The organism is Streptomyces sp. PA03-1a, from assembly GCF_033792805.1.
Classification (GTDB): Bacteria; Actinomycetota; Actinomycetes; order Streptomycetales; family Streptomycetaceae; genus Actinacidiphila.
Window position 1 is genome coordinate 1 of the sequence record NZ_JARAVO010000026.1, and the last position, 55,595, is coordinate 55,595.

Below are 55,595 nucleotides of genomic sequence, written 5' to 3' on the forward strand. Positions count from 1 at the left end.
TGGCCACCCGCCGCCGCTGCTGCTCCACCAGGGCACAGTGCAAGCCCTGACGCCGTCCTGCCCGCTGCCGCCCTTCGGCCTGGAAGACCTCTACACCGGCCCCCCGCCCAAACCCGAAAGCCATCCGTTCCTCCCCGGCGACCGCCTGCTGCTCTACACCGACGGCGTCATCGAAGCCCGCAACCGTAACAACGACTTCTTCGCCCTGCCCGAAGCCGTGCAAGCGCTCCACACGTGCACGCCTAAGGCGTTCCTCGACCAACTACACCAGCGGCTGCTCCACCACACCGAAGGCCACCTGGCCGACGACGTAGCAGCCATCCTCATCGACCGCCCCACCAACGAAACCGACAACCCCACCCACCGCCACGGAACAAGCTGACCGCCCACTGACGGGGCGGCCGGGGGCAGTCAGGCAGGCGGCCGGTCAGCTGCCAGGGCCGCGCGCGTCGTGGTAGCCGAGTTCGAGGTAGCGGGTGCGGGTGCTCCAGGAGCCGAGGTCTGGCGTATTGGCCAGGACGTCGTGCCAGGGCCGGGTGCCGGGAACGGCCGCCTCACTGGAAGCCGCCACCTTGCCGGAGGCCGCCTTCCCGGAAGGGTCCCCCTCGTCGTGCGCGGGCAGCAGATGGCCGGGACGCCCGGCCCAGAGCCGCACCCCCGATCGCGCCTCGGACTCCCAGACCGGCTCCCACAGACCCACCGAGAACATGCCGGCGAGCTGGTGCATGGCGATGAAGCTGGCCACGCCGTCCTCGGGGTCCGTGCGGTCCGGGCGCTCGGTGAGGGCGTGCCACAGGATGTACATGTTCGGGAGCCGGACCTCGGGCTGGAAGCGGTACACCAGCCGCTCCAGCCTGATCGAGCCGATGCTCGGCAGCTGTACCCGGGTGAGCGGGACCACTTCACGCTCGCCGCCGGTCCAGGTCAGCGTCTGGTTGCGGCCCATGTAGCCGGGTTCGCTGAAGATCGTGACGTGGAGGCGTTCCCGGCGATCAGGCCGGCGGTTGTGCAGCAGGCCCGCGCCGGCGACGGCGCCGCCCACGCAGGCCAGGCCCGCCAGGAAGATTCCGGTCCTGCGTTTCATCGGGACGATGCACCTCGCTTGTGACGGGACGGGCGCCTCCATCATGCGCCCCCGACCAGCTGTTGCTCTACCGTCAGGCCCGATCCCGAAGAGCTCCTTGCGACCCCGCATCCCGCTGACCGCACGCTGCCCTGCCCAACTCCGAGGATCGTCATGGTCAATGGCGGGGCAGCGGCGGCCCAACGGCCTTGTTCAGGTCTGTTCGGGCTTACTTGACCTGGTCGTAGCGTCCCAGGAAGTGGAAGGCGTTCCCCTTCGCCTGGAACAGGAAGTACAACGCGCCCCGGTTCGGATCGAGGCTGTGGGTGTCGTCGGAGGTGAAGCGGAGGGTCTTGGCGAGTCCCTGGTGGTTGACGTCGAACAGGTGTTGGGCCACGGCCCCCGGTCCGACGTCGGCCGTCTTGCCCAGTCTCTCCAGGGTGCGTGCGACCAGTCCCACGGCGTCGTACGCCTCCGGGGACCAGCGCCCGGGTGCCGTGCCGAAACTAGCGCGGTAGGCGGTCTGGAAGGTGCGTGACACGCTGCCGGGGTCGGTGAACGGGGTGCCGAACAACCAGTCCTGGCCCGCAGTACCGGCTTGCTGGAGGAAGGCCGGGCGCATGATGTGCCAGGTGCCAAGGCACGGTCCAGTGAAGCCCGCGTCGGCTAGTGCGCGGGCGCAGCGTGCGGCGCGCTCGGGCGATGTGCCGCTGAAGACGACCGCCTGCGCTTCGGCGGCGAGGGCGGCGTGGACGGCGGGAGCGAAGTTGTCGCTGTCGGCCGCCACGGGGTGGACGCTGGTCCTGCCCTCATGGGGCGGCGTCTGCGAGATCGCGTTGGTGAGGTCCGATCCCGTGCGGCCCGCCGCCCGGTCGTCGATGACGGCGGTGCGGTCGACCGGTCGTACGGCGGTCAGATAAGCGGCCAGCGGCAGCGCCAGGTAGGACTCGGGTGCTCGGGTGACGCGCAGAGTGCGGAGTTTGGACGGTGTGAGTCTGTCGTCGTCGAGGGAGATCAGGACCATGGCCGTGCCGGCGTTCTGGTAGAGCGGGCCGGCGGCGAGCGCCGCGGTGACCGTGTTGGGTCCGAGGACCGCACTCACCTTGGCCTCCGTGAAGCGCCGGGCCGCCTGCTTCGCGCCGGTCTCCTCGCCCCGGTCGTCGACCGTGTCGAGGGCGAGGCGGAACGTGATGCCAGCACGCGCGTTGTGCTGCTCCACGGCAAGCCTCGCCCCCCGTTCCTGCGCCACGCCCTCCGCCTTGTTTGCGCCGCTGAGGTCGGCCTGGAAGCCGAGGGTGTATACGGGAAGGGCGCCGCCCGAGCCCTCTGTGCCCCTTCTGCCAGCAGCCAGATAGGCGGCGGCCCCGCCGCCGGCGGCGACCACGGAGGCCGCCGCGCTCCCCATCAGCAGCACGCGCCGTCGGGTCGGAGAGCGGGCGTCCTTCGCGGGCGACGACGCCGGGTCGGCGGCCGGGTCGTCGCCCATCGGATGCCGTGGGGGGGCGCTGGGGGGTGGGCACGTCCAGCGCTCGTGCGGAGCGTTCGGCGACCACCTGCAGGACCGCGGGCGGCAGCCAGTGCGCCCTTGGTGCCTCGGGCATTTCCCGCGCGAGTAAGGCCCGCGGGTCACCGAGCGCCGCCGCGACCTCGGCGGCCGTCGGCCGGCTGGTGGGGTCCTTGGCCAGACAGGCCCCGATCAGAGCCTGGAGCTGGCCGGGGACGTCCGCCAGGTCCGGCTCCTCATGCACCGTACGGAACAGGACGCCCGCCGCATATCCAGTGCCGAACGGGCGCCGGCCCGAGGCCGTGTACGCCAGGACGCAGCCCAGCGAGAAGACATCGCTGGGCGGGCCGACCTCCCCGGCGCGGGCCTGTGCCTGTTCCGGCGCGAGGAAGCCGGGCGTGCCCATGACGGCGCCGGGTGCGGTGAGGGCGGTGGTGCCCGCAGCGTGGGCGATGCCGAAGTCAATGAGGCGTGGACCGTCCAGGGCGAGCAGGACTTGCCCGGTTTCACATCGCGGTGCACAACTCCCGCCGCGTGGACGGCGGTGAGCGCATCGGCCAGCCGGCATCCCAGAGTCCGTACGGCAGCGACGGGCAGCGCGCCGAAGCCGTCAACCGCCTCCACCAGTGAGGGTCCGGGGATGAACTGCGTGGCCAGCCACGGCTCCCTGGCCTGGGTGTCGGCGGCTACGATCGGCACCAGCCAGGGCCCGGTCAGGCCGCGGACCGCCGTCACCTCGCGCCGGAATCGGATGCGGAAGGCCGGGCCCGCCGCGTGTTCGGCGCGGATCGTCTTGAGGGCGACGAGCGCCCCGCCTGTCGCGCGGGCGAGGTAGACGACGCCCATGCCCCCCGCGCCAAGCCGGGCCAGTAGCCGGTGCCCGCCGATGTCCTCGGGGTCGTCAGCAGTCAGGGGCTGCATCAGATGCCGACCTTGCCCGCGTAGGAGTACCGGCCATCCTTCACCTCGTAGCGGAAGACGTCAGAGCTCTTGAGCCACCACCGGTAGTCCTTGTCGAACGCATACGTCCGGACGAGTCCCTTGTACGCGCCCTTCTGCAGCAGGTCGTACAGCCGGTTCCCGGAGGGCCGGCCGCCTGCCTCGGTGAGGCGGGTGATGACCATGCGGGCCACGTCGTACGCCTCGGCCGCCCAATAGGGGGGTGCGGAGCCGTAGCGCTTTCGGTAGGCGGTGGCGAAAGCGCGGACGGGGGCGGCCGAAGGGTCGATGTACGGGGCGAAGATCTGCCAGCCGTCGGCGGCGCTGCCCGCGACGGTCAGGAACTCCGGTCCGGCGGCCGGGTAGCCGAGCACGCGTATGCCGCTGAAGCCCGTCTGCGCGAGGGCGCGTGCGACGGCCGCGCCGCGGGCCGGAGTGCCCATGTAGACGAAGCCGTCCATCTGGTGTGCGACCATCTCCGCGACCACCGGGGCGAGGGTCTCGGCCAGCCGCGGTACGACCCGCGGCTGGCCGGCGATCTTGAGAACCCCGAGGTACTGGAACATCGTCCGGCCGAGCTGCCAGGCCGGGATGCCGCCGTCGCGGTCGATCAGCACACTCACGCGCCGGGCGCCCTGGGTGTGCAGGGAGTAGGCCGCCGTGCCGGGCAGGCTGGTGTAGCCGGGGACGGCCTGGAGGAAGCGACCGGGCTCCGCGGTGCCGTACTCGGACTGCGCGGACGACGCCGTGATCTGGGGGACGAGCTGTGCGTCGTAGCTGTCGAGGCTCGCCCCGGTGGTCGTGTCGCCGGTCGAGCCGATGACGGCGAGCAGGTCGCGGTCGGCGGCGAGGGTGCGGGCCACCTTGGCGGCACGAGTCGCGTCGCCCCGGTCGTCAACCGTCTTGAGGACGAGCATGAAGGGCTTGTCCTTGCGGGAGTTGAACTGCTCGACAGCCAGCCGGACGCCGCGTTCCTGAGCCTGGCCGATGGCTTTCTGCGGGCCCGTCAGGTCGGCCTGGACACCGAGGACCCAGCGGCGGGCGACGGACGAGGCGGTAGCGTCGTCGCGCTGCGCGGCCCACAGGGCAGCACCGCCACCGGCCGCGAGCAGGGCCGCGCCGCCGCTCAGCAGGAGGAAACGGCGGCGGCTGGTGGAAGGTGGCGGGAGAACTTCCGTCGGCTGTTCGTCCGCCCTCCCATCGAGGGCCGTCGCCTCGATATCCGGCAGGGCGAGCATCGCGGCGGAGCGGTCCGCGATGAGTCGTACGACGGGGTCGGGCAGCCAGTCGACGGTGTCGTGGGGCGTGTCCTCCACCAGCGCCTCGTCCACCTGGCGGGCGGTGGGCCGGGCGGCCGGATCCTTGGCGAGGCAGCGCACCAGCAAGGCGCGGATGTCGTCGGGGACACCGTCGAGGTCGGGCTCGTCATGCACGGTGCGGTACAGGAGGGCGTCCACGGCACCGGTGCCGAAGGGCAGGCGGCCGGTGGCCGCGTAGGACAGGAGACAGCCGAGGGAGAAGACATCACTGGCAGGCGAGGCAGGCTGTGCCCGGGCCTGCTCCGGGGCGAGGAAGCCGGGTGTGCCGACGATCATGTCGGCCGAGGTAAGTGCCGTCTCCTCAGTGGCGCGGGCGATGCCGAAGTCGATGAGGCGCGGGCCGTCGACAGCGAGCAGCACATTACCGGGCTTGACATCGCGGTGGACGAGTCCCGCGTCGTGTACGGCGGTCAGGGCACGGGCCAGCATCCGGCCCAGCACGCGCACACCGCGCCACGGCAGCGGACCGCAGGTGGCGACAGCCTCGGCGAGCGAGGGGCCAGACACGAACGCGGTGGCGAGCCAGGGCGCGGCCGCGTCCGGGTCGGCGCCGGTGACCGGCACGGCCCAGGGGCTGTCCACACGCCGGGCGGCGGCGACCTCACGGCGGAAGCGCGCGCGGAACTCGGCCTGGTCGGCGTACTCGGGCAGGATCACCTTGACGGCGGCCAACTCCCCCGACTCGGCACGCCCGAGATACACCACGCCCATCCCGCCGGCACCGAGCCGGGCGAGCAGACGGTGACCGCCGATGTGCGCCGGATCGGTGAGGGTGAGCTTCTCGATCATCAACGATCGCCCTTCGTACTGCTGGGCTCCGGTGTGTCGCGTTCGATCGCGGCTCTGAGCCGGGCCCGCATGCCGACCTGCGGATCCCGCAACCGGTCGAACAGGTCAGCCCGGGACCAGCCCTTGGCACCCTTGGCGGATACCGCAAGCGTGAACTGGCCGATGCGCGTCTGCTCCCAGATGTACGGGTGGGGGCCGCCAACGTCGGCGCCCGTGTAGGCGCCGAGCTCGGTGAGAGTGTCATCGGCATATGCGTTGCCCGAATCACCGAGGGAGTTCGGGACGTCGTTGAGGGACGTGATCACCTCGTCCGAGCGCAGCCGCTGCGTGGGACAGCGCATCATCTCCTCAAGGACCCCGGCGTTCTCCCAGTCGGCCTGCGCGGGATTGCGGTGCACCGTGACGACGGCACTCAGGCGGAGCGGACCCTTGGCACCGCTCGCCGGTATCTCATAGGAGCGGGTCAAAGTGGCCAGGACGTCCTTCGGGAGCGCCTGCTGCTGCCAGACACAGCCGTCGCCGAGAACCGGCCAGCGCCGCGGGTCGCTCTCGTAGGGGGTCCGGCGGACGGCGCCGGGGCCGAAGGCAGCGGCGTCCGGGATGACGCCCCGGATCAGCGCGGTAGCCTGAGCGGTTGTCTTCGGCAGTGCGGCAGGGTCGGAGTCCACGACAGTGGTCGCCGACGGGCCAGCAACCGCAGTGGCAGCCGCCTTCTTCGCAGACGTCGGTACTCTCGGCCCGCCCCCACCGGAGGTACAGCCGGCGAGCACCAAGCCGCTCACCGCGACAGCGCAGACCAGGCGCACCGCTTCCCTGCTCACGACCGCAAGCCCCCCGGGATCACCATTCACCATGCTCCGCCGAGATGCTAAGCGGTGACCGGCATGACACAACACCCGGTTGACGATCACGTGGCACAGCCGTACCCCTCCCGTCACACACCCGGCACACACTGACGGCGCACCGCGGTACCAACGGCCCTTCAGTTCGGCTCGGCGGCTACGTTGGCGCACGGCTCCAGCTGCACCTCCCCGAGACTGCGCTACTGCTGCTGAAGACGGCCATGCCCAAGCCCAGCCCCGCCTTCGGCAAGGGCAAGCCAGGAACAGGCTTACCCTGATCGAAGCCCCCGCGCCCGCAGCCCGATGCCGGCCGTACAGCGTGGTCCGTAGCGCAGGGCCGCCACACGCGTAGGGGGCACCCTCCGCGGAGGGCGCCCCCTACGCGTTCAGCCCTGGAGCTTCTCGAAGAAGAACTCGTGCTTCAGGAACGACGTGTCGTACTCCGCGCCCGGGTACGGCGGGATCAGCTGCGCGGCCTGGAACAGTCGCCAGCCGTCCTGGAGCGCCGCGACGCCCGTCTCGTACGGCGGTTCGTCGCTGTCGCCGGTGGTCGGGCTGGTGTGGCCCGTGCCGTCGTACTGCGACCAGCCCACCACCTCGGAGTCGAGCGCCGAGTTGGCCAGATAGAGGACCAGGACCTGCTGCTTCATGCGTGGCTCCGGAGGGTGGGCCGGTTGGTGACGCGGGTTGCCCAGTAGTCGATGTCGAAGGTGTCGTCGCCGGTCAGGGCGCGCCAGAGTTTCACCCGGTTGTAGATTTCCAGGCGGCCGGTGGCGAGCTCGTACCAGGGGAAGGTGCGGCTGAGTTCCCTGGCGACGGCGGGGTCGTCCAGGTCGGAGGTGTCCCAGAGGCGGACCTGGGGGACGGTCGGGTTGAAGCGGATCTTGAACATGTAGCGCAGGATGTCGCTGTCGTTGCGCCGGCCGCCGTGCCAGATGCCATGGTGCAGCAGCACGACCGTGCCGGCCGGGCAAGTGAGGCGGGTCTGGCCGCGGAGGTTCTGGTAGCGGCCGGTGTCGGACTCGTTGGTGCGGCGCAGATGGCTGCCGGGGACGCTGAGGGTGCCGCCCATCTCGGTAGTGACGTCCTGCGGGTAGTACATGAGCTGGACGTCGAACGCGTCGGGCCGGATGTCGATGACGGCGTCGGCGTGCAGGGGCTGGGCCTCGCCGCCGTGCGGTTCGCGGACGTGGACGAAGTGGTGGTCGACGGTGGGGCCCGGGCCGACGAGGCTCTCCAGGGCGCCGGCGACGGCCGGGAGCTCGATCAGCCGGCGGGCGAAGGACCCCTCGGGGAAGGCCTTGTCCACGGGGGTGCCGAACGGCACCTCGGGGATCCCGGCGTCGAAGACGCCGATGGCCTGCTCGTTCATCTCCGGCGGTACGACGGCGTCCAGGCGGAGCGAGCCGTGTGCGACGAAGCTCGCCACCTGGGCCGAGTTCAGTAGCTGCTTGCTGGTTGACATACGGCAAGCCTAGAAAGGGCCTGCTCGCCTGTCGTGTGCTCTATTCATCGACTACTGGTAATTTCTCACCATGACCGGTCATGTGGTGCTGCCGCTGGACGAACCGCCGCGGGCGGTGAACGCGGGCGTCGGCATGCACGGCACCCTCGGCTCGCACGACGTCTTCCGGCTTCCCGGCCTGTGGCAGCTGCACCTGTATACCTACTCCGGCGAGCTGGCCTTCGGCGGCGGCCGGTATCCCATCCGGCCCGGGCACGTGAGCCTGGTGCCGCCGGATGTAGAGGTGCACTTCCACTACGAGTCGCGCCGGAACGAGCATCTGTACGCGCACTTCGCGCTGCCCGGCCGCGGTGAGCGGCGGACCGTGCCGGTGATGCAGAACGCGGGCGCGGAGGCCCCGGTGCTCACCGCTCTGCTGCGGCACGCGGTGGCCGCGATGCCGGTGTCGCCGGCGCGGGCGGCTGCGGAGGTGTGGACGGTGCTGTGGCACACGGCGCAGCTCGGCGGCGGCCAGGAGGCGGCGGGGCAGTCGCATCCGGCGCTGGCGGCGGCGTTCGCGTACATCGAACAGGGGCTGGCGGGACCGCTGCCGGTGCCGGGGATCGCCCGGGCGGCGGGGATCTCGCACAACCACCTCACCCGTCTGTTCCGCACGGGCACGGCCGACACGGTGGTGTCCTATATCCGCCGCCGCCGTATGGAGCGCGCCCGGCATCTGCTCCAGGCCTCGACGATGCCGATCCCGGCGGTGGCGGCGGCGGTCGGCATCCCGGACCTCCAGGCCTTCAACAAGACCTGCCGCCGCGAACTGGGAGCGGCGCCGCGTACGATCCGCGAGGCGGCGCGGCCCTAGAACTAGTACTCCAGCAGGATTTCGCTGTCTGACCTGGTCTTTCGCTGGGCGGCGGGAGTGTAGCGGGACTTCGATCGTGCGGGAGCGGTCTCACGGAGACCGCCCCTCGATCGTGCGACAACGCCGCCGGTAGTGACACCAGCGGGGCAGCCTCCGAGGGTGATCACCGAGTCTGCCGCCGCGCAATGGGACCTCGAACTGGATGACCTCTTCCTGACCATCGGGCACCGCTTCGACCGAGTCGAGCTCCGCCGCCGCATGCGTGACTACGTACGCGGGCTGCTCGCCCCGGTAGCCCGCAAGAACAGCTGGCAGCTGGCCGAACAGGCCGGCCACTCCATCCCACCCCTGACGGCCTGCAACACCTCCTCGCCGGATCGAAGTGGGAGCCCGACGACATCCGCGACGACCTGCAGGAATACGTCGCCGACAGGCTCGGCGAGGGCGACGGTGTCCTGATCAGCGACGACACCGGGTTCATCAAGAAGGGCACCACCTCAGCCGGGGTCCAGCGCCAGCACTCCGGAACCGCAGGCCGCACCGAGAACTGCCAGATCGGCGTCTTCGCCGCCTACGCCACCACCCGCGGCAGGGCTCTGGTCGACCGAGAGTTCTACCTCCCGAAGTCCTGGACCGAGGACCGGGAACGCTGCCGCGCGGCAAGGGGCCCCGACGAGCGGGAGTTCGGCACCAAGGGCGAACTGGCTCGGCACATGGCGCTGCGGGCCCTCGCCTCGCCGCTGCCCATTCCCTGGGTCACCGCGGATTCCGCCTACGGTCAGGACAACCGATTCCGCCGGCTGCTGGATCAGTCGGGTGTCGGCTACATGCTGGCCGTGCCCAAGTCCCAGTTCAGCGTGGTCTGTTCACGGATCGAGGTTCTGTTCGGGCGGGCCCCGGACGAAGCGTGGGAGAAGATCTCATGCGGCGACGGCGCGAAGGGGCCCCGCCTCTACCACTGGGCAGCGGCGCGGCTGCCGGCCGTCGCCGAGTTCGACTATCAGGGCGAGGTCCCTCACCGGATGCGGTGGGCACTGGCCCGGCGCAGCATCAGCAAGCCCGACGAGATCGCCTACTACCTCGCCTACGCACCCCTTCACGTCACCGTCCAGGAGCTGGTGCGGGTCGCCGGGGCACGCTGGGCGATCGAGGAGTGCTTCCAGGCCGCGAAGAACGAGTGCGGCCTGGACCAGTACGAAGTCCGTCGCTACGTGGGCTGGTACCGGCACATCACTCTGACCATGCTCGCGCACGCTTTCCTGGCCGTCACGGCACACCAGCCCTGGGAAAAGGGGGCGGAACAGGTGAGACACCCGGGCTCATCGGGCTCACAGTGGCGGAGGTTCGGTGACTCCTGGCAGCTTGTCGTGCCCGGCCCCCGCACCTGAGCCGACACCGCGGACGACACCACGCGCTGAGCTGGTCGAACTGGCGCCGCCGACGCCAGGCAGTCGCCCGCCGCTGTCACTACCTGCGGCGTTGTCGCACGATCGAGGGGCGGTCTCCGTGAGACCGCCCCCGCACGATCGAAGTCCCGTTACACTCCCGCCACCCGGCGAAAGACCAGGTCAGACAGCGAAATCCTGCTGGAGTGCTGGCTGAGTCGTAGCCGACCATTCCGATACCCAGGGTGGGGCAGGGAACTCGCCGTCATGTGAAAGGCCCGTCACTATCTCTGCTCCGGAGTCAGGACGTGTCGGGTCCGGTCCCCGATCCAGGCCGCTTCGAGGATCGCGGTCAGACTGGCGGTGTCGGTCGGGCCTGGATGGTTCTGGATCAAGCGGGTGACGCCACTGGCCATCTCCGCGAAGCGCGGGAGGTCGGCGCGTGCCACGCCGATGTCCGCCAAGGTGGCAGGGATGCCGATGTCGGCAAGGAGCCCGTCGAGCCAGGTGAGGAACGTATCTGCGGCCTCGGCATCCGAGGCGTCGGTCACGTCGAGCCCGCACACCCCGGCGAGGATGGTCAACCGGTCGACGATGGCATCCCTGGCCGCGTCCAGCGCGTAGGGCAGCAGCAGCCCGACGCCCAGGCCGTGCGGTGTGTGGGTGGCTGCGCCGATGGGGTACTGGAGGGCGTGCGGAGCCGCGTTGCCTGCGTGGGAAAATGCGAGCCCGGCCAGCATGGACCCATAGGACATGTCCGCGCGCGCGTCCTTGTCGCCTCCGTCCCTGACGACATGGGGCAAGCTGCGGGCGATCCGCTTCGCGGCCAGGAGCGCGTAGTGATCGGTGATCGGGTTGCGGCCGAGGAAGACCTGCTCCACCGGGTCGCGCGGCCCGTGGGCCCGGGGTCGCGCGGTGTAGCTCTCCACCGCGTGACAAAACGCGTCGATGCCGGAGTGGGCAGTGACGGTCGCAGGGCAGGTGTAGGTGAGCTCGGGGTCGACGATGGCGAAGTCGGGCACGATGTGGACGCTGGAGACCCCCACCTTCAGCTCGCGGTCCGGGTCGGTCAACACCGAGACGGGCGTGAGCTCGGAGCCGGTGCCTGACGTCGTCGGGACCGCGACGAGAGGAATCGTCGGCCCCGGCACCTTCGACTCGCCGTAGAAGTCGCGCGGCGTCCCACCGTGGCGCCGGATGACGCCGACGATTTTGGCGAGGTCGATCACCGTGCCACCCCCGATGGCGAGGATTACGTCGGCGTCCACCTCTGCGGCGACCGAGACGGCCAGGGCGACATCGGCGAGCGGCACGTCCGGAGTCGCGTCGGCAAACACCCCGACGACTTCGACCTTCTCCCGCACGGCGGCCACGATCTCGGCCACGCCCGGCTGCCCCAGAAGAACGCGGTCGGTCACGATGAGGACTCGCGAGCCACACTCGGCCACCACTCGTGGGATGTTCTGCGCGACCCCTTCGCCCACTATCAGCTGGCGTGGTCCGCGGACGGTCTCAAGCATGTCAGTGCCTCTCTGGAACGTCGGCGGTGATGTGCTGGGCGGACGTCCAGTTCACCTGCGAGACCGGGACGGCGTCGGCTGCCGGATGGCGCAGGCGCGCGCCGGGCTCCCGGACTCGGTCGTGCCCGGGCACCCTCGGGTGCATCGCGATGAAGACGTCGCCCCTGGCGGGCGGGTCAGTCGGGGTCCCGCGGACATCGTCGCCAAGGGCGGTACGAGTCAAGGTCGCGACCAGCACCTCGATCATGAGCCCGAGGGCGTAGCCTTTGGGACCACCGAAAGGGCTGATCGCCCCATCCACCGCCGCGGCCGCGTCTGTGGCGCGCACACCGGCGGAGTCGACGGCGTCCCCGGGTGCCAACGGATTCGTGCCGGCCATGGCCCGGCTCCCGCCCCACGCGTGGAGGCCGGTCAGGTCATGTGTGCACAGGGCGCGTTGATCCTCGCCGGGCACCCGGAGCAGCAAACCGGTCACGGTAGGTCGATCGCCGCGTAGGTGACGTCGAGGTACTCAAGGATGCCCTCGTGCGACCCCTCCTTGCCGATCCCGGACTGCTTCACGCCTCCGAACGGAGCTGACGGGTCCGAGATCAGACCGCGGTTGATGCCGACCATCCCGGTGTCCAGCCCCTCGGTGAACCGGAGCGCCCGTTGGAGGTCACGGGTGAAGACGTATCCGGCCAGGCCGTGCTCGGTGTCGTTGGCCTTCGCCATGACCTCGTCGTCGGACGTGAACGAGATGATCGGCGCCACCGGGCCGAAGATTTCCGCCTGCAGTATCCGCGCGTCTTCGGGCACGTCGACGATGACCGTAGGCGGGTAGAAATGGCCTGGCCCATCCGGACGCTCGCCGCCCACCAGGACGCGGGCGCCGCGATTGACCGCGTCGGCGACGAGCTCGTCGATCTCGGTGACCGAGGCCTCGTCGATCAACGCCCCGACGTCCACGCCGTCGTCGAGACCATGGCCCACCGAGAGCGCGCCCATCCGCTGGGCGAAGCGCGCCGTGAACTCCTCGCGCACCGGCTCCTCGACGTAGATTCGGTTCGCCGCGATGCAGGACTCCCCGATGTTGCGCATCTTGGCCACCATGGCACCGTCGAGCGCGGCGTCCAGGTCCGCGTCGGCACACACGATCAAGGCCGCGTTGCCGCCCAGTTCCATGGAGGTGCGCAGCACGTTGTCCGCCGCCTGTCGTAACAGCACGCGCCCGACCTCGGTCGACCCGGTGAACGAAAGCTTGCGGGTCCGACGGTCGGCCAGCAGTGCTGAGACCACCTCGCCGGAACGCTCGGTTGTCACGACGTTGACAACGCCCGGGGGAACGCCGACCTCCTCCATGATGCGGGCCAGGAACAGCATGGTGAGTGGCGTCCGGGCTGCCGGCTTGGTGATCGTCGTGCAGCCCGCCGCCAGCGCAGGAGCGATCTTGCGGGCGCCCATGGCCAACGGAAAGTTCCAGGGCGTCACGAAGACGCACGGTCCGACCGGCTTCGGCACGGTGAGGATGCGATATCCACCAGCGGGAGCGACGTTGTAGCGCCCCTCGACGCGCACCGCCTCCTCGGCGAACCAACGGAAGAACTCGGCACCGTAGGCCACCTCTCCCCGAGCCTCGGCGAGCGGCTTGCCCATCTCGAGCGTTATCAGCCGGGCGACTTCCTCGGATCGCTCGGTCAGTGCCCGGTACGTCGCGGTCAACAACTCTGACCGCTTTCGCGGCGGGGTCGCCGCCCACTCAGCCATTGCCTTGCTCGCCGCGTCCAGAGCGGCGAGCCCGTCGACGACGCCGGCGCCCGCCACCTCGGCGATGGTCTTGCCGGTGGCCGGGTCCTCGACGACAAAGGTGGCTCCGCCGGCGGCGTCGCGCCAGACGTCGCCAATCCGGAGCCGCCGGTGCTCGGGGGCCAGGACATCCATCGGGTCACTCATTGCGTCGCCTCCTGTGATGTTCTTGGTGATGTCCGGCGTGACATCGGCGATCGCGCCACGCGCGTGGACGAAGCGGTCACACGACCTCGTCGGGGTCGAGGTTGCCGAGCGGGTCGAACGTGGCCCTGGTTGCAGGGCGACGCCCCGCGCCTCCGATCGCCTTCTCGGGCCAGGGCTGCTTCGGCGTCATCAAGGCGTGCTCACGGGCGCATGTCGACGTCGCCGCCCTGCCCGGTTACCGCCCGGCCTCGGACAGCGCCAGCCCGGTGCCCGCATCGAACAGGTGCGCGCGGTCCAGGTCGACCGTGACAAGCAGCCGTTCGCCCGGCGTACCCGTGACGGTGGGTCGTGCCTTGACCTTGAGGATCTCCGTCCCCACTCGGACGTCGACCACGGTTCTGTCACCGAGCGGCTCAAGGCCGTAGAGCTCACCCGACAACGACGCGTCCCCACGCTGCTCGATGGACAAGTCTTCTGCCCGCAGGCCCAGCAGCAGCGGACGACCGTCCTCAGCCGTGGTCCAGCGGGGCCGCGGCAGCGTCCAGCCTTCCGCCCCGACCAGACGATCCCCCTCGGCGCGGCAGGGGAGGAGGCTGATCGACGGGCTCCCGACGAAGCCTGCGACCCACTGGTTGGCTGGTCGCTCGTACACCTGGGTCGGCGTTCCGACCTGTTGCACCTTCCCCTCCTTGAGGACCGCCACCTGGTCGGCCATGGACAGGGCCTCGACCTGGTCGTTGGTCACGTGGACGAAGGTTCCCCCGAGACTCCGGTGGATGCGGGTGAGCTCGGTGCGCATCTCGACGCGGAGCTTGAGGTCGAGGTTCGTCAGCGGCTCGTCCATGAGAAACGCGCGCGGGCGACGGACCAGCGCCCGCGCCAGCGCGACACGCTGCATCTCACCGCCCGACAGCTGCGCGGGACGACGCTGCAGCAGACGTTCGATGTGCAGCAGGCTCGACATCCGCTCGACGGCAGCGGCGATCTCGCTCGAAGAACAGCGGCGTGCCCGCAGCGGCGAAGCGATGTTCTCGTACGCCGTGAGTCGCGGGTAGAGGGCGTAGCTCTGGAAGACCATTGCCAGGTCGCGTGCGGCCGGGGAGTCACCGGTCGCGTCCCTCCCGTCCAGATGCACCGACCCGGCGTCAAGCCTCTCAAGGCCGGCGATCGCTCGCAGGGTCGTCGTCTTGCCTGCCCCGGAGGGCCCGAGCACCACGAAGAACGAGCCGTCCGGCACGTCCAGCGTCACCCCGTCCAGGGCCTGGACCTTGCCGAAGGACTTGCGCAGCCCGTGCACTGCCACGGTTCCCATCAGGCCACCAGCTCTTCCGTGCGCACGTCGTAGACCGGCGGGGGCCCGCCGGTGTGCCGCAGCCCGACCGGCGCGCCAGCGGCGAAACGGACAGTCGGTGGCATCCGAACCCGTACGTCGCGCCGGCCACCGTGGTCGACCACGCAGATGATTTCGTCTCCCAGCCACTCCGCCGAGACCACGCGGGCCGGGGCCGAACGCTCCGCCCCTGGTTCCGTGACCTCCAGCGCCTCCGGCCGGACGCCTGCGACCAGGCGACGGTCGCGCGGCAGGCCTGGCGGTGGCGTGAGGACCAGTCCGCCCTGACTGCGCAGCTTCCCGTCGGCCAGCTCCACCTCGATCAGGTTCATCGGCGGGGAGCCGATGAATGCGGCACAGAAGAGACTCGCCGGACGGTCGTAGACCTCCAGCGGCGTGCCGATCTGCTCGACGCGGCCCTTGTTGAGGATGGCGATTCTGTGGCCGAGCGACATCGCCTCGACTTGGTCGTGGGTGACGTAGACCATCGTCGTCCCCAGTCCCCCCTGCAGGTGCTTGATCTCCGTGCGCATGTCCGCCCTCAGCTCCGCGTCCAGATTGGTGAGGGGTTCGTCCATGAGGAAGGCGCGCGGTCGTCGCACCAGGGCGCGAGCAAGCGCGACGCGCTGCTGCTCCCCGCCGGACAGCCGGTGCGGTCGCCGGTCCAGGAGCGAACCGAGCCGCATCAGCCGGGCGGCCTCGTCGACCCGCTCGCGCACCTCCGCCTTGGGCAATCCCTCGGCCCGCAGCGGGAACGCCAGGTTGTCGCGGGTTCTCAGATGCGGGTAGAGAGCGTAGAACTGGAACACCATGGCGATGTCGCGCTCTGCCGGCGGCAGGTCGTTGACCAGCGTGTCGCCGATGCGGATGTCGCCCGTCGTCTGCCGCTCCAGGCCGGCTATGGCCCGCAGCGTGGTCGTCTTGCCGCAGCCCGAAGGGCCGAGCATCACGAACAGCTCGCCGTCGTCGATGGACAGGTCCACGTGCTCGACTGCGACCGTCCCGTCCGGGTAGCGCTTGTGCAGGGTGGTCACCTCGATGCCCGCCATCAGCGTCGCACCGCCCCGAGCGTCACACCGGCGACGAGGTGCTTGCGCACCAGGTAGGCGAAGACGAGCACTGGTAGGGCGAACACCAGGGAGGCGGCGGCCACGAGACCCCAGTCCACGGTGGTTCCGCCGATGAGCCCGGCGATGGCGGGTGGGGCCGTCCGTACGTCGTCGCTGGAGGTGAGGAAGATGGCGAACACGAACTCGTTCCACGAGAAGATGAGTGCGAAGACCGCCGTGGCGGCGATGCCGGGCAGGAGCAGGGGAAGGGTGAACCGCCGGAACGCCTGCAAGCGGGTGTAGCCGTCGAGCATGGCGGCATCCTCGTATTCTGCGGGCACCTCGTCGACGAACCCCTTCATCATCCAGATCGTGAACGGGACGTTGAAGGCGGCGTAGATGAGAATCAGGCCGAGCTTGCTGTCGATGAGCCCGACTTGGCGGTACATGAGGAAGATCGGGATCACGACCACCACAGGCGGCATGAAGCGGGTGGACAGGATGAAGAACAGTTGGTCCTTCTTGGCCTTCACGGCGAAGCGCGAGTAGGCCCAGGCCGCCGGGACCCCCAGCACGGTGGCCAGCACCGTGGAGGCCCCGGCGACAAGGAGGGAGTTGAGGAACGCGACGGACAACTCCGAGCGACCGCCGCCGGGGGCGAGGAACACGTCCTTGAAATGGTCCATGGTGACCGTGAAGTGGAAGAACTTGGCCGGGATAGCGTAGACGTCCCGGTTCTCCTTGATGGACGTCTCGATCATCCACAGCACCGGAAAGAGCATCACGACGGCCAGCACGGTCAGCAGCGCGACCTCCAGCACGGAGCGACCCCGGCCGCCGAAGCGACGCGCGGGGGGCGTGTGATCCTGGACAGGGCCTGTGGACACGGCCTCGTCGACGGAGACGGCCATCAGTCCTCCTTGAGCTTGTTCAAGTAGCGCAGGTAGAGCTGCGTGAGGACGATGACGACGAGGACCATGAGGATCCCGTACGCCGAGGCGGTTCCGGTGTTGAAGCCCAGGAACGCGACCTTGTAGACGTGGAACGACAACGTCTCGGTGGAGACGCCCGGACCGCCGCTGGTGAGGATGTAGACGAGGTCGAACAGCCGGAAGGCCTCGATGGCCCTGAACAGCACAGCGATGAGGAGCAGCGGCCACACCAGCGGAAGAGTGATGGTGCGGAACCGGAACCACTCGGACGCCCGGTCGATCGAGGCGGCCTCGTACAGGTACTTGGGGACCGCGGTGAGGCCCGCGAGTGCGATGAGCATGATGAACGGCGTCCATTGCCAGGTGTCGACCACGATCAGGGAGATCAGTGCCGTTCGCTGCTGGGTGAGCCACTCCACCTGCCCCAGGCCGAGCGAGTCGAGCATGCTGTTGATCACGCCGAACTGCGCGTCGAGCATGAATCGCCAGAACAGCCCGACCACGACCGGCGACAGCATCATCGGGACCAGGAACGCAGTGGTCAGCAGTCCTCGCCCGTGCGTGCGCCGTGAGATCAGGTAGGCGATGGAGAAGCCGAGCACGGTCTGCAGGGTGACCGCGCCGACCACGTAGATCAACGTCGTCAAGGCCCTCGTGTGGACCTGCGCCGAAGTCAGGATGGCGGTGTAGTTCTCGAACCAGACGAAATGGGCCGGCCCCCCGCGGGTGGCCGAGTAGTCGGTGAAAGACAGGTACAACGCCCACAGCAACGGGAACACCGACATCGCGAGCAGCAGCAGCAGCGCGGGGGAGATGAAGGCCACGGCGAGCCCGCGGTCACTCAAGCGGCGGGACCGACCCGGTGCAGGCGGCGTCGCGGACGCCACCTGCTCGGGGTGGTCGGTCGTCAGCGGGGCGGGGTCACTCACAGTCCGCCGCCGCCCTTGCCGCTGCCGGAGTCGAGCACGCTCTGCTGCTCCTTGGCGATGTCGTCGAGCGCATCCTTCGGCTTTTTCGTGCCGTTGAGAGCCGCGTTCACATTGGTGTTCTCGATGTCGACGAGGCGCGCGTACTCGGGCACGTTCCACATGTCCCGCATCCGCGGAACCGAGTCGGCGTACACCTGGTTGAACGGCCCGGCATTGAGGAACTCGGGCGACTGCAGGGCGTCCGTACGCGCGGGCACGCCACCGGCCGCGGCCCACTTCTTCTGGATGTCAGCCCGCTCGAACCACTTCATGAAGTTCAGGGCCTCCGCCTGGTTCGCTTTGGAGGAGTAGGCCGACACGTGCATCCCCATGCCGCCGAGAGGCACCAGGTTCGTCTTCTGGCTCGGCAGGGTGGCAAAACCGAGCTTGTCGAGGATCTGCTCCCGCGTGGTGCCGAGCGTCGACTGCTTCGGGTCGAGCAGGCCGCCGCTCGCGGCGATCCAGTTGAACGCGATGCATGCCTTGCCCTGGGCGACCGCCGCGTTCACCTCGTCGATGAACCAGTTGCCGGAGCCCTTGGCGGTCAGCGGCTTCATCTTGTTGACCAGGACGTCCATCGCCTCCTGGCCCGCCGCGTCGTTGAGGACGCCCTCGATCTTGTGCGTCTTGGCGTCCCAGAGGTTGCCGCCGTAGACGCCGTTGACCGTGTTGTAGGTCACGGCCGCGGCGTCGGAGCCGTTGGCCTGGTGGAAAGCCAGCCCGCTGACACCAGGGTTGTCCGCCTGGCACTTCTCGGCGACTGAGATCATCTCGTCCCAGGTCTGCGGTGGCTTGTCGCCGATCAGATCCTTGCGATAGATCATCGTCCAGGTGTCGCCGAGCAGCGGCAGTCCGTACAGGCTGGCGTTCTCGTCGCGCTTCCCGGTCTCCGCCTGCGGGAACTGGCCGTAGGCCGCCAGGAGGTACGGGTTGTAGGCCTTGACGTCGATGTTCTTCTTGACGAAGTCGGTGATGTCGAGGATGTTGCCGTTCGTCACGGCCTCACCGATGTGCTGCGAGTCCAGGATCGGGATGTCGAAGTCGGTCTTGTGCGCCGCGAACTGGGTGAACATCGCGTCGTGCCAGTTCGCGTTCGGCACGGTGTTGACCTTGATGGTCACGTTCGGCCGCTCCTTGGTGTACTCCGCGTTGGCGAAGGCTTCCAGAGCGTGAGCGGGGGGCCAGTCGAACCAGATGAAGCTGAGGGTCAGCGGGTCCTTGGTGAGCTCCGGGATGGTCGCCGGCGCCTTGGGCGCGCTCGAATCCGCGCCGTCGTCCTGCCCGCAAGCCGCCATGGTCGCGGCCACTAATACGGCCGCCGTCACCAGCTGCGCCGTTCGACCGGAAACGGACAGTCGTCTTATTCGCTCTGGATGCCGCATCTTCCTGCCTGCCTTCTGGGTGGGGAGCTCTGGAGCCTTCCTGCGTGCTTCACCGAGCAATTGCTGGGGGATGTTCAGGCGGGTCGACGGCTGCCGCAAGGGCTGACCCGCAGACCGGCGTCACGAGTACGCCGCGAGGTAATGGGGCTTCAAGCAGTCGACAGGTCCCTCGGCCCTTGTGCGGCCCGGCGGCGAACCGAGAAGGACATCGAGCATGCTCATAGGAGCTCCAACTGATCAAAGCGGAGCGATGGCGGGCGGTTCCGCGACGGGTGGACGGGTGAAGGAGGGCTGGCGTCCGTCACCTTTCCTATACGATCTGAATGGGAGCATCAACATCCCGCAGCATTGCGACCGATGTCAACAGGTTCGCGAAGACGTAAGAAAGGACCTCACGTCACGATGGACGACGAAGCGATGATCGCGAGGGGCCGTGGGGCCATGACGGGCGGAACGCCGCCGGGAAGATCTCGTGGCCGGCTTGCCGACGAGGTGTACGACACGCTGCTCGGACAGCTGATGTCGCTACGGATCGAGCCTGGTTCCCGCGTCACGATCGACGTCCTGGCGCGAGAGCTGGGGGTCTCGCAGACGCCGATCCGAGACGCTCTGAACCGCATGGAGGCCGAGGGCCTGGTCGTGCGTGTGCCCCATGCCGGCTATCACATTCCCCCCCAGATCACCCGTCAGCGATTCGAGGACATGCTCGAGCTCCGCCTGCTCCTCGAGCCGGCGGCGGCGCGCAGATCCGCCGAACGCGCATCATTGCAGCAGGTGGCCGGCCTGCGGCGACTGCTGGAGGAGATGGCGGAGCTGGAGGGGGGCACCGGGCTCATGGCCTATGGCGCCTTCGGGCTCCGCGACGCCGCTTTTCACAATCTCATCGCCTTGAGCGCGGAGAACCAGCTCATCCGCGAAGCGCTCGCTCGCCTGCACGCGCACGTGCACCTGTTCCGGCTTCTCCACGACACCCAGGTCACTCACCTGGCGATGGCCGAGCACGAAGACGTTGTGGGCGCGATCGCCTCGCGTGACCCCGACGCCGCCGCCTACGCCATGCGTCGGCACATCCTGCTGTCCGGCGAGCGGTTCCGGCGATTGTTCGACGAAATCAAGGGTTCGGACGGTATGGCGTAAAGGCTTGACGGGCGGGCTGGGCCGAGGAATGCTAACGCAATTGGATCAGATCGGATTGGATTGGATCGACGTCACCCCGCCTCAGATGCGAGGAGAAGCAGGTGCCCAGAGCGCTGCTCCTGACCGGCGACGCCGCCGAGGAGCTCGACACCATGTATCCCTACTATCGCGTTCAGGAGGGCGGCTGGGACGTCGACGTCTCGTCACGGACGATGCGTGACGTTCAGCTGGTCATCCACGAGTTCGACCCCAACTCCGACGCCTACGTGGAGAAGAACGGCCGAAAGCTGCCGGTCGACGTGCCCTGGGCCGAGGTCGACGTCGAGCGCTATGACGCCCTCATCATCCCTGGCGGACGCGCCCCCGAGTGGATCCGGGTCGACGCCGACGTCAGGCGCATCACCGAGCACTTCTTCGCGCGCAACCTCCCGATCGCGCTGGTATGCCACGGCGCGCAGGTGCCGGCTGTGTACGGACTGCTCAAGGGCCGAAAGACAGCGTGCTTCCCCCCCATCACCGGTGACATGGAGAACGCGGGCGCGACGGTCATCGACGCTCCCGACGTCGTGGACGGCAACCTCGTCTCCTGCCGCGGATGGCCCGACATGCCGCAATTCGGCGCGGCGATGATGGAGCTCTTCTCGAAGTCCATCAACTCCGCATCGGCATGACCACACCTGACCTGCCCCGGTGAAGCCCGAGCCACTCGCCGACCTGTGCCACCGCCATCGTCATGCGCCGGTCGCCAGAGGCCAGGCCTCTGGCGATGTCGGCCACCCGGTGGCTCGATCCTGGCCAACCTCTTCAACCCGCGAGTGATCGTCATCTGAGGCCATTTCGCCTCGCCGGCCCAGTGGCTGCTGCCCAACGCACAAGATCAGCTGCAACGGCTCGTGGTGGCAGCTCCAGCCGCCCAGTGCCGATTCGTCGCCTGCACGCTCGGCTTCGGCGCCGCCTCCCGTGGCGCGGCGAGCACGGTGATCAACCACATCGTCGACGACCCGACCGCGATCACGGACTCACCCAGGTCGGCACCTTGCTGACGGCCCCACAGACCTGGAGACGGCACCCTCCAGCAACCGCACTATCCGCTACCACCAAGTGGCCATAAGCGCGGCGGTTCGCGCCGTGCCTGACATCCCCCAGGCAGGAAGGTTTTTTCAATGTCACCACGTCATCGAACGTGGCCCAGGCTGCTCGACGCAGCCCTGCCAGCAAAAGGACGACGCCCGAGACGTCGCACCGCGACCACGATGGCCTTAGCCCTCTTCGCCCCTTTCCTCACGCTCCTCGCGACGCCGGTGAGCGCTGCGGCCCCCACGGCGGCTGAGCCCGCTCCCGTCGCTGCACCGGAGCTGCTGCAGCCGTCCGCGCCTGCCGCCGAGGCCGCACCACCAGACGCCCGCTTCAAGGTGCTCGTGGTGCGCAGCACCCAGGACGCGGTGTCGTCGGCCGGCCTGGCCGCGATCCGGGATGCGGCCAGACCCGGTCATTTCACGGTCGTGGCGCCCGGGCCCGCTGACGTGGGCGACCATTTCACGGAGAAGAAGCTGAAGCAGTACCGCGCGGTGGTGTTCTTGGACACGGGTCTCGCGAGCCCGCTCACGGACGCGCAACGCGCGAACTTCGAGGACTACTTCCGCGACGGCGGCGGCTTCGTCGGCGTCGGCTCGGCGGTCGAGACCGACGAGTCCTGGTCGTTCCTGACCGACATTCTGGGGACGCGTGCGTCCGGCACGACCGACGTGCAATCGGGTGACGTGAAGGTCGCCGACCGCGTCCACGACGCGACCAAGGATCTGCCGCAGATCTGGTCGCGGACCGACAAGTGGTACAACTTCAAGAAGAACGTGCGCGGTGTGTCACACGTCCTCGACACCGTCGTCGAGGACCCGTTCGGGCCGCAGCCACAGGGCGCCGACCTCGACGGGATCGCCGGGGGCACGATGGGCGCCGATCACCCGGTCTCGTGGTGCAAGGACTTCCAGGGCGGCCGCTCCTTCTACACCGGCCTGGGCAACACGGCCGCGAGCTTCGACCCCGGCCTCACCAGGCACCTCAAGGGCGCGATCGGCTGGGCCGCGGGCCAGGCCGACCCGGCCTACAGCGATTGCGGCGCCACCGTGCTGGCCAACTACCAGCAGACGAAGATCGGCTCGCCGCCGAACCTGCAGGAGCCGATCGGCTTCGACCAGCTGCCGGACGGCCGCGTTCTGCAGACGGACCGCCTCGGCTCGCTGCGCATGCACGACTCGACCACGGGCGTCACCACGGTCGTCGCCGACTTCGCCGATCCGAGCCTGCCGATGACGCAGCAGATCTACTCCGCGGGCGAGGACGGGCTCTACGGCCCGGCGGTCGACGCCAACTTCGCGACCAACAAGTGGGTCTACCTCTACTACTCGGCGAAGGAGGTCACCGACGTCAAGCTGAGCGACGGATCGGTCATCACCCAGATCACGCCGAACACCACCCCGCCGAACGTGGCAGCGTCCAAGACCGCGTGGGATCCGTACGTGGGCTATTTCCAGCTCAGCCGCTTCAAGTTCGTCGACGCCACCGACAGCACGCCGGCGCACCTCGACATGGGCTCCGAGCAGCAGATCATGCGCGTGCCGGTCAACCGCCAGGAGTGCTGCCACGTCGGGGGCGACATCGACTTCGACAAGCACGGCAACCTCTGGATGGTCACCGGCGATGACACGCCCGCGGGCGGCATCAACGCCGGCGGCTACGGGCCGTACAACTCGCAGAAGACCGACGAGCAGCAGACCGTGCGCGTCACCAACGCGACGGGCGGCACGTTCACGCTGACCTTCGAGGGCCAGACGACGGAGCCGATCGCGTGGAACGCGGATCGCAATGCGATCGACGCGGCGCTCGAGGCGCTCTCGAACATCGAGGCGGACGAGATCCAGACCAGCGGCGGCCCGGTCAACACGTCGAGCGTCAACGTGTTCTTCCGCCGCGGCAAGCAGCAGTCCGCTCAGCCGCAGATCACCGCCGACGGCGCCGGCCTCAGCGGCACCGCCACGCCGGCGATCGCCACCAGCACGGCGCAGGAAGGCGGCTGGTACCAGCGGCTCACCGGTGACTCGCGCCGCACCGCACTGAACACCAACGACCTGCGCGGCAAGGTGCTGCGGATCAAGGTCAAGGACGGCAACATCTCCGCCGCCGACGCCAACAAGGCCGCCTTCGGCCCCGGCACGGGCGCCTACTCGATCCCGCCGGGCAACCTGTTCCCGCTGGTCGCGGGCAAGCCGCGAGACAAAACGCGGCCGGAAGTCTACGCGATGGGGTTCCGCAACCCGTTCCGGATCCAGGTCGACGAGAACGACGTGGCCTACATCGGCGACTACTCGCCCGACGCCCAGACACCGCAGCGCTCGCACGGCCCGGCGGGCACCGGCCGCTACGAGATCGTGCGCAAGCCGTCCAACTACGGCTGGCCCACGTGCTACAAGCGCGACCTCGCGCACTACCAGTGGAACTTCCACGAGTTCGCGCCCGGCACCACCACACCGGGCACGCCGCTGAACGACCCGCCTCAGAAGTTCGACTGCAACGGGCCGACACAGCGCAACGACTCGCTGTGGAACATCGAGGGCGGTCCGACGGTCGAGCCGGGCCTGAGGGACGTCCCGCCGGTCACCGACCCGGACATCTGGTACTCCTACCGCGACAACAACACGAGCGCGCCGCTCGGCACCCCGTGCGAGGCCTACTACGCGCCGACCCCGGGCCCGATCGCTCCCGGCTCGACGAGCGAATGCCCGCGGCTGTTCCCCGAGCTCTACACCGGCGGCGTCGGTCCGCACGGGGTCACGAAGTACCACTACGACCCGAAGAACCCGAACCCTCACAAGTTCCCGCCGTACTACGACGACTCGGTGATCATCAGCGAGTGGACGCAGGACACGCTGCGCGAGGTCAAGCTCGACAAGCGCACCAACCACGTCCAGAAGATCAACAACTTCCTGGATTGCGGCAGCCGTGCGAACGCCGGGGCAGGCACGTTCCGGTTCGAGTGCGACAACCCGATGGACTTGCAGTTCGGTTCTGACGGCGCGTTCTACCTGCTGACCTACGGCAACGGGTTCAACGTCATCAGCCCCGACGCGGGCATGTACAAGTGGGAGTACGTCAAGGGCAAGCGCGCGCCGAAGGCCGTGCTCACCACGGACCGCACCGACGGCTCAGCGCCGCTGACCGTGAAATTCTCCAGCGCCGGCTCGCTGGATGAGGATCCCGGCGACTCGATCCGCTACGAGTGGAACTTCGGCGACGGCTCGGCGATCGAGACCGACCCGAACCCGACACACACCTACACGCAGTCCGGCCGCTACACGGCCGTGCTGACCGTGCTCGACTCGTCCGGCAGGCAAACCTCGACCAGCACCGTGATCACCGTGGGCAACACGAGCCCGACGGTGGTCGTCGATACGCCGGTGGAGGGCGGGACGTTCGCGTTCGGCGAGGACATCCCGTTCTCGGTCACGGTCACCGACCCCGAGGACGGGACGGTGGATTGCTCCGAGGTGCAGGTGACGTTCGTGCTCGGCCACGACGCGCACGGCCACGCCGAGGAGTCCGTCAACGGCTGCTCGGGCGTGCTCCACACGGACGCCGACGACGTCTCACACGGCGGCAACGTCTCCGGCGTGGTCCAGGCGCGCTACACCGACCACGGCGGTCCGGGCGGCGTCCCGCAGCTGACCACGACCGGCCAGCACCAGATACGCCAGAAGCACCAGGAGGTGGAGTTCGTCGTCAACCAGTCCGGCACCAACACGGCGACCAACACCGACGGCGGCGCCGGCGTGCACCGCGGCAGCCTGGGCTCGGGCGACTGGCTCCAGCTCAACGGCCCGTTCAACCTGACCAACATCGATTCGATCACGTTCCGCGCGGCGGACGCGGCGAACGGCCGCACGGCCGGGTCGCCGCTGGCGGCAATCGAGGTCCGTCAGGACTCGGTCACCGGGCCGATCCTGACCACGGCCAACCTCGTGTCCACCGGCGGGACGGGCACCTGGACGAGCCAGACGTTCCCGGTCTCGATGTCCGGGACGCATGAGCTGTTCCTGGTGTTCCGCCCGGTCACATCCGGCGCCACGGGCGGCAACCTGTTCAACCTGAACTGGGCCGAGTTCGTCGGTACGGGCGTCGGCACCTAGCGAACCCGCCCGTGACGACGAACCCCGGGGTTCGTCGGCACGGGCATCCGCACCCAGCGCACCCGCCTGTATAGCGGCAGGAGAGAAGACACTCATGCGGAGAAGAATTCGCACATCGGCAGTGGCCGCCTTCCTGACGGCGGCCGCACTCACCCCCGCGACACCGTCGTGGGCACAGGAAACGACACCGCCGACGATCAACGTGGCGACGCTGTCGCCCTCTGCGCCGACCGGCCAGAACAACTGGTACACCGGCCCGGTGACGCTGAACGTGTCGGGGACCGACGACGTCGGCATCGCCAAGTTCCAGTACTCGCTCAACGGCGGCGCCGCCTACATCGACGTGCCCGTCGAGGGGGCGCCGACGTCGGCCACGGCGTCGGCGGTGATCACGCAGGAGGGCAACACCAGCGTCCGGTACCGCGTGGTCGACACGGCCGGAAACGTCGCGGCGTTCCGCTCGATCTCGGTCCGGATCGACACGCGCGCGCCGGCTGCATCGTACCCGGCGATCACCGACGGCCACGTCGGTCACGTCGCCACGCTCATCCCGACACGCACGGACCCCGCCCCCGGCTCGGGCGGAGTGGCTGTGCTGAACATGTACCTCGACGGCAAGCTGGTCCCGCCGTTGCCGGTGCAGACCTCCGACCTGTCGCTCGGCGTGCACACGCTCGCGGTGCATCTCTCCGACGCTGCTTCCAGCAGCGCGAAGTACACGCAGACGTTCATCGTGACGACCTCGTTCGCGGACGTCGGCACGCTGATCACCCGGTTCGTGACCGCCGGCAGCGTCTCGGCGGAGGTCGGCGAGGCGCTCCAAGCCAAGGTCGACCAGGCGAAGGCGCTCGCCGACGCCGGTTCGGCCAAGCGCGCGAGCCAGGTCCTGAACGGGTTCGTCACGATCGCCGGCCGGATCGCGCCCGGCTCGGCCCGCAGCACACTCGTGGGCGATGCTCGTTACCTGATCGACCAGCTCAACGACCGGCTCGCGCCGGAGCCCGCGACGGGCCTCACGTCCGAGCCCGCGCAGGGCCCGAAGTTCATCCCGGACCCGGTGCTCGCCCCGCTCCCGCACAAGCCGGACGCCGACTACAACGTCCTCATCTTTTCCAAGACGACGGGCTTCCGGCACGACCACATCCCGCACACCGTGGCCGCGATCCAAAAGCTCGGCATCGCGAACAACTTCAACGTCGACGTCTACGACCCGCAACTCCCGACGGTCACGCTGCCCACGAGCCCGTTCCTGAGCCTCGACACGCTCAAGCAGTACGACACGATCGTCTTCGAGTCCAACGTCGGGCACCCGGGCCCGCTCAATGCGACCACCGAGCAGCCGAACTTCGAGGCCTACATGAAGCAGGGCGGCGGCTATGTCGGCATCCACGGCGCCGCCGACTCGTTCGAGGTCGGCACCTGGCCGTGGTACGGCAACCTCGCTGGTGGGTTCTTCACCAGCCATCCGAACGGCCAGAACGGGTTCGGCCAGTGCGGCAGCTGCATCCACGCCGAGGTGGTGACCGAGGACAAGACGCACCCGGCGACCGCGCATCTCCCTGCCCGGTGGATGACGGTCGACGAACTCTACAACTTCGACCGCAACATGCGGGCCGACGTACACACGCTGCTGAGCCTCAACGAGGACAGCTACCAGCGCAGCCTCAACAGCGGCAACGCGGCCACCAACCCGCTGCAGCTGATGAACGGCGACCACCCGATCGCGTGGTGCCAGAACTGGGACGGTGGCAAGGCGTTCTCGAACATCCTCGGCCACTTCCGGACGCAGTACTACGACGACGCGTTCATGCAGATCATCCTCGGCGGGATCGAGACGACCGCCGACCGCACGGACGCCAACTGCTCCTCCTACCGCGAGACCAGCCTGCTGATCAAGGCTGACCGAGCCAACGGGCTGCTGACCGCGGACGCCGCGGACGCCGCCGGTGCCGCCCTGGACATCGCGCGGGACAGCTACCTGGCGACCAAGTACACCACCGCCATCCCGGCGCTGAACTCGATCGTCGACCTGGCGAACGACAAGGCCTCCGGCGAGGCTGCGGCCCGTTCCGAGCTCGCGCGGCAGGCGCGCGAGCTGCGGGAGTGGATGCAGAACCTCAACCGCTGACCCGTTCACGCGGCGGGGCGGCGAATCGCCGCCCCGCCGCGCTGACGCTGGAGCGCGCAACACTATCGCGGATTTGTGCACGACCTTCTCATGATCATCGACGAAACATCGGTAGGTACCGCACGTGACCCATCCTCCCAAGGGAGCGGTGATGCGGTCGGGTCGACGCCCTGCAGGCGGCATTCGAACACGAGGTCCAAGCCGGCGGCGGTTGCGGCGGCAGGGGCGATCACCGAGGCCGATCGCGAGGTCGTGATGAGCCGGCCGAATGAAATGAAAGAACGCGTTCCGCGACGCGGAGAACGGATGCGTCCGCGATCGGAGGGGAGGAAGATGACGGTGACCCTTGGACGAATTGCCGGGCTGTCGCGGGCGCCGCCCCGCAGACCGGCTCCACGAGTACGCCGCGCCGTACTGGGTCTTCAGTCAGTCGAGAAGTCCTTCGGCCCATGTGTGGCCCGGTGGCGAACCGAGCAGGACGTCGAGCATGCTCAGGGGAGCTTTAGGTGGTCGAAGTAGGGCGCTGGCGGGCGGTTCCGCGGTGGGTGAAAGATGGCTGGCGTCCATCACCTTTCCTATACGATCCAAGCGGGGCATCAACATCCCGCAGCATACGACGACCGATGTCAACAGGTTCCCGAAGACGCTAGAAGTGACCTCACGCCTATGGCGCCTTCGGGCTCCGCGACGCCTCTTTTCACGATCTCATCGCCTTGAGCGCGGAGAACCAGCTCATCCGCGAAGCGCTCGCTCGCCTGCACGCGCACGTGCACCTGTTCGGCTTCCGACACCCAGGTCACTCACTTGGCGATGGCCGAGCACGAAGAAGTTGTGGCCGCGATCGCCTCGCGTGACCCCGACACCGCCGCCTACGCCATGCGTCGGCACATCCTGCTGTCCGGCGAGCCGTTCCGGCGATTGTTCGGCGAAATCAAAGGCTCGGACGGAATGGTGTAAAGGCTTGACGGGCGGGCTGGGCCGAGGAATGCTAACCCAATCAGATCGGATTGGATCCGCCTCACCCGCCTCAGATGCGAGGAGAAGCAGGTGCCCAGAGCGCTGCTCCTGACCGGCGACGCCGCCGAGGAACTCGACACCATGTATCCCTACTATCGCGTTCAGGAGGGCGGCTGGGACGTCGACGTCTCGTCACGGACGATGCGTGACGTTCAGCTGGTCATCCACGAGTTCGACCCCAACTCCGACGCCTACGTGGAGAAGAACGGCCGAAAGCTGCCGGTCGACGTGCCCTGGGCCGAGGTCGACGTCGAGCGCTATGACGCCCTCATCATCCCTGGCGGACGCGCCCCCGAGTGGATCCGGGTCGACGCCGACGTCAGGCGCATCACCGAGCACTTCTTCGCGCGCAACCTCCCGATCGCGCTGGTCTGCCACGGCGCGCAGGTGCCGGCTGTGTACGGACTGCTCAAGGGCCGAAAGACAGCGTGCTTCCCCCCCATCACCGGTGACATGGAGAACGCGGGCGCGACGGTCATCGACGCTCCCGACGTCGTGGACGGCAACCTCGTCTCCTGCCGGGGGTGGCCCGACATGCCGCAATTCGGCAGGGCGATGATGGAGCTCTTCTCGAAGTCCATCAACTCCGCATCGGCATGAGCACACCTGGCCTGTCCCAGTGACGGCACCTCGGACCATCACAGTCGACGGCTCCCCCGTCCACGTCATGGAGAGCGGCACCGGGCCCGCGGTGCTGATGCTGCACGGCTCCGGACCCGGTACGACGGGATCCGGCGCCTGGGCCACGACGGCACAGGCGCTGGGCACGTCCTGGCACCTGGTGGCTCCTGACCAGGCGGGGTTCGGCCGTACACCAATCCCGGCGGGCTCCAGGGGTGGGCTCCGGCTGTGGACGGAGCAGGCCGCGGGCCTGATGGAGGCTCTCGGTGTCGAGCACTACGCCGTGGTGGGCCACTCCATGGGCGGTGCCGTGGCGCTGGCGTTGGCGGCCGCGCGTCCCCAGCAGGTCACCCGTGTCGTGGCGGTCTCGACGATGGGCGCCCCCGGGGCGCCGCTGTCCGCCGAGCTCGACGCGGTCTGGGCCGCCCCCGCCGGCCCGCTCGGGGCACGAGACATGTTGAGTCGCCTCGTCCTCGACCAAGCGCTCGTGACCGAGTCGGCCGTCGCTGCCCGTGCAGCTGCGATGCGAGCGGGGGCGGCCGCATTCGCGTCGTTGTTCCCTCCGCCTAGGGCACGTTGGGCCGACGAGCTCACCCTCTCGGCGCAAACGCTGGCAGGGGTCCGCGCGCCCGTGCTGCTCGTCCACGGCGCCGAGGACCGAGTCACCCCGCTCGGAACGGCAGCCCTGCCCCTGCTCGAACACCTGGCCGATGTCCGTCTGCACGTGCTCGGTCGATGCGGGCACCTGCCGGCGCTCGAGCACCCGCACGACTTCAGGCGACTCCTGTCGTGCTTCGTGGGCCGGGAACGAGGTCACTAGTCACGCAGGTCCGGTGATGCTGCGTAGCCACAGCATCGTGCCGCACAAGTGGAGTCCGGCCAGGTGGCTCTCGGGAGACTTGTCGTAGCGGGTGGCGATCCCGCGCCAGTTGCGCAGCCGGTTGATGCACCGCTCGACGGTGTTGCGGTCCTTGTACAGCTCGGCGTCGTGGCTGACGGGGCGGCCTCCGCGCGAGCCCTTCTTTTTACGGTTGGCCGCTTGGTCCGCCTTCTTCGGGATCACCGCCCGGATTTTGCGTTTGCGCAGGTAGGTGCGATTGCTGCGGGAGGAGTACGCCTTGAAGAGATCCGCCGCCGCACCGACGTGGTCGGCATCTTCCCCGACCGCACCGCCGTGATCCGCCTGGTCGGCGCCGTCCTGGCCGAACAGAACGACGAGTGGACCGAGGCCCGCCGCTACATGGGCCGCGAGCTGCAGGCCAAAGCCCGCCTCCAGCCGATCGAGTCACAGACCGGCGACACCGTCCTGCCGATCGAAATCACCGCATAGTCTCAAAGAAGAGATCACCGAGTGGCCGTCGAGACACCACTCCAGCGGACGTGACCCAAGTACGACGGCCAAGCCCGGCCACGAACGGGCCGGTCACAAAGGTCTGCTCCGCGGGCTGGCGACAGTGCGGCACAATGCGGTGTGATCTGTGATGTCTGCGGCCACGAGGTACGACGAATACCGGTAGTCGAACCACCAACGCGGTGGCCGGCGAGCGCGCGCCCGAGGTCGCCAAGGCGTACGTGACCGAACTGCGCGAGCTGATCAAGGCGCTGGGCGTCTCCGAGGCCCGCATGGAGATGGGCCAGATGCGCTGCGACGTCAACCTGTCGCTGCGCCCCATCGGCCGGGAGAAGTTCGGCACCCGCAGCGAGACAACCCGGCAGTGAAGGAACGCTGGTTCTGCCCCTGGTGCTACGCCTGGACCGAATTCGGACACGACCCGCGCGAGGTCTCGCGACCGCAGTACGGCTACAGACCCTGGGAACGGGCGGATTCCCCCCAGCTCCCAGAGGACATCGCCCACGCGTACGACGTCGCGTACGCATACTCCCCCGACGGCCTCGGTGCGACACTGTGCGGACTGGCCCACAAGGACCTCACCCCCTCACCGTACCTGTGGATGCCCCGCTGGCCGAGCGCCTGTGAGGCTGGGTCCGCTGGACAGCGGTCAAGTCGCTGACCTGCGAACTTTCCTGGACCTGGTGCCGGACCCGCGGGCGAGGCGGGGCCGCTGGTACTCGCTGACCGCGATCCTCCTCGTCTGTGCCTGCGCGGCCGTGTCGGGAGCGAGGAGCATCGACGAGATCGCCGAGTGGGCGGCGCGGGCCTCGGACGACGTGCTGACCGCCGTCGGAGTCCGATGGCATCCGCTGCGATGGCGTCGTTCTCCCTCGCGGACCACGATCGGCCGTGTGCTGGCGGCCGTCGACGGTGACGCCCTGGACCGGGCCGTCGGCGCCTACCTCGCCGGCCCGAACCCTGCGGGAACGACTCCGGAGCAACGGCAGGTGATCGCCGTCGACGGCAAATCGCTGAGAGGATCGGCCCGCCTGTCGCCGGCCGCAGGCACCTGCTCTCCGTCGTCACCCACCACCGGGCCCTGACCCTCGCCCAGGCGGAGGTCGGGAGCGAAGACGAACGAGACCGCGCACTTCCGGCCCGCCCCTGCTCGAACAGCGGGACCTGGACGGAACTCTCGTCACCTTCGACGCCCTGCACTCGGTGAAGGCGAACGTCACCTGGCTGGTCGAGACCAAGAAGGCCCACTACATCTTGGTGATAAAGACGAACCAGCCGACCGCACACCGCCAGCTCGCCACCCTGCCCCGGCGGGACATCGCCGTCCAGCACACCACGACCTCCACCGGACACGGGCGCCGCGAGTCCCGCTCGATCAAGACCTGCGGCATCGCGGACGAGCTCGGCGGGATCGCCTTCCCCTACGCCTGCCTGGCCATCCGTGTCCATCGTCGCCGCAGGCAGACAGGCCGACGCGAGAGTCGCGAGACCGTCTACGCCGTCACCAGCCTCGACGCCCACCAGACCACCCCCGCCGACCTGGCCACCGCGATCCGCGGCCACTGGACCGGGGAGGCCCTGCTCCATGTGAGAGACGTGACCTTCGCCGAGGACGCTTCCACCGTCCACACCGGGACCGCACCCCGCGCCATGGCGTCCCTCCGCAACCTCGCCATCGGCCTGCTCAAGATCCTCGGAGCTGACAACATCGCCAAAACCACCCGCGCAATCCCCGACCAACCCGAACGAGCACTCCCTCTGGGCATCACCAACAAGCTCGACCCTTACGGAACTTGATCAAGCCCTGGTCGATAGCCGAGCTGATGCCCCCACCAACTGGCGCCGAAGCCTTGAACGCCACCGTCAAGGTCGAACTGATCGAGCATCAGGGGCCGTAGTGGGACGTCGACGAGGTGAGCGGGCCGTCTTCCCGCGTCCGCGTCGTACAAGAATAAACGTCTCCGCCCCGCTCTCGGCTACGCGCCATTCGACGAGTACGAATACGCATACTGGTCGCGATTGAAGGAACCTACCCCCGCAGACCGCCTCATCACACGATCGCCGACTCCACGAAACGCGGGGCAGCTCACACAGTCGTACTCTGAGAAAAGGCCCGTGGTTTTCTGTTCTGGCGGCCACTGCTCAGGGGACCAGGATGCGCCAAGGGGACGGGTAGGGGATCGAGGCGGGACTGGCCGCAAAGTCCGGTTTGATCTTTCCGCACCTCGACCAGCCCCTTGCAGCTGCGGTCGAGGGAGGCGTTGCGCGTAAGCAGTATTGTCGATCTAGTCGGCCGGATCAGACCGTCGAGTAGGGCCAACCCAAACCCTCCACGGTCAAGGCGGGCGATCACGGAGCTGCGTTCCGGCCCAAGCTCTTGTAGCAGTCCAGGCAAGTGCGTGGATCTCGTTCATGTAGTTCAGCGTGCCTGCATCGACCACTGTGATTTCTCAAGGGACCCAGCTGATGGGGAACTCTCACGACGTCTTGACCGCCGAACCGGCCGGCAATCCAGCCACTCTCGCCATATGCGAACGACGCTTCGCCGAAGTCCTGGCCGACATCGTGCACACCGAACACGTATCAGTCGACAGCCACTTCTTCAACGACCTCGGCGCCGACTCCATGCTGATGGCCCGATTCTGCGCCCGAGCACGGAAACAAGCCGACCTGCCACCGGTATCCATGCCGGACATCTACAAACACCCCACAATCCGAACGCTCGCAGCCGCCCTCACCAACGACGCCTTGACCGCCGAACCGGCCGGCAATCCAGCCATACTCGCTACACGCGAACGACGCTTCGCCGAAGTCCTGGCCGACATCGTGCACACCGAACACGTATCAGTCGACAGCCACTTCTTCAACGACCTCGGCGCCGACTCCATGCTGATGGCCCGATTCTGCGCCCGAGCACGGAAACAAGCCGACCTGCCACCGGTATCCATGCCGGACATCTACAAACACCCCACAATCCGAACGCTCGCAGCCGCCCTCACCGACACCAAACCCGACGCCAAAGCCAGGCCCGCCTCGCAGCCGGCGACTCCGGCAGCTCCCATTGCGCCGCCGAGGCGGGCGCGCAATGCCGAGTACGTCCTCTGCGGGGCGTTGCAGCTCCTGTTCCTCTTCGGCTACCCCGCCCTTACCGCGATCGTCGCGGTGAAGGGCTACGAATGGGTCTCGGCCAGCCCGAACCCGGTCGACATCTACCTGCGGGCGGTCGCGTACGGCGGCGCGATGTTCCTCGGCCTTTGCGCCCTCCCGATCCTGCTCAAGTGGGTGCTCATTGGCCGGTGGAAGCCGCAGCAGATCCGCGTCTGGAGTATGGCGTACTTCCGCTTCTGGCTCGTCAAGACCCTGGTCCAGCGGAACCCGATGGCGCTGTTCGCCGGTTCACCGCTCTACGTGCTCTACCTGAGGGCACTGGGCGCGAAGGTCGGTCGCGGCGCCGTCATCTTCTCCAGGTCCGTGCCCGTGTGCACCGACCTGCTCAGCATCGGCGACGGCACGGTGATCCGCAAGGATGCGTCCTTCAACGGCTACCGGGCCCACAACGGCATCATCCAGACGGGCGCGGTCAGCGTCGGCAAGCACACGCTCGTCGGGGAGATGACGGTGCTCGACATCGGGACCTCGCTGGGTGACGGGTCCCAGCTGGGGCACTCCTCATCGCTGCACGCCGGTCAGACCGTGCCCGACGGGGAGCGCTGGCACGGCTCCCCTGCGCAGCCGGCCGACGTTGACTGCCAGCGGGTCCCCACGATGGACGTCAGCACCCGGCGACGGTGCGTCTTCGCGACCGTGCAGCTGGTGAACCTGCTTCTGGTGGGTACGCCGCTGACGTTCGTCATCGTGGTCCTCGCGCTCACGAAGGTCCCGCAGCTCGTCACGTTGTTGGACGCGGGACCGCTCTCCCTCACGAGCGGGGCGTTCTACCGCGACAACGCGCTGGTCATATCCGCCGTGCTCTTCTTCGGCGCCCTGCTCGTCAGCCTCGTCTTCGTGGGAGCCGTTCCGCGTGTGCTGAACCTCTTCATCAAGCCGGACAAGGTCTACCCGCTGTACGGATTCCGCTACTGGATTCACCGCGCGATCGCCCGCACGAGCAACAGCAGGTTCCACATGACTCTCTTCGGTGGCACCTCCTACATCGTCCACTACCTGCGTTGGCTGGGCTACGAGCTTCGCGACGTGCGGCAGACCGGCTCGAACTTCGGCGAAATGGTCAAGCACGACACCCCGTTCCTCAGCGCGGTCGGCAGCGGAACGATGGCCGCGGACGGGCTGTCCATCATCAATGCCGACTTCTCGAACACATCGTTCCGACTGTCCCGTGTGTCGATCGGGGCAGAGAACTTCCTTGGAAACGTGATCGCCTATTCCGCGCAGGGCAAGACGGGCGACAACTGCCTCCTCGCAACGAAGGTCATGGTTCCCGTCGACGGACAAGTACGGGAAGGCGTGGGCCTACTGGGCGCGCCGAGCTTCGAGATCCCCCGGTCGGTCAAGCGTGACAAGCAGCTCGAGGTGGAGAGCAAGGGCGAGCTGCGCCGCCGCCTGCGGGCCAAGAACATCTACAACACCATCAGCATGGCGCTGTTCCTGCTGGTGCGCTGGATCCTCATCTTCATCGTCACCGTGCTCTACCTGGCCGCCATCGACCTCTGGGCCTCCCTGGGCGTGCTCGCGTTCGCACTGGCCACCGCCGGGGTCTTCGTTTTCACCGTCGCCTACAACGTCCTGGTCGACCGGCTGGTGCGGCAGTTGCAGGCCTTGCGGCCGCAGGGCTGCTCGATCTACGACCGCGCCTTCTGGCGGCACGAACGCTTCTGGAAAGTGAGTTCCCTCGCCTATGTCCTCGTCTTCAACGGCACCCCGCTCAAGAACGTGATCTGGCGGCTCCTGGGTATGCAGATCGGCCGCAGGGTCTTCGACGACGGCCTCCGCGTGCCCGAGCGGACGTTCACCACGATCGGGGACGACTGCACCCTCAATGCGGACACCATCATGCAGTGCCACTCGCAAGAGGACGGAGGCTTCAAGTCGGACCGTATCGTGATCGGTGCCGGCTGCACGCTCGGTGTCGGCGCATTCGTCCACTACGGCGTGACAATGGGCGACGGCGCGGTGCTTGCCACCAGCTCCTTCCTCATGAAGGGCGAGGAAATGCCACCGCACGCACTGTGGGGCGGGAACCCGGCCAAGAAGATGCGCGGGCAGTCGGCCGACCTCCAGGTGCGCACGATCAGCCGCGGCGACGGCGCCGCCGTGCCCGTCCACGGCGACTGACACCCGGCGAAAAGGAGAAATGAGATGTCGATCTCTTCCCAGACAGCGCTGCCCGAGGTGGACCTGCAACCCGGCAAGCCGCCGATCCTGCACACCAAGCCCGCCGACGACGCGGTGCGCTGGGCAGCCGAGAACCGCGCGGCGCTGCGCGCGATGGTGGCCGAGCACGGATCGATCCTGATCCGCGGCCTCGGGCTGCGCGACGCGGCCGAGACCGTCGCCGTCTTCCACCAACTGGCCCGCACAGGTCTGATGACCGAAAGAGAGGCCTTCGCCTCCCGGCAGGCCTACGCCGAGGGCGTGTACTCCTCCTCGAAGTGGCCGCCGAGCCAGCCGATGTGCCTGCACCACGAGCTGAGCTACCGGCTCGAGTTTCCCGGCCTGATGCTCTTCGCGTGCCTGTCCGCACCCATCGAGGGCGGGGCGACCGGTGTGGCGGACTCGACGGCCACGCTCGACGCGCTGCCCGGCGACCTCGTCGAACGGCTCGAGCGGGAGGGCTGGATGCTCGTCCGCAACTACAACGAGGAGATCGGGACGTCGATCGCCGAGTCGTTCGGCACCGAGGACCGTGACGCGGTCGAGAGCTACTGCCACGCCAACGCCATCGAGTTCGAGTGGCGATCCGATGGAGGGTTGCGCACCTGGCAGCGCCGCAGCGCGGTGGTGCGGCACCCGGTCACCGGTCAGCGCTGCTGGTTCAACCAGATCGCCTTCCTCAACGAATGGACGCTCGACCCCGAGGTGCACGAGTTCCTCATCGACACCTACGGCGCCGAGGGGCTGCCGTTCACCACCCGTTTCGGGGGCGGCGACCCGATAGGCGAGGACGTCGTGCAGCTGCTCAACGAGACGTACAAGGCCAACACCATGCGGGAGCCCTGGCAGGCGGGCGATCTGATGCTCGTCGACAACATCCGCAGCGCACACAGCAGGGAGCCCTTCACCGGACCGCGTGAGGTCCTGGTCGGGATGGTCGACCCGGTACGCCTGGCCGACTGCTCGCCGACCGTCAAGGTGAACGCCGGATGACCACGTCCCCCGTGCGACCGTTCGCGGTCATTTCCGGTGCCCACGTCCACCGCGCGAGCCGTCGAACCCCCCGCGCCCAGCACCCAGGCGATCCCGGCCCTGCCTTCGGAGACCAGCCGGCGCAGGGCAGAGGTCTGGGATCCTCGGCTGCCAGGCAAAAGTGAGAGAAAGAAACCGCCGAAATGATCAACCGATTGCCGGACCTCGTTGCGAGGTCCGCCCAACGCAACCCCCGCGCGCCCGCCCTGACCGCACGGACGACCACGATCTCCTACACCGATCTGCACGAGCGGACGGAGCTCGCGGCCAGCGGCCTAAGCGACCTCGGCCTCAATAGTGGCGAGCGCGTCGCGGTCTTCCTCGAAAAGAAGATCGAGACCGTCGTGGCAATGCTCGCCTGCTCGCGGGCCGGTGGCGTGTTCGTCCCGGTGAATCCCGTGCTGCGGGCCGGGCAAGTGAGGCACATCCTCGACGACTGCACCGTGCGCGTACTGGTGACCTCCACAGACCGGCTGCACACCCTGCGCGCCCAACTCGCCGCCTGCAAGTCACTCTCCCACGTCCTCGTCCTGGGCGACTCGCTTGCCGATGACGCGGAAGCCCCTTACCGCGTGCTCCCCTGGTCGAAGGTCGCCGAGCCCCCGAGCCAGTCCGCGTGTCCTGCGACGGGCGGCGTCGACACGGATGTGGCCGCGATCCTCTACACGTCGGGGAGCACCGGGCCCCCGAAGGGCGTCGTGCTGTCGCACCGCAACCTCGTCGCCGGCGCGGAGAGCGTCAGCGCTTTCCTGAACAACACGGCAGAGGACCGAATCCTGGCCGTCCTCCCACTGAGCTTCGACGCCGGACTGAGTCAATTGACGACCGGCTTCTGCGTCGGTGCCCATGTGGTGCTCGCCAACTACCTGCTGCCGGGTGACGTCATCCGGCCGTGTGTGGAACACCGCATCACCGGGCTGGTGGGCGTACCGCCGCTGTGGATCCAGCTGGCAGCCCAGACGTGGCCGTCCGAGGCCGTGACCGGGGTGCGCTACTTCGCAAACACCGGGGGGCGGCTGCCGCGCGTTACCCTGCAACAACTGCGAACGATGTTCCCGAACGCAACGCCATACCTGATGTACGGCCTCACAGAGGCGTTCCGTTCCACCTACCTCGATCCCCGGGAGGTCGACCGGCGACCCGATTCCATCGGCAAGGCCATCCCGAACGCCGAGATCCTCGTGGTCCGGGAGGACGGCGGCCTGTGCGGTCCGGGAGAGCCGGGTGAGCTGGTGCACCGAGGTCCGCTCGTCGCGTTGGGCTATTGGAATGACGCAGAACGCACGGCCGAGAGGTTCCGGCCGCCGCCGAACCGCCCGGTCGAGCTGTGTACGCCCGAGCTGGCGGTCTGGTCCGGCGACGTCGTCGTCCGCGACGAGGAGGGCTTCCTGTACTTCGTCGGACGGCGCGACGACATGATCAAGACGTCGGGATACCGGGTCAGCCCGCAGGAGATCGAGGAAGTGGCGTACGAGACCGGCCTGGTCCACGATGCCGTCGCACTCGGCCTCGAGGACGAGGCACTTGGCCACCGGATCGTCCTGGTCGTGACACCCTGCGACCCCGCCGGCTTCGACCCGGCCACGATGACCGCACGCCTGCGGCAGGAACTACCCGGCTACATGGTGCCTGCCGATGTGGTGGCCCGGAGTGTCCTGCCCCGATCGCCGAACGGCAAGTTCGATCGGGCACTTCTTCGCCACGAGCTCACCGCCTCCCGCACTCGGGAGCCCGCGTGACCGCAGGCGCCTACGCGCACCCCACGATCAGCCGGTCCGCGATCGCCGACGGCATGCTCCACATCGGCGGCCTCCCGGTCGGGTCGCTCGCTGAACGCGCCGGTCCCACTCCGGTCTTCCCCGCAGGCCGCCGGGTCTGCACGGCCGATGAGGAGAAGCCAGCATGACTCGCTCGCCAGAGATCTCGCAGGCGATTTTCGAGGACGTCAAGGCCGTCGTGGTGGTGACGCTGGACATCGAGGACCTGGCCGATGACCTCGAGCCGGAGACGGGACTATACGGCAATCTCCCCGAAATCGACTCGCTCACCGTCGTCAAGCTCATCGTCGCATTGCGGAAACGGTTCGAGATCGAGATCGAGATCGACGAGATCATCTGTCAGACCTTTGACACCCTCGGGCAGCTCGCGGCCTTCGTGGAGTCCAAGGTGCGCTGAGAGTCGCTCCGCGGCGTCGAGCACCAGACGCGGATCCACCGTCCGGATCGGGACGCGCGAAATGCCATTGGATCTCCTTCCCTGCACGGCCTGGCTGTTCACCCGGCAGGCAAGAAGGAGGCCCGTCTTCGTATCGGCAGGTCGCCCGCGCACCGCGGCACCTCCACGCGCCAGCGTGAACAGGTCGCCCGGGGTCTGCACCACCCGCCGGCAGCAGCGGCTTCTTCAACTGCTGGCACACAGAATGCACTTCATGGGGCACCGCCTCCAGCCGGAGCCTCTCCACCACCCGCCCACACCGCACCGGACCGGCGCATGCGGCCAGCACACCAGCATCCAGCTGCTGAACTCATCAGATCCCTTCTGCAGCTTGGCTGCAGGAGGTACCCGCCAGCCGCGTCCCCAACCTCACAAGGCAATACACCTAGCCGGCCGCGCAACCGCTGTACAGAGGGGCGTCCAACACGGTAGCCAGCTGCTGCTCGCGCTCGGCACCGTTGCCGTCGTCAACGCGCTCACGGCGCTGTCCGCCGCCCTGCCCATCATCGCCGCCGTGTGAGGCAGGGCCGCACCAGCCGTCCTCTACGCCGTCACCGCCACCGCGGGCGGCGGGAGTCTGGACGGCGGCTGGGCGGTACCGATGGCAACCGACATCGCCTTCGCGCTCGCGGTCCTGGCCGTCCTGTCCATACACCTGCCGGCCGCGCTGCGCGCGTTCCTGCTCACCCTGGCTGTCGTAGACGACCTCGGCGCGATCCTGATCATCGCAGCCTTCTCCACCTCAAAGGTGCTCGAACCGGCCCCCGTGAACGCGCCGGGCACCCGGGGGCAGGCCGATCCCGAAGTAGCGGCGCAGGTCGTCCACCACCCGCTCCGCATCCAGAACGAAGTGCAGGCGCTGCCCCACCACAGACGGCTCCCCGCCGGAGGAACCAGGCCCCGCGACGAGTTCGTGGATCTCAGATACCTGTGCCCTCATCTGTGTCAGTTGTGGCCGGTGGCGTCGGCTGGGCCGCCCATACCTCGCTGATCAAGGTGAAGGACGTAGTGAGCATTCCGGCCCCCCCAGCGTGGGGGCATGACGGAATGAGCCATCTGGCCGTGGGCGATACGGTTGCGCAGCTTGCGCCCCTCGTGGAGGAACTCCGTCTGCCGATCGGTCAGGAGGCCACTCTCCCCCCCCTGCTTGATGAGGGCGTGGAGCGGCTTCGTGCCGGAGTCAGGGACCTCGGCCCGGAGGACGATCTCCATCGCGATCAGGGCGTGCAGGAGGGCCACGGTGGAGAACTCGTAGCAGAAGTAGGAGTGGCGCAGGAGCTCGCGGGAGGTGTGCAGCACCGTTGCCGCGGACTGCGGGATACCGGAGGGCACCGTCAAGCCGGCGACGACGTCGTGCATGTCGGCGTACTGGTTGCCGAAGTGGTGGGCCCGGGGGTCGGGCACGGGGAACGGCAGGCGCTGATCGGTGGCGGCGTTCCACGGCAAGGGCATCCGCGTGCCGCTGTCGGCAGACCCCGTCCGGGCAGGTGGCTCCTCCCAGAGGAGGAGCACGGCCAATGCGATCTGGAGCACGAGCGCTGCCCGGTGCCGGGAAGGCGTGTCGACCAGGTCGTGCAGGACGTTGTTGCGGAGGTTCATCTGCCCGTCGGCGTTGCCCAGCACCGTCCGGAGGACGAGGGGCCACGGCTCGGGGAAGCCGAGTTCATCCAGCTTGTCGAGGAGGGGGCCAAGCTGCTGGACCTGTCCGATGGTCTCCCCTTTTGCGTGTGTGATCACCGCGATGTCGGCTGCCTGGAGTCGGCGGCGCAGCGTGCCTTCGAGGCGCGGCAGCGCCAGGGCCAGGGCCGTGTCGACATCGCCCTCCCAGAATGCCCCGAAGGCGCGGGCGAGACCGCGCATCCGAGTCTCCGGAGCATGCTCCGGGCTGGTGAAGAACGGCACGAGGTCGTCCGCCGTCGGGCGGAAGGAGGCGCTCCGATGGCCGTTTTCCAGTGGCCGACCGCCCGAAACGGGCCCAATGCCAGGGCGCCTCCGTGCTCGCCTCGACAACGAGCGGCGCACCGTCCGCGCGGGGGCGTGAACACACATCAGCAGACGTCCTCGCCGCCCGGCTGAACACGGTGGCACATCCCCTCCACGCGACAGCGATGACCATCCAGGCGGTCACCGGAGCGCACATCGGCCAGCTCGGGCTCATCCGCGATATCGACATCAACGAAACAGCGACCGCCGTCAAAGTCCACGACAGCCCCGCCCACCGCCAATGCCAGCGGTGCCGAGGCCGAACAGCCGGTTGTCGCTCCACCACTCCGGCGTCTCGTCGACGACCGGCGTGAGCTCCAGCAGCGTCACCTCGTTGCGACCGAGGACGAGGTCCACGTCGGCGCGCCCGCCGGCGACGGGCACGCTCCGGTGCGAGCGGGCGGGTTCGGCGGCCTCACGAAGGGCGTCGAGCTGGCGGTTGACGGGCGCGAGCGGCCGCCCCATCTCGCACCAGGCGGCCCAGGGATTACCGGCGTCCTCGCTCACGGAGCGGCGGCGCGCGAAGGCGGAGCCGTGCGCGTCGTGGGCGCCGACGGGCAGAGATAGCCGGACGGTGTGGCCGTCGACGGTCTCGCCGCCGGTCTGGTCGGCCGGAGCCCAGGCCAGCACGGTGACGCGGCCGTCGCCGTGCCGCGTCACCAGGTGGTCCTCACCTCGGGCGAGCACCTGCTCGCCCATCTCGGCCATGAACGTGTACAGGTGGTAGGTGGGCTTCTTGATCTGACGGTGAGTCAGCAGTCCGAAGCCGCCATGGAACGGCGCGGTGGGGATACCCACCTCCTCGAAGACGTCGCTGAACGTCCAGTAGGAGAAGGAGTCGGCAACATCGCCGCCGCTGGCCAACACCGGTGCGAGGTACGCCGCGTGGAACGCGGTGTCGTGGATCGGGTTGTCCGGCCGGTACGAGGAGTTGAACTCGGTGATGTGGACCGGCAGGTCCGCGAGCTTGGTGCCCGCCAGCTGTCGCCGCGGGGCGCCGAACTGCTCCAGCAGCGCCGACGCCGGCATGAGCGTCTGGTGCGCACCGAACGGCACGTGCTGCTCGGGGCCGGAGGTGTAGGCGTGGCGGCTCACGAAGTCGATCGGCACGTCGCGGGTCTCGACGAACTCGGCGAAGCGCTGGATCCACTCGTCCTCGTAACCCGGTGCCAGGGAGGGTCCGCCGACCTGGAGTTCGGCGTCCACCTCCTTGACGGCCAGCGAGGTCACCTCATAGAGGCGGTGGTACGCGTCTTGGTCCGCGGCCCAGAAAATCGGCAGGTTGGGCTCGTTCCACACCTCGATCGGCCACCCGCGCACCTGGTCGATGCCGTAGCGGTCGACCAGGTGCCCGATGACGGCGCGGACGAGGTCCGCCCACTCCTTCTCGTCGCGAGGAGGGGTGATGTTGCCCTTCCACCAGAACACGGTGTCGTCGCCAGAGGCGAGCCCGGACGGCATGAAGCCAAGTTCCAGGAAGGGCGCGATGCCCATCTCCAGGTAGGCGTCGACCACCTGGTCGACGTATGTGAAGGCGTGGCGCACGCGCCGCTCGCCGGCGTAGTCGTAAGGCCGGTGGATGCCCATCCCGTCACTGAGCAGGCCGTGCCCCCGGATGTACCGGAAACCGATCTCCTTCTGTACGAGGTCGAGCGAGTCCTGGTAGTCACGCCGCAGCGCGAGGTCGAGCCGACCCGTACCGACGCAGTGGCGCCAGGCCTCGGAGAGCTGAGTTGTCGACTCACTGGGGATGACGATCCGCATGGTGGCGGTTCCTTTGCTGCGGTGCGGGCTGCCGCGCGACGGGCAGGCAGGTACGTCAGTTGTGCTGATGTCCGACGTACTACGCACCCTAGGAAGCCGGGGAAAACGGTGTCAAGACATCGAGTTCTCGCGGAACCGGCACTACGTGATGTGCTCGAGGCGAGCCGCTCAACCCCAGGTGCACGATCGTGAGTCATGTCTGCCGCATCGGTAACGATTGCGCAACCTGCGCAAACCACGGGTGGTCGCCTGCTCACTTCAAGCGGTAGACATTACTTCATCTTCATGGATGGCCATTACTTTGCGCAACTTTTTCGCGCTCGCGGTGTTGACGACACATCAGGAAGTCCCCACGATGACGAGGAAGACACGCAGCGCGACAGCTGCCGCGATCGGTTTGGCTATCGCGCTGGCTGCCACTGGTCGCGCCGGCAGAGGCGACACCGGCAGCAAGGGTGGTTCGTCCGGCGGCAAGGTCACTTTGAGCTTCTGGGAGAACGCGCAGCCCGGGCCTGGTGAGGGGTACTGGAAGGCCGCCGTGAAGGAGTACCACTCGCTGCATCACCGAAGGAGGCCCTTGGCTTCCTCCAGTTCGTTGTGACCAAGGACCAGCAGAAGGCCTACGCCAAGGCCTTCTACACGATCCCGGTGAACAAGGACGCCCAGGAGGTCGTCACCGACCCCTACAACATCTCAGCACTGCAGGCCTTCAACAAGGCCGCTCACTCCATGCAGTTCCTTGACACCGTGTACGGCCAGAACGTCGGCAACGCCATGAACACCGCCGTCGTGAACCTGCTGGCCGGCAAGGGCACCGCCGCCGACATCGTCAAGGACACCAACGCTGCCGCCGCGAAGGGCTGAGTAAGCACACGATGAGCAAGACCCTGGGTACTGACACGGCCACCGGCCGCCAGTCGCAGGGCACGCTCGTGATCTTCCCGGTGGCCCTCGCCGTGTTCTGCGGCGTCTGCCGATGACACAGGCCGGCACAGGCCCGCCGGCGTCATCGGCGTGGCGTTGCGGTTACCGAGGCGGGCCCGGTGGAGGCGCGCAGGACCAGCTCGGTGGCCAACTCCATGCGTGCGGGGCGTCGGATGCCGCCGTCTACGCTCCGGGAAAGCTCGATCAGGAGCTTGACCGCTGCGGCACCCAATTCGGTGCTGGGCTGCCTGATGGTCGTCAGCCCGGGGCTGACGCAGTATGCCTCGGGCAGGTCGTCGAAGCCGATGACACTGACATCCTCGGGAATGCGCAGGCCTCGAGCATTCAGTGCGTCGTAGATGCCGAGCGCCATGGGGTCCGAGCAGGCGAAGATTCCCGTGATCCCCGGGTGCCTGTCGAGCAGGGTGTGGGTGGCGGCCACGGCCTTGACACGATTCCATCCGCCGTAGGCCACGGACACCGTGGCACCGCCGGGTGCTATGTCGGCTGCCGCACGGAAACCGTCGACGCGCGCTCGGCTGAAGAGATGACGGGCGTGGCCGGCAACAACCCCCATTCGCTCGTGGCCCAGAGACAGGAGGTGCTCGGCGGCCATGCGGCCGCCGTCCCAGTTCGCCACGCCGATGCTTGCCACCCCCGATGGCGGCGTACTCATCGGGTCGATCAGGACCACGGGGACGCCTGCGGCAAAGAGCGCGTTGAACTGCCGAGAGTTGGGATCGACCAGCGTCCCGATGGTGCCGACGCTGCGCCTTCTCAAGACCCGCGACACCCAGTCGCTGTGCGGCTCGGCGAGCGTCAGCACGACATCCAGTCCCGCTGTTGCCGCCTCGCGCCCCACCCCGGCTATCACCAGATTCGCCCACGACCCCTCGAAGTGGGTGACCACGAGTGTGAGCACGTTGGACAAGCCGCTCTCGTCCCGCACGCTTTCGATCTTGGCTCCGCCCCGGCGGGTGTAGCCGACGGCTCGCACGGCTTCCATGACCCTCGCGCGCGTCTCGGCCGAGACGTCGGTTCCGCCTCGCAGCACCTTGGACACGGTGGGCACGCTCGTGCCAGCGGTCTCGGCGACCAATGACAATGTCGGGCGCGATCCGACGGGTCGGGGGGACATGAGGACAGGCTATCCAGGGGGGAGGCCGTCCAGGACGGCGGGTCGGCAATGGCGGGCACTTGAGCGGTCGTGGACAAGGGCTTCGAGGCGGTTTGACGGCGCGGTCTCGCGGCATGCCGCGTGCCGCACCCACACGGACGCGGGTACCGCACGCGACCGAACGCCGAGCGTCAAGCGGAGGGCACGTGGACCAGGGCGTATTCGAACCAGTCGAAGGCAACCACGCCCTCGGTGGCGTACATGCCGATGACGCGACCGGTGAAGCCGCAGGCGACCTCGGTGGACAGGTAGCGCCCGTCCAGTTCGACGAGTGGCTGGGCGTCCGCGGCGTCGGGATCGCCGAGCCAGAAGGCGATGGTGTCAGGGCCGGTGGTCCCGCCGTCGGTGAGTTCGGGCGACGCGGGCACAAGGCCGGACGTCCGGATCACGACGGTAAGGGTCAGCGGCCCGGACGGGACCGGTCGGCGGGCCACGGTCTGGCGCAGCGGGCCGATCCGGGCGACGACGCCGGCCTCTCCGTTCCCGACCTCCAGTGCGTAGTGGTGGGCCTCGTCCAGGCGCACGCTGAGGCCGCCGCGTCCCGTACCCGGGTCGATCACAGCGGTGACGCGGCAGTCGTGGTGCTGCTGGCGGCGCCCGACGAAGGTGTACCCAGGGCGGTCGAGGGTGGCGCCGGTGGCACTGAGGGTCAGCCAGCCAGGGCGCTCGTTGAGCGACCAGGAGCCCTCCGGGCGGGTGAACGGCGAGACCCAGTACGGCGCGAGAGCGGACTCGTCGAAGTCGTCGCGGGCGGGCAGGGCCGGAACGGGGTGCCAGGCACCGCCCGGGGCCGCGTGGCTCTCCGGAACGGGCGCGACAACGGGCCAGCCGTCCTCGTCCCACTCCACGGGGGTCAGGAACGTCTCGCGGCCGAGCACGTGCACGTCGGGCGTGAAGCCGCGGGGCCGGACGCCGAGCAGCACCATCCACCAACTGCCGTCGGGAGCCTGCACCAGATCGGCGTGGCCGGTGTTCTGGATGGAGCGGGCGGTACCGCTGTGGGACAGCAGGGGGTTGGCGGGTGCGCCTTCCCAGGGGCCGCGCGGCGAGCGGCCGCGGGCGATGGACACACTGTGGCCGCGTTCGGTGCCGCCTTCCGCGATCAGCAGGTACCACCAGTCGCCGATGCGGTAGAGGTGCGGCGCCTCGGGGTACTTGAGGCCGCTGCCCGACCACGTGGCGAACGGCCCCTCCAGCACCTCCCCCTTGACCGGGTCGATCCTGGCCATGTTGATGCCGCCTGCGGGCCCCGAGAAAGCGCACCAGCAGGTGCCGTCCTCCTCCCACGCCAGGTCGGGGTCGATCCCGTGCAGGTCGATCCACACCGGGTCGCTCCACGGCCCCTCGGGCCGCTCGGCCGAGACGACGAAGTTGCCGCCGCCGTCGACATTGGTGTTGATGACCCAGTAACGGCCGTCGTGATGGCGGATCGTGGGGGCGTAGAGGCCGCCGGACGCCTTGGCGCCAGGGAGAGGCAGCGGCAGTTGCTCGGGCCGGTCGAGCACATTGCCGATCTGTTCCCAGTGCACGAGGTCCTTGCTGTGGAAGATCGGCAGCCCGGGGAAGTACTCGAAGCTGGAGCACACCAGGTAGTAGTCGTCGCCGACCCGGCACACGCTCGGATCGGGGTGGAACCCCCTGATCACGGGGTTGTCGTACGTACGCACAGAATGTGGTCCCTTCACATCGTCGAGCACCGTCGCGAGTTCAGGCCGAGCACGGCGCCAGATCTGCTTCATGTCGTCGCTCAGCGAAGGGCGATCGCCGTCCACGACACCGGCGGCAGCTCGATCGTGAGCACGCCGTCGGCGAGTGTCGCGCTCTTGTTCGCGGACGGGGTCACCCGGTGCTGCTCGGCGAGTGTGTTCTTCGCGTACACGTCGGAGTCGGCGACCGTGACCGCCTCGCCGATCTGCGATGAGCCGAGGCTGCGCACATCGACCGTGACCTGCGCGGCCTCTTGCAGGTCGCGGTTGACGAGGAAGACCGCGGCCCGGTCCTCGTCGACGGTTGCGACGGCGTCGATGACGGATGCCTCGCCGTGGCGTGCCGTTGTGTACGCCGGCGCCTCGACCACGGGCCGGATCACCTCGCCGGAAGCGATTCGACTCGTGATCGAGAACGGGTAGAAGATCGTCTGCCGCCAGGCCGGGCCGCCGGGCTCGGTCATGATCGGCGCGATCACGTTGACGAGCTGCGCGAGCGATGCCGAGGTGACGCGGTCGCTGCGCTTGAGGAGCGTCATCAGGAGGTTGCCGACGACTACGGCATCCGCCACCGTGTACACGTCCTCGAGTTGCCGAGGGGCGTGGCGCCACTCGTGGTTGAGCTCCTGGGACTCCTGGTGCTCCTTGAGGTACCAGATGTTCCACTCGTCGAAGGAGATGTTGATCTTCTTGTTCGAGCGTCTCTTGTTCCCCACGTGGTCGGCGGTCGCGACGACGGTGTCGATGAAGTAGTCCATGTCCATCGCCGAGGCGAGGAAGGAGCCGAGGTCGCCGTCGTGCTCCTGGTAGTACGCGTGGCACGAGACGTAGTCGACATGGTCGTAAGCGTGCTCGAGCACCGTGCGCTCCCAGTCGCCGAACGTCGGCATGCCGGACCCGGAGGAGCCGCAGACGACGAGTTCGAGGTCCTTGTCGGCCATCTTCATCGCGGCGGCGGTGCGGGCGGCGGTCTTGCCGTAGTCGTCCGCCGTCATGAAGCCGGTCTGCCACGGGCCGTCCATTTCGTTGCCGAGGCACCACATGCGCACGTTGTGCGGGTCCGGTGTGCCGTTGGCGATGCGCAAGTCGGACAGCGCCGTGCCCGACGGGTGGTTGGCGTATTCGAGCAGGTCCAGGGCGGACAGGATGCCTCGCGTGGCGACGTTGACCGCCAGCATCAGCTCGGAGTCGGTGAGCTTGAGCCACTTGGCGAACTCGTCGAGGCCGACCTGGTTCGATTCGAGCGAGTGCCAGGCGAGGTCGCGGCGCACCGGGCGCTTCTCGCGGGGGCCCACCGAGTCCTCCCAGCGGAAGCCGGAGACGAAGTTGCCGCCCGGGTAGCGGACGGTCGTGCTGCCGAGCTCCTTGACGAGTTCGACGACGTCCATGCGGAACCCGTCGTCGTTCGCGCTCGGGTGTCCCGGCTCGTAGAGCCCCGTGTACACGCAACGGCCGAGGTGCTCGACGAACGAGCCGAAGGTGCGGCGTCGGACAGGAGCGATGACGGCCTGCTTGTCGAGCTCTATATGGGCGCGGGGCAATGCGATGGTCCTTTCCAAGGGATGGCGCGGACGTGCCGCGGCCTGAGCGATGCCTCCGGTCAGCGGCCTGCCCCTGCCGCGGCACGGCAGGGGCAGGCGTGAAACGGTCCGGTGCGGTCCTGGCGCCGGTTTCAGCCCTTCACGGCACCGGTGAGTCCGCCGACGATCCGCTTTTCGAAGATCGAGAAGAAGACGAGTGCGGGCAGCATGGCGAGTGAGGTGAACGCGAGGACCTTCGCAGTGTCCTGGGAGTACTGCGAGGAGAACGCCTGGACGCCGAGCGGAAGGGTGTAGTTCGCGTCCGAGTTGAGGACGTACAGCGGCAGGACGTAGTTGTTCCAGCTGCCGATGAACGCGAGGATGCCGACCGTCACCACACCGGGCAGCGACAGCGGGATCACCATGCGGAAGAAGAATCCTAGTCGGCTCGCACCGTCGATCGCGGCGGCCTCCTCGATCTCGTGGGGAATGGCTCGCAGGAACGGCACCAGGATAATGACGGTCGTCGGCAGGCCGAAGGCGATCTGCGGGACAATGATGCCGAACAGGTTGTCGACGAGGCCGATGTTCTTGATGACGATGTACAGCGGGGTGATCGCGATGACCATCGGGAACATCAGGCCGGCGGCGAACAGGGAATACATCGCGCCCTTGAGCTTGAAGTCGTAGCGCGCTATCACGAAGCTCACCATCAGGCCGAGGACCACGATGCCGACGGTACTCACGAGCGCGACGATGACGGAATTGGCGAATTCGCCCCAGAACCTCCTCGACGTCAGGACGTCGGCGTAGTTGGTGAGCACCCAGGGGTGCGGCAGGGCGGCCGGGCTTGTCGTGAACTGGGAGTTGGTGCGGAATCCGCCGAGCACGATGTAGAGCACCGGTGCGATGCAAACCGCGATGAAGAGCAGCGCGACGAAGTAAGTGAAGGGATTCCCCCACTTTTGCAGCTTGTCACGCTTGTCGCGACGACCCATGGGCGTGTTCGGGTCCGCGTCGGAGGAGAGCCAGGAGTTGGCGGTTGTCGCGCTCATCGGGCGGCTCCTTCAGTGACGGCGCCCTTGAGGTCGCGGCGCAGGACGAAGCGCTGGTAGACCAGCGCGACGATGAGCGAGATCAGGAACATCACGACCGCGATGGCGCTGCCGTAGCCGAAGTTGCCCGCGTTGCGGCCCTGGGCGACCATGTAGATCGCCATGGTGGAGGTGCCCGCGGTGCTCGAGATGTAGGGGCCCCAGATGATGTAGACGAGATCGAACAGCTGCAGCGAGCCGATGATTGACAAGAACGCCCAGATGCGGATCGTCGGCCCCATCAGCGGCAGTGTGATGCGGCGCTGGATCTGCCAGTAGGAGGCGCCGTCGATCTGGGCGGCCTCGAAGAGCTCATCGGGTATCGACTGCAGGCCGGCGAGCATGAGGATGACCGCGAAGCCGATGTACTTCCACGAGATGATGCCCATCAGCGTCCAGATGGCCAGCTTCGGGTCGGAGAGCCAGTCGGACTGCAGGGAGCCCAGGCCGATGTGCTGCAGGAGGTCGTTGAGGGCGCCGTTGGTCTGGAGCATCAGACTCCAGCCGGCGCCGACGATGACCTCGGAGACGACGTAGGGCACGAAGATCAGGACGCGGATGGCCGAGCGGCCACGGATCTTCTGGTTGAGCAGGAGCGCGAGGACGATCGCCACCGGTGCCTGGATGACCAGCGAGAGCACTAGAATCAGCAAGGTGTGCCACAGAACCTGCTGGAACGCGGGGTCGGTGAGGATCAGCTTGTAGTTGTTCAGGCCGACCCAGTCGGTGGGCGCCCCGTAGCCCTTCCACCGGTAGAAGCCGTAGAACGCGGCGAGCGCCACCGGGAAGATCACGAACGTCAGGAACATGATGATCGCCGGCCCGGACAGGACCGCGATCTCGAGTCGCATCCTGGCACGCCCGCGGCGGCGCGCGGCCGCTCGCAGCGGAGTCGGGGACCCGGACCTGGCCGCGTCCCCGACTCCGGGCGTGCCCTGCGACTGGCGGCCGGTGGCCGTGTCAGTACCCAGGGTCTTGCTCATCGTGTGCTTACTCAGCCCTTCGCGGCGGCAGCGTTGGTGTCCTTGACGATGTCGGCGGCGGTGCCCTTGCCGGCCAGCAGATTCACGACGGCGGTGTTCATGGCGTTGCCGACGTTCTGGCCGTACACGGTGTCAAGGAACTGCATGGAGTAAGCGGCCTTGTTGAAGGCCTGCAGTGCTGAGATGTTGTAGGAGTCGGTGACGACCTCCTGGGCGTCCTTGTTCACCGGGATCGCGTAGAAGGCCTTGGCGTAGGCCCTCTGCTGGTCCTTGGTCACAACGAACTGGAGGAAGCCAAGGGCCTCCTTCGGTGCGTTCTTGGACAGTGAGTATCCGCCGCCGCCGCCCATGAGGGCGGTCGGATCGCCCTGGCCACCGGCCACGGCAGGGAAGGGGAACCAGCCCAGGTCGGGCAGCGGCTTCTTGTCCGCGGTCAGGCTGGCGTACACACCAGGCTCCCAGGTGCCCATCAGCTCCATGGCCGCCTTGTGGTTCGCGACCATGCCCGCCGACGACCCCGCGCCCTGCTGCGACGAGGTCGTCAGGAAGCCCTTCTGGAAGGGGCTGACCTTCAGGAACGACGCCAGGTCCTCGCCGGCCTTGGTCCAGCACGGATCGTCGAACTTCAGCGACTTGGCGGACTTCGTCATGGTGTCCTGGCTGCACTCGCGCAGGGCGAAGTTGTAGTACCAGTGCGCGGCCGGCCAGGCGTCCTTGGCACCGACCGCGATCGGCGCGACGTTGATCGCCTTCAGTTTCGCGACATCGGCCTCGAGCTCGTCCATCGTCGTCGGAGGCGCGGTGATGCCGGCCCTCTCGAACAGGTCCTTGCTGTAGTAGATGCCCTCGGGCTGCGTGTCGGTCGGCATGGCGTAAACCTTGCCGTCGATCGAATTGGCCGCGACCGCCGCCGCGCCCGCGTTCGCCTTGTCCGTGGCGGTGAGGTTCAGCTCCTGAAGCTGACCGGCGTCGACCATGGCCTGCATCTTGCCGCCACCGCGCTGCAGGAAGATGTCCGGCGCGGAGCCCGAGTTGAGCGCGGTCTGCAACTTGCCGTCGAAGTCCTCGTTCTGGATCGCCTGGATCTTGATCGTGACGTTCGGATGCAGCGAGTGGTACTCCTTCACGGCGGCCTTCCAGTACTCCTCACCAGGCCCGGGCTGCGCGTTCTCCCAGAAGCTCAAAGTGACCTTGCCGCCGGACGAACCACCCTTGCTGCCGGTGTCGCCGCTGCCGGCGCAACCAGTGGCAGCCAGCGCGATACCCAAACCGATCGCGGCAGCCATCGCGCTGCGTGTCTTCCTCGTCATCGTGGGGACTTCCTGATCTGTCGTCATTGACACATTACGAAAAGTTGCGCAAATTAATGGTCTGTTGGACGTCGAAAGCCCTGCACGTACGCTGATCTGGGTGTTCAAGCGGCAGGCCGGGCCGTGGCAGCAGCGAGAGTCGGGAACGTGCACACACGTCCGCGATGATCGCTGCCACCTGTGCTTTCCGAATTCCAGGCATGTTCGTGTGGACGTGCCAGGTGGACGGGGGTGACCGTACGGAGTCGTCTCCGCACGGGGAGGTTTCGGATCGCTCGAGAGTATGCGCTCCGCCCGAAGCGGCAGTCAATGAATAATTTTCGAAAGTTCATCGAAACTTTGAATGACGGTCAGGGAGTTGCTCCCGCCGTGCGACGGCGGCGTGGACGACCAGCAGCCTGCAGTTGCACCCTCGCCGGTTCGCGGCGCCTGGATCTTGGTGCCGCCGGAATGCAACGCCTCGTCGTCCACCGCCATGAGGTGTGGCCCGCAAGCTCCCGACGGAATGCGTGAGTCCCTTGACAGCAAGTAGTTTTGTCCCAAAACTACGTCCCCGACGTGGGGAGAGTTCAGATGTCGATCGTGATCGTCGGTGCCGGCGTCGACGGACATGCTGCGGCCCAGCCGGACACCGTGGTGTGCGCGAGCTGATGCCCCGTGAGGAACGCTTGGGGAACCAACCCCTCGTGCACCGCTTCCACCAGCAGCCGGTGCGGCCGCCCCCGATACACCGGCAGTTGCGGCCACTGGTGGTCGGCATGAAACCCGTGCGGCTCCACCATGCGTACAAGGGCCGGTCCCACTGGAACGGCCGACCCCGTGGTGGGTCACCGCACGCGTCCCTGTCGACCTGGACCCGCCTCGGACGGCGGGGCACATTGCCGCCTCCTGCAAGCGGGCGGCCGTCTTCAACCGGACGGGCTCAACAAGCCCCCGTCACTGACCCCGCCGAGCGACGGCCGATGAGCGACCTCGACCCCGGACGGCTGGCCGCCGTCATCCACGGCTGCGGCGTGCGCTGCCGGCCGCAGCGCGCGGGGCCGAGAACCTTCGAACGCTTCGACCGCGCCGGCGCCGCGTTGGTCGCCGACGCGGCCGCGACCCTGCCCGCCGCAGACCGTCGAGCCCTGGCAGCCGCGCTACCGGCGCTGGAACAGCTGCGTGACGCCGTCACCGCCCAACGGCCGGCCCTGCCACCCCCACCCCGCGCCTGAATCGAAGGACGAGCAATGACCGGTATCCGCCGGCTGCTGTCCCGGCGGCTGCAGACCAGGCAGCTCCAAGGAGTCGCCCCAGGCCCCCACGAGTTCACCGTGCAACGCACGATACGGGTGCCCATGGGCGATGGCGTGGAGCTGATCGCCGTCCTCTGCACACCGATCAGCGAGGTGGACCCCGCCACTGCCCACGATCGTCATCTGCTCCCCGTACGGCCGCCGGAGAGGGTGTTCGCGCTTGCGCATGCGGTGGTGGCCCGGTGGTGGGAGCAGGCCTTGCCCTGGGAGCGCGAGGGGGTCTGGCCGCGGCGGCTGCCTCGTTGCGGGCGGCGACGCCGGGGCTGATTTGGTGCCACCCTCGGTGCACCCCTGCACGCAACCGTGCAACCCACCCTCCAGCCCCCGGTCCAAGCAACCCGCCAGGAGCACCAGGAGCCGGTCGCGGCTCCCGAGCCTGGCCACGCCCGCCAGCCTGCAGCATGGGCAAGCCCACCGGGAACGGGCTTGCCCAGCCCGAACCAGGGGCGGGTCCAGAAGAAGCGTTGCCATCGGCCAGCGCCGGCCCGGGCCCGTACGGCGTGGCCGTAGCGCAGCGGCGCGGGATCCCGCCCGGACCGGTGAGTGCCGGCGGCGCCTGTTCCTCGATGGCGGTGAGTTCCGGCGGCAACAGGACACGGGGGCCCTGAACCGTCGCCAAGATCACCGGTCCGGCTGCTGTTCGCGCACCCGCCCTCACGCCGGCTCCGTCCCCCGATCGGCAGCCGCTCCGAAAAGGCTCCGTCAATCGTTTGCTCAGGCGGGAAGTTCGGTGATGCTGAGGGCGAAGTTCAGGTTCCCCACTCCGTGGTTGGCGAGGCCTACCGTGACCACGCCCGCTCCTTCCAGCCAGTGCGCCATTTTCAGGCCGCCGACGTCCAGCGGGCGCAGCCCGAGGCTCTCGATGAACGCCTCCACACTTGCCTTGGCCTGCGCGTTATCGCCGGCGAGGAAGACGTCGGGCCGCCCCTTCTCCAGGACATGACGGAAGACGGTGTTGAACGCCTTCACCACACTGGCGCTGGCCGGGGCGGCCTTGGCGACTTCCTGCGCGTTCGAGGTCTCCTCGCGGTGGGCTAGCCCGTCGAACGTGGAATTGAAGGGGTTGCTGATGTCGACGATGACCTTGCCCGCGAGAGCGTCTCCGTACTGGGCGACGGCCGGCACGACACCGTCGTACAGCAGGGCCACGATGACGATGTCCCCGGCCGGGGCGGTCCCCCATTCTCCCGTCGTGGCGCCGCCGCCGAGAGCCTTGGCCAGGTCGGCGGCCTTGGACTGATTGCGGCCCATGACCTCGACGGTGTTGCCGCCCGCTATCGCCCGCGCGCCGATGGTGCGGGCCATGTTCCCGGTGCCGATGATGCTGATGCTGCTCATGAGATGTCCTGCCCTGATTGTGTGTTGTTCGGTTCAGATGGCGGTGGTGCCGCCGTCGGCGACGAGTTCCATGCCGTTGACGTAGCTGGAGTCGTCGGAGGCGAGGAAGAGGGCGGCGGTGGCGATCTCGTCGGGGCGGCCCATCTGGCCGCGGGGGATGAGGGACTCGAACTGGCGCTTGGTGGCCTCGTCGAAGAGCTCTTCCTGCTTGGCGGTGGCGACCTGGCCGGGGGTCAGGACATTGACGCGGATGCGGCGGTCCTTGAGCTCGTTGAGCCAGATGCGGGCCCAGGCCTGCTGGACGGCCTTGCTGCCGGCGTAGACGCTCCAGCCGGGGAAGGCGCCGAGGGAGGCGTTGGAGCCGGTCATGAGGATGGAGCCGCCGTCGTTGAAGAGCGGAAGGGCCTTCTGAACGGTGAACAGGGTGCCGCGGGCGTTGAGCCCGAACCAGGTGTCGAACTGGGCCTCGGTGATCTCGCCGAGCGCGGCGGGCTCGCCCCCGCCCGCGCTGGCCCACAGAACGTCAAGGCTGCCCTTCTCCCGCTTGACGGTGTCGTACAGGCGGTCCAGGTCGTCCAGGTTGGCGGCGTCGCCCTGGACGCCGGTGACGTTGCGGCCGATCTGCTTCACGGCCTCGTCCAGGGCGTCCTGGCGGCGGCCGGTGATGAAGACGTGCGCTCCCTCGTCGACGAACAGCTTCGCACCGGCCAGCGCCATGCCGGTGGTGCCGCCGGTGATGACCGCGACCTTGCCGTCGAGCTTTCCCATAGTCGTTCCCTTTGGGTCGGTGGTGCCGTGCGCACCTGGGATGACGGTGTTATGTACACCGCCCTGTGTGCTTACCGTACGGGGCGGGCGGCCGGGACGCAAACTATGTACACCGGCCGTTACCCAGTTCGGGTACCATGGGCCTATGACGGAGTTGGAGAAGGGCCCCACGGGCCGCCGCCGCGGCCGGGGCGCCCGCGAGCGCATCCTCAGCGCGTCCCAGCAGCTGTTCCGCGAGCAGGGCATCAACCGCACCGGCATGGACCAGCTTTGTGCGGTGGCCGAGGTGTCCAAGCGCACGGCCTACCAGCACTTCACCGGCAAGGACGAACTCGTCGCCGAGTACCTGCGCCGGTTCGACCCCGCCGTTCTGTCCGGCGTGTTCGACCGCACTGACCTCACACCCCGCGAGCGACTCCTCGCCGCCTTCGACATCCCCCCCACCACCCC

47 protein-coding genes and 7 pseudogenes are annotated in these 55,595 nt (G+C 68.3%); 25 read left to right on the forward strand and 29 right to left on the reverse strand.

Annotation, left to right across the window (positions count from 1 at the left end):
- A partial coding sequence (locus tag PV341_RS08160) for a PP2C family protein-serine/threonine phosphatase (RefSeq protein WP_500357212.1) occupies positions 1 to 382 on the forward strand: 382 nt, incomplete at its 5' end.
- A gap of 45 nt (positions 383 to 427) precedes the next feature.
- Here PV341_RS08160 and PV341_RS08165 read toward each other — a convergent pair.
- The 8 genes and pseudogenes from PV341_RS08165 to PV341_RS08200 form a co-directional block, all read right to left on the reverse strand.
- Entirely contained in the window at positions 428 to 1,084 is a 657-nt protein-coding gene (locus PV341_RS08165) for a hypothetical protein (RefSeq protein ID WP_500357214.1), read from the reverse strand.
- A 208-nt stretch (positions 1,085 to 1,292) separates the two neighbouring features.
- Positions 1,293 to 2,549 carry an ABC transporter substrate-binding protein gene (locus tag PV341_RS08170; RefSeq protein WP_500357216.1) on the reverse strand — a complete coding sequence of 419 codons (1,257 nt, stop codon included), beginning with the start codon at positions 2,547 to 2,549 and terminating at the stop codon, positions 1,293 to 1,295.
- A gap of 214 nt (positions 2,550 to 2,763) precedes the next feature.
- Positions 2,764 to 3,135, reverse strand: a pseudogene (locus PV341_RS08175) (protein kinase domain-containing protein); the annotation flags it as partial.
- A pseudogene (locus PV341_RS08180) lies at positions 3,129 to 3,488 on the reverse strand (protein kinase family protein); the annotation flags it as partial. The pseudogenes PV341_RS08175 and PV341_RS08180, both read right to left, overlap by 7 nt.
- The gene (locus tag PV341_RS08185; RefSeq protein WP_500357218.1) at positions 3,488 to 5,614 is read right to left on the reverse strand and encodes a bifunctional serine/threonine-protein kinase/ABC transporter substrate-binding protein; all 2,127 of its coding nucleotides are present in this window, start codon (positions 5,612 to 5,614) and stop codon (positions 3,488 to 3,490) included. The pseudogene PV341_RS08180 and the gene PV341_RS08185, both read right to left, overlap by 1 nt.
- Positions 5,614 to 6,435 (reverse strand): hypothetical protein, encoded by an 822-nt coding sequence (locus PV341_RS08190; RefSeq protein WP_500357220.1) that lies wholly within the window; start codon positions 6,433 to 6,435, stop codon positions 5,614 to 5,616. The genes PV341_RS08185 and PV341_RS08190 overlap by 1 nt, the downstream gene beginning before the upstream one ends.
- A gap of 407 nt (positions 6,436 to 6,842) precedes the next feature.
- The gene (locus tag PV341_RS08195) at positions 6,843 to 7,106 is read right to left on the reverse strand and encodes a hypothetical protein (protein ID WP_361013646.1); all 264 of its coding nucleotides are present in this window, start codon (positions 7,104 to 7,106) and stop codon (positions 6,843 to 6,845) included.
- Positions 7,103 to 7,921: a phytanoyl-CoA dioxygenase family protein gene (locus tag PV341_RS08200; protein ID WP_500357222.1), complete on the reverse strand. Its 819-nt coding sequence runs from the start codon at positions 7,919 to 7,921 to the stop codon at positions 7,103 to 7,105. The genes PV341_RS08195 and PV341_RS08200 overlap by 4 nt, the downstream gene beginning before the upstream one ends.
- Before the next feature lie 70 nt (positions 7,922 to 7,991).
- Here PV341_RS08200 and PV341_RS08205 point away from each other — a divergent pair, with 70 nt between their 5' ends.
- Together PV341_RS08205 and PV341_RS08210 are read left to right on the forward strand one after the other, a co-directional pair.
- Complete coding sequence (locus tag PV341_RS08205) at positions 7,992 to 8,774, forward strand: AraC family transcriptional regulator (protein WP_500357224.1); 783 nt, start codon at positions 7,992 to 7,994, stop codon at positions 8,772 to 8,774.
- A gap of 159 nt (positions 8,775 to 8,933) precedes the next feature.
- A pseudogene (locus PV341_RS08210) lies at positions 8,934 to 10,162 on the forward strand (IS701 family transposase).
- A 281-nt stretch (positions 10,163 to 10,443) separates the two neighbouring features.
- On the opposite strand, the gene PV341_RS08215 reads toward PV341_RS08210, so the two are convergent.
- From PV341_RS08215 to PV341_RS08250, 8 genes are all read right to left on the reverse strand, one after another.
- Positions 10,444 to 11,679 (reverse strand): iron-containing alcohol dehydrogenase, encoded by a 1,236-nt coding sequence (locus PV341_RS08215; protein WP_500357226.1) that lies wholly within the window; start codon positions 11,677 to 11,679, stop codon positions 10,444 to 10,446.
- Position 11,680: 1 nt separating this feature from the next.
- Complete coding sequence (locus PV341_RS08220; protein WP_500357228.1) at positions 11,681 to 12,154, reverse strand: Ldh family oxidoreductase; 474 nt, start codon at positions 12,152 to 12,154, stop codon at positions 11,681 to 11,683.
- Entirely contained in the window at positions 12,151 to 13,611 is a 1,461-nt protein-coding gene (locus PV341_RS08225; protein ID WP_500328789.1) for an NAD-dependent succinate-semialdehyde dehydrogenase, read from the reverse strand. The genes PV341_RS08220 and PV341_RS08225 overlap by 4 nt, the downstream gene beginning before the upstream one ends.
- Before the next feature lie 235 nt (positions 13,612 to 13,846).
- On the reverse strand, positions 13,847 to 14,923 hold the full coding sequence (locus tag PV341_RS08230) for an ABC transporter ATP-binding protein (protein ID WP_500357229.1): 1,077 nt from the start codon (positions 14,921 to 14,923) through the stop codon (positions 13,847 to 13,849).
- Positions 14,923 to 15,990, reverse strand: a complete 1,068-nt coding sequence (locus PV341_RS08235; protein WP_500328787.1) for an ABC transporter ATP-binding protein — start codon at positions 15,988 to 15,990, stop codon at positions 14,923 to 14,925. Before PV341_RS08235 ends, PV341_RS08230 begins: the two co-directional genes overlap by 1 nt.
- Positions 15,990 to 16,901 carry a carbohydrate ABC transporter permease gene (locus PV341_RS08240; protein ID WP_500328786.1) on the reverse strand — a complete coding sequence of 304 codons (912 nt, stop codon included), beginning with the start codon at positions 16,899 to 16,901 and terminating at the stop codon, positions 15,990 to 15,992. The genes PV341_RS08235 and PV341_RS08240 overlap by 1 nt, the downstream gene beginning before the upstream one ends.
- Entirely contained in the window at positions 16,901 to 17,767 is an 867-nt protein-coding gene (locus PV341_RS08245) for a carbohydrate ABC transporter permease (protein WP_199789178.1), read from the reverse strand. The genes PV341_RS08240 and PV341_RS08245 overlap by 1 nt, the downstream gene beginning before the upstream one ends.
- A gap of 80 nt (positions 17,768 to 17,847) precedes the next feature.
- Positions 17,848 to 19,371 carry an extracellular solute-binding protein gene (locus PV341_RS08250; RefSeq protein ID WP_500328785.1) on the reverse strand — a complete coding sequence of 508 codons (1,524 nt, stop codon included), beginning with the start codon at positions 19,369 to 19,371 and terminating at the stop codon, positions 17,848 to 17,850.
- A 303-nt stretch (positions 19,372 to 19,674) separates the two neighbouring features.
- Here PV341_RS08250 and PV341_RS08255 point away from each other — a divergent pair, with 303 nt between their 5' ends.
- From PV341_RS08255 to PV341_RS08285, 7 genes are all read left to right on the forward strand, one after another.
- The gene (locus PV341_RS08255) at positions 19,675 to 20,409 is read left to right on the forward strand and encodes a GntR family transcriptional regulator (RefSeq protein ID WP_500328784.1); all 735 of its coding nucleotides are present in this window, start codon (positions 19,675 to 19,677) and stop codon (positions 20,407 to 20,409) included.
- 101 nt (positions 20,410 to 20,510) lie between these two features.
- Positions 20,511 to 21,080 (forward strand): DJ-1/PfpI family protein, encoded by a 570-nt coding sequence (locus PV341_RS08260; protein WP_500357231.1) that lies wholly within the window; start codon positions 20,511 to 20,513, stop codon positions 21,078 to 21,080.
- Between the two features lie 582 nt (positions 21,081 to 21,662).
- Positions 21,663 to 25,589, forward strand: a complete 3,927-nt coding sequence (locus PV341_RS08265; RefSeq protein WP_500328783.1) for a ThuA domain-containing protein — start codon at positions 21,663 to 21,665, stop codon at positions 25,587 to 25,589.
- Between the two features lie 94 nt (positions 25,590 to 25,683).
- Positions 25,684 to 27,717 (forward strand): ThuA domain-containing protein, encoded by a 2,034-nt coding sequence (locus tag PV341_RS08270; RefSeq protein ID WP_500328782.1) that lies wholly within the window; start codon positions 25,684 to 25,686, stop codon positions 27,715 to 27,717.
- An 810-nt stretch (positions 27,718 to 28,527) separates the two neighbouring features.
- On the forward strand, positions 28,528 to 28,674 hold the full coding sequence (locus tag PV341_RS08275; RefSeq protein ID WP_500357233.1) for an FCD domain-containing protein: 147 nt from the start codon (positions 28,528 to 28,530) through the stop codon (positions 28,672 to 28,674).
- A gap of 90 nt (positions 28,675 to 28,764) precedes the next feature.
- The gene (locus tag PV341_RS08280; RefSeq protein ID WP_089227892.1) at positions 28,765 to 29,334 is read left to right on the forward strand and encodes a DJ-1/PfpI family protein; all 570 of its coding nucleotides are present in this window, start codon (positions 28,765 to 28,767) and stop codon (positions 29,332 to 29,334) included.
- 19 nt (positions 29,335 to 29,353) lie between these two features.
- On the forward strand, positions 29,354 to 30,175 hold the full coding sequence (locus PV341_RS08285) for an alpha/beta fold hydrolase (RefSeq protein ID WP_500328780.1): 822 nt from the start codon (positions 29,354 to 29,356) through the stop codon (positions 30,173 to 30,175).
- Here PV341_RS08285 and PV341_RS08290 read toward each other — a convergent pair.
- Positions 30,176 to 30,490 (reverse strand): annotated as a pseudogene (locus PV341_RS08290) (IS5/IS1182 family transposase); the annotation flags it as partial. It abuts the gene before it with no gap.
- On the opposite strand from PV341_RS08290, the pseudogene PV341_RS08295 reads away from it, so the two are divergent.
- The 10 genes and pseudogenes from PV341_RS08295 to PV341_RS08340 form a co-directional block, all read left to right on the forward strand.
- A pseudogene (locus PV341_RS08295) lies at positions 30,479 to 30,685 on the forward strand (transposase); the annotation flags it as partial. The pseudogenes PV341_RS08290 and PV341_RS08295 sit on opposite strands and share 12 nt — an antisense overlap.
- Positions 30,686 to 30,891: 206 nt before the next feature.
- A pseudogene (locus PV341_RS08300) lies at positions 30,892 to 31,062 on the forward strand (Asp-tRNA(Asn)/Glu-tRNA(Gln) amidotransferase subunit GatB); the annotation flags it as partial.
- A gap of 327 nt (positions 31,063 to 31,389) precedes the next feature.
- Complete coding sequence (locus PV341_RS08305) at positions 31,390 to 31,791, forward strand: transposase family protein (protein WP_500328779.1); 402 nt, start codon at positions 31,390 to 31,392, stop codon at positions 31,789 to 31,791.
- Positions 31,792 to 31,900: 109 nt separating this feature from the next.
- Positions 31,901 to 32,503 carry an ISAs1 family transposase gene (locus tag PV341_RS08310; protein ID WP_500357254.1) on the forward strand — a complete coding sequence of 201 codons (603 nt, stop codon included), beginning with the start codon at positions 31,901 to 31,903 and terminating at the stop codon, positions 32,501 to 32,503.
- Positions 32,504 to 33,193: 690 nt separating this feature from the next.
- A complete protein-coding gene (locus PV341_RS08315; RefSeq protein ID WP_500357234.1) occupies positions 33,194 to 35,998 on the forward strand; it encodes a Pls/PosA family non-ribosomal peptide synthetase in 2,805 nt (934 codons plus the stop codon).
- 24 nt (positions 35,999 to 36,022) lie between these two features.
- Positions 36,023 to 37,030 (forward strand): TauD/TfdA family dioxygenase, encoded by a 1,008-nt coding sequence (locus PV341_RS08320; protein ID WP_500357235.1) that lies wholly within the window; start codon positions 36,023 to 36,025, stop codon positions 37,028 to 37,030.
- Between the two features lie 182 nt (positions 37,031 to 37,212).
- A complete protein-coding gene (locus tag PV341_RS08325; RefSeq protein WP_500328776.1) occupies positions 37,213 to 38,808 on the forward strand; it encodes an acyl-CoA ligase (AMP-forming), exosortase A system-associated in 1,596 nt (531 codons plus the stop codon).
- Complete coding sequence (locus tag PV341_RS08330; protein ID WP_500357236.1) at positions 38,805 to 38,975, forward strand: hypothetical protein; 171 nt, start codon at positions 38,805 to 38,807, stop codon at positions 38,973 to 38,975. Before PV341_RS08325 ends, PV341_RS08330 begins: the two co-directional genes overlap by 4 nt.
- The gene (locus PV341_RS08335) at positions 38,972 to 39,244 is read left to right on the forward strand and encodes an acyl carrier protein (RefSeq protein WP_500328774.1); all 273 of its coding nucleotides are present in this window, start codon (positions 38,972 to 38,974) and stop codon (positions 39,242 to 39,244) included. The genes PV341_RS08330 and PV341_RS08335 overlap by 4 nt, the downstream gene beginning before the upstream one ends.
- Positions 39,245 to 39,770: 526 nt before the next feature.
- Positions 39,771 to 40,028: pseudogene (locus PV341_RS08340) on the forward strand (Na+/H+ antiporter NhaA); the annotation flags it as partial.
- A 200-nt stretch (positions 40,029 to 40,228) separates the two neighbouring features.
- Here PV341_RS08340 and PV341_RS08345 read toward each other — a convergent pair.
- Positions 40,229 to 41,185 (reverse strand): hypothetical protein, encoded by a 957-nt coding sequence (locus tag PV341_RS08345; protein WP_500357238.1) that lies wholly within the window; start codon positions 41,183 to 41,185, stop codon positions 40,229 to 40,231.
- A gap of 291 nt (positions 41,186 to 41,476) precedes the next feature.
- On the reverse strand, positions 41,477 to 43,030 hold the full coding sequence (locus PV341_RS08350) for a GH39 family glycosyl hydrolase (RefSeq protein ID WP_500328772.1): 1,554 nt from the start codon (positions 43,028 to 43,030) through the stop codon (positions 41,477 to 41,479).
- A 289-nt stretch (positions 43,031 to 43,319) separates the two neighbouring features.
- Between PV341_RS08350 and PV341_RS08355 the strand changes: the two genes are divergently transcribed.
- Complete coding sequence (locus PV341_RS08355; protein ID WP_500357239.1) at positions 43,320 to 43,631, forward strand: hypothetical protein; 312 nt, start codon at positions 43,320 to 43,322, stop codon at positions 43,629 to 43,631.
- The gene (locus PV341_RS08360) at positions 43,628 to 43,894 is read left to right on the forward strand and encodes a hypothetical protein (RefSeq protein WP_500357241.1); all 267 of its coding nucleotides are present in this window, start codon (positions 43,628 to 43,630) and stop codon (positions 43,892 to 43,894) included. Before PV341_RS08355 ends, PV341_RS08360 begins: the two co-directional genes overlap by 4 nt.
- 142 nt (positions 43,895 to 44,036) lie before the next feature.
- On the opposite strand, the gene PV341_RS08365 is transcribed toward PV341_RS08360, so the two are convergent.
- The 8 genes from PV341_RS08365 to PV341_RS08400 form a co-directional block, all read right to left on the reverse strand.
- Positions 44,037 to 45,092 (reverse strand): LacI family DNA-binding transcriptional regulator, encoded by a 1,056-nt coding sequence (locus PV341_RS08365; RefSeq protein ID WP_500357242.1) that lies wholly within the window; start codon positions 45,090 to 45,092, stop codon positions 44,037 to 44,039.
- A gap of 170 nt (positions 45,093 to 45,262) precedes the next feature.
- Positions 45,263 to 46,798: a glycoside hydrolase family 43 protein gene (locus tag PV341_RS08370; protein ID WP_500357244.1), complete on the reverse strand. Its 1,536-nt coding sequence runs from the start codon at positions 46,796 to 46,798 to the stop codon at positions 45,263 to 45,265.
- An 80-nt stretch (positions 46,799 to 46,878) separates the two neighbouring features.
- The gene (gene arfA, locus PV341_RS08375) at positions 46,879 to 48,378 is read right to left on the reverse strand and encodes an arabinosylfuranosidase ArfA (RefSeq protein WP_500328767.1); all 1,500 of its coding nucleotides are present in this window, start codon (positions 48,376 to 48,378) and stop codon (positions 46,879 to 46,881) included.
- A 131-nt stretch (positions 48,379 to 48,509) separates the two neighbouring features.
- Positions 48,510 to 49,412, reverse strand: a complete 903-nt coding sequence (locus PV341_RS08380; RefSeq protein ID WP_500328766.1) for a carbohydrate ABC transporter permease — start codon at positions 49,410 to 49,412, stop codon at positions 48,510 to 48,512.
- Positions 49,409 to 50,302, reverse strand: a complete 894-nt coding sequence (locus tag PV341_RS08385) for a carbohydrate ABC transporter permease (RefSeq protein WP_500328765.1) — start codon at positions 50,300 to 50,302, stop codon at positions 49,409 to 49,411. Before PV341_RS08385 ends, PV341_RS08380 begins: the two co-directional genes overlap by 4 nt.
- A 143-nt stretch (positions 50,303 to 50,445) precedes the next feature.
- Positions 50,446 to 51,720: an ABC transporter substrate-binding protein gene (locus PV341_RS08390; protein WP_500357246.1), complete on the reverse strand. Its 1,275-nt coding sequence runs from the start codon at positions 51,718 to 51,720 to the stop codon at positions 50,446 to 50,448.
- A gap of 330 nt (positions 51,721 to 52,050) precedes the next feature.
- Positions 52,051 to 52,215 carry a hypothetical protein gene (locus PV341_RS08395; protein WP_500357247.1) on the reverse strand — a complete coding sequence of 55 codons (165 nt, stop codon included), beginning with the start codon at positions 52,213 to 52,215 and terminating at the stop codon, positions 52,051 to 52,053.
- 98 nt (positions 52,216 to 52,313) lie between these two features.
- On the reverse strand, positions 52,314 to 52,526 hold the full coding sequence (locus tag PV341_RS08400) for a hypothetical protein (RefSeq protein WP_500357249.1): 213 nt from the start codon (positions 52,524 to 52,526) through the stop codon (positions 52,314 to 52,316).
- A gap of 180 nt (positions 52,527 to 52,706) precedes the next feature.
- Here PV341_RS08400 and PV341_RS08405 point away from each other — a divergent pair, with 180 nt between their 5' ends.
- Together PV341_RS08405 and PV341_RS08410 are read left to right on the forward strand one after the other, a co-directional pair.
- The gene (locus PV341_RS08405) at positions 52,707 to 52,958 is read left to right on the forward strand and encodes a hypothetical protein (RefSeq protein ID WP_500357250.1); all 252 of its coding nucleotides are present in this window, start codon (positions 52,707 to 52,709) and stop codon (positions 52,956 to 52,958) included.
- A 15-nt stretch (positions 52,959 to 52,973) separates the two neighbouring features.
- Positions 52,974 to 53,306: a hypothetical protein gene (locus tag PV341_RS08410; protein ID WP_500357251.1), complete on the forward strand. Its 333-nt coding sequence runs from the start codon at positions 52,974 to 52,976 to the stop codon at positions 53,304 to 53,306.
- 447 nt (positions 53,307 to 53,753) lie between these two features.
- On the opposite strand, the gene PV341_RS08415 is transcribed toward PV341_RS08410, so the two are convergent.
- Entirely contained in the window at positions 53,754 to 54,377 is a 624-nt protein-coding gene (locus PV341_RS08415; protein ID WP_500328760.1) for an NADPH-dependent F420 reductase, read from the reverse strand.
- Positions 54,378 to 54,410: 33 nt separating this feature from the next.
- The gene (locus tag PV341_RS08420; protein WP_500328759.1) at positions 54,411 to 55,145 is read right to left on the reverse strand and encodes an SDR family NAD(P)-dependent oxidoreductase; all 735 of its coding nucleotides are present in this window, start codon (positions 55,143 to 55,145) and stop codon (positions 54,411 to 54,413) included.
- Positions 55,146 to 55,290: 145 nt separating this feature from the next.
- Between PV341_RS08420 and PV341_RS08425 the strand changes: the two genes are divergently transcribed.
- The coding region (locus tag PV341_RS08425) for a TetR/AcrR family transcriptional regulator (RefSeq protein ID WP_500357252.1) at positions 55,291 to 55,595 on the forward strand (305 nt) is incomplete at its 3' end.

Excerpts from the sequence above, each read along its gene's own strand:
- PV341_RS08215 (WP_500357226.1), bottom strand. The coding sequence starts at position 11,679 with ATGCTTGAGACCGTCCGCGGACCACGCCAGCTGATAGTGGGCGAAGGG.
- PV341_RS08420 (WP_500328759.1), bottom strand. The coding sequence starts at position 55,145 with ATGGGAAAGCTCGACGGCAAGGTCGCGGTCATCACCGGCGGCACCACC.
- PV341_RS08265 (WP_500328783.1), top strand. The coding sequence starts at position 21,663 with ATGGCCTTAGCCCTCTTCGCCCCTTTCCTCACGCTCCTCGCGACGCCG.
- PV341_RS08270 (WP_500328782.1), top strand. The coding sequence starts at position 25,684 with ATGCGGAGAAGAATTCGCACATCGGCAGTGGCCGCCTTCCTGACGGCG.
- PV341_RS08385 (WP_500328765.1), bottom strand. The coding sequence starts at position 50,302 with ATGCGACTCGAGATCGCGGTCCTGTCCGGGCCGGCGATCATCATGTTC.
- PV341_RS08205 (WP_500357224.1), top strand. The coding sequence starts at position 7,992 with ATGACCGGTCATGTGGTGCTGCCGCTGGACGAACCGCCGCGGGCGGTG.
- PV341_RS08200 (WP_500357222.1), bottom strand. The coding sequence starts at position 7,921 with ATGTCAACCAGCAAGCAGCTACTGAACTCGGCCCAGGTGGCGAGCTTC.
- PV341_RS08170 (WP_500357216.1), bottom strand. The coding sequence starts at position 2,549 with ATGGGCGACGACCCGGCCGCCGACCCGGCGTCGTCGCCCGCGAAGGAC.
- PV341_RS08320 (WP_500357235.1), top strand. The coding sequence starts at position 36,023 with ATGTCGATCTCTTCCCAGACAGCGCTGCCCGAGGTGGACCTGCAACCC.
- PV341_RS08380 (WP_500328766.1), bottom strand. The coding sequence starts at position 49,412 with ATGAGCGCGACAACCGCCAACTCCTGGCTCTCCTCCGACGCGGACCCG.
- PV341_RS08165 (WP_500357214.1), bottom strand. The coding sequence starts at position 1,084 with ATGAAACGCAGGACCGGAATCTTCCTGGCGGGCCTGGCCTGCGTGGGC.
- PV341_RS08400 (WP_500357249.1), bottom strand. The coding sequence starts at position 52,526 with ATGGTGGAGCCGCACGGGTTTCATGCCGACCACCAGTGGCCGCAACTG.
- PV341_RS08405 (WP_500357250.1), top strand. The coding sequence starts at position 52,707 with ATGAGCGACCTCGACCCCGGACGGCTGGCCGCCGTCATCCACGGCTGC.
- PV341_RS08185 (WP_500357218.1), bottom strand. The coding sequence starts at position 5,614 with ATGATCGAGAAGCTCACCCTCACCGATCCGGCGCACATCGGCGGTCAC.
- PV341_RS08275 (WP_500357233.1), top strand. The coding sequence starts at position 28,528 with ATGGCCGAGCACGAAGAAGTTGTGGCCGCGATCGCCTCGCGTGACCCC.
- PV341_RS08335 (WP_500328774.1), top strand. The coding sequence starts at position 38,972 with ATGACTCGCTCGCCAGAGATCTCGCAGGCGATTTTCGAGGACGTCAAG.
- PV341_RS08240 (WP_500328786.1), bottom strand. The coding sequence starts at position 16,901 with ATGGCCGTCTCCGTCGACGAGGCCGTGTCCACAGGCCCTGTCCAGGAT.
- PV341_RS08390 (WP_500357246.1), bottom strand. The coding sequence starts at position 51,720 with ATGGCTGCCGCGATCGGTTTGGGTATCGCGCTGGCTGCCACTGGTTGC.
- PV341_RS08230 (WP_500357229.1), bottom strand. The coding sequence starts at position 14,923 with ATGGGAACCGTGGCAGTGCACGGGCTGCGCAAGTCCTTCGGCAAGGTC.
- PV341_RS08325 (WP_500328776.1), top strand. The coding sequence starts at position 37,213 with ATGATCAACCGATTGCCGGACCTCGTTGCGAGGTCCGCCCAACGCAAC.
- PV341_RS08255 (WP_500328784.1), top strand. The coding sequence starts at position 19,675 with ATGGACGACGAAGCGATGATCGCGAGGGGCCGTGGGGCCATGACGGGC.
- PV341_RS08225 (WP_500328789.1), bottom strand. The coding sequence starts at position 13,611 with ATGAGTGACCCGATGGATGTCCTGGCCCCCGAGCACCGGCGGCTCCGG.
- PV341_RS08365 (WP_500357242.1), bottom strand. The coding sequence starts at position 45,092 with ATGTCCCCCCGACCCGTCGGATCGCGCCCGACATTGTCATTGGTCGCC.
- PV341_RS08415 (WP_500328760.1), bottom strand. The coding sequence starts at position 54,377 with ATGAGCAGCATCAGCATCATCGGCACCGGGAACATGGCCCGCACCATC.
- PV341_RS08355 (WP_500357239.1), top strand. The coding sequence starts at position 43,320 with ATGGCCATTACTTTGCGCAACTTTTTCGCGCTCGCGGTGTTGACGACA.
- PV341_RS08195 (WP_361013646.1), bottom strand. The coding sequence starts at position 7,106 with ATGAAGCAGCAGGTCCTGGTCCTCTATCTGGCCAACTCGGCGCTCGAC.
- PV341_RS08350 (WP_500328772.1), bottom strand. The coding sequence starts at position 43,030 with ATGCGGATCGTCATCCCCAGTGAGTCGACAACTCAGCTCTCCGAGGCC.
- PV341_RS08235 (WP_500328787.1), bottom strand. The coding sequence starts at position 15,990 with ATGGCGGGCATCGAGGTGACCACCCTGCACAAGCGCTACCCGGACGGG.
- PV341_RS08410 (WP_500357251.1), top strand. The coding sequence starts at position 52,974 with ATGACCGGTATCCGCCGGCTGCTGTCCCGGCGGCTGCAGACCAGGCAG.